This is a genomic window from Sphingomonas sp. Leaf208, assembly GCF_001421415.1.
GTDB lineage: Bacteria > Pseudomonadota > Alphaproteobacteria > Sphingomonadales > Sphingomonadaceae > Sphingomonas.
The window spans coordinates 56721-111350 of record NZ_LMKH01000023.1 but is presented as its reverse complement, the minus strand read 5'-3'; the positions used below and the strand labels follow the sequence as shown (position 1 = coordinate 111350).

56 protein-coding genes and 3 tRNA genes (2 of these 59 running past the window's edge) are annotated in these 54630 nt (G+C 65.8%); 28 read left to right on the top strand and 31 right to left on the bottom strand.

Going from position 1 to position 54630, the window contains the following annotated elements; genetic code table 11:
* The 4 genes from ASE69_RS10495 to ASE69_RS10485 all read left to right on the top strand — a co-directional run.
* Positions 1-584, top strand: partial view of a PQQ-binding-like beta-propeller repeat protein gene (locus tag ASE69_RS10495; RefSeq protein WP_056486073.1) — the final stretch only. 739 nt of this gene lie to the left of the window's left edge; the window shows 584 of its 1323 coding nt (coding positions 740-1323); its start codon lies beyond the left edge, outside the window; it ends in the stop codon at positions 582-584.
* Positions 585-778: 194 nt separating this feature from the next.
* Positions 779-2164, top strand: coding sequence for a ribosome biogenesis GTPase Der (gene der, locus ASE69_RS10490; protein ID WP_056062647.1), 1386 nt, complete (start codon positions 779-781; stop codon positions 2162-2164).
* A 2-nt stretch (positions 2165-2166) separates the two neighbouring features.
* Positions 2167-2388 (top strand): sulfurtransferase TusA family protein, encoded by a 222-nt coding sequence (locus tag ASE69_RS21410; protein WP_321163573.1) that lies wholly within the window; start codon positions 2167-2169, stop codon positions 2386-2388.
* 84 nt (positions 2389-2472) lie between these two features.
* The gene (locus ASE69_RS10485; RefSeq protein ID WP_056486070.1) at positions 2473-2913 is read left to right on the top strand and encodes an Hpt domain-containing protein; all 441 of its coding nucleotides are present in this window, start codon (positions 2473-2475) and stop codon (positions 2911-2913) included.
* A gap of 70 nt (positions 2914-2983) precedes the next feature.
* On the opposite strand, the gene bfr is transcribed toward ASE69_RS10485, so the two are convergent.
* The 5 genes from bfr to purL form a co-directional block, all read right to left on the bottom strand.
* Positions 2984-3499, bottom strand: a complete 516-nt coding sequence (gene bfr, locus ASE69_RS10480; protein WP_056486959.1) for a bacterioferritin — start codon at positions 3497-3499, stop codon at positions 2984-2986.
* 103 nt (positions 3500-3602) lie between these two features.
* Positions 3603-3773 carry a bacterioferritin-associated ferredoxin gene (locus ASE69_RS22965; RefSeq protein WP_082441433.1) on the bottom strand — a complete coding sequence of 57 codons (171 nt, stop codon included), beginning with the start codon at positions 3771-3773 and terminating at the stop codon, positions 3603-3605.
* A 75-nt stretch (positions 3774-3848) separates the two neighbouring features.
* The gene (locus tag ASE69_RS10475; RefSeq protein WP_056486067.1) at positions 3849-5105 is read right to left on the bottom strand and encodes a DUF418 domain-containing protein; all 1257 of its coding nucleotides are present in this window, start codon (positions 5103-5105) and stop codon (positions 3849-3851) included.
* Positions 5102-5242 (bottom strand): hypothetical protein, encoded by a 141-nt coding sequence (locus ASE69_RS22065; RefSeq protein ID WP_156362293.1) that lies wholly within the window; start codon positions 5240-5242, stop codon positions 5102-5104. Before ASE69_RS22065 ends, ASE69_RS10475 begins: the two co-directional genes overlap by 4 nt.
* An 821-nt stretch (positions 5243-6063) precedes the next feature.
* Positions 6064-8292, bottom strand: a complete 2229-nt coding sequence (purL, locus tag ASE69_RS10470) for a phosphoribosylformylglycinamidine synthase subunit PurL (protein WP_056486064.1) — start codon at positions 8290-8292, stop codon at positions 6064-6066.
* Positions 8293-8492: 200 nt separating this feature from the next.
* Here purL and ASE69_RS10465 point away from each other — a divergent pair, with 200 nt between their 5' ends.
* Positions 8493-8891, top strand: a complete 399-nt coding sequence (locus ASE69_RS10465) for a DUF1842 domain-containing protein (RefSeq protein ID WP_056062662.1) — start codon at positions 8493-8495, stop codon at positions 8889-8891.
* Between the two features lie 2 nt (positions 8892-8893).
* Here ASE69_RS10465 and map read toward each other — a convergent pair whose 3' ends face one another.
* Positions 8894-9721, bottom strand: coding sequence for a type I methionyl aminopeptidase (gene map, locus ASE69_RS10460; RefSeq protein ID WP_056486061.1), 828 nt, complete (start codon positions 9719-9721; stop codon positions 8894-8896).
* A gap of 51 nt (positions 9722-9772) precedes the next feature.
* On the opposite strand from map, the gene ASE69_RS10455 reads away from it, so the two are divergent.
* Entirely contained in the window at positions 9773-10531 is a 759-nt protein-coding gene (locus ASE69_RS10455; RefSeq protein ID WP_056486058.1) for a competence/damage-inducible protein A, read from the top strand.
* A 22-nt stretch (positions 10532-10553) separates the two neighbouring features.
* On the opposite strand, the gene ASE69_RS10450 is transcribed toward ASE69_RS10455, so the two are convergent.
* Both ASE69_RS10450 and ASE69_RS10445 read right to left on the bottom strand, forming a co-directional pair.
* Positions 10554-10970, bottom strand: a complete 417-nt coding sequence (locus ASE69_RS10450; RefSeq protein WP_056486956.1) for an HIRAN domain-containing protein — start codon at positions 10968-10970, stop codon at positions 10554-10556.
* A 106-nt stretch (positions 10971-11076) separates the two neighbouring features.
* A tRNA-Ala gene (locus ASE69_RS10445) sits at positions 11077-11152 on the bottom strand.
* 237 nt (positions 11153-11389) lie between these two features.
* Between ASE69_RS10445 and ASE69_RS10440 the strand changes: the two genes are divergently transcribed.
* A complete protein-coding gene (locus tag ASE69_RS10440; RefSeq protein ID WP_056486055.1) occupies positions 11390-12727 on the top strand; it encodes a DUF2171 domain-containing protein in 1338 nt (445 codons plus the stop codon).
* A gap of 141 nt (positions 12728-12868) precedes the next feature.
* Positions 12869-13858, top strand: a complete 990-nt coding sequence (locus tag ASE69_RS10435; RefSeq protein WP_082453062.1) for an NADP-dependent oxidoreductase — start codon at positions 12869-12871, stop codon at positions 13856-13858.
* Positions 13859-14135: 277 nt separating this feature from the next.
* Here ASE69_RS10435 and ASE69_RS10430 read toward each other — a convergent pair whose 3' ends face one another.
* The 6 genes from ASE69_RS10430 to ASE69_RS10405 are packed head-to-tail and all read right to left on the bottom strand — an operon-like array spanning position 14136 to position 19257.
* Positions 14136-15104, bottom strand: a complete 969-nt coding sequence (locus tag ASE69_RS10430; RefSeq protein ID WP_056486053.1) for a magnesium and cobalt transport protein CorA — start codon at positions 15102-15104, stop codon at positions 14136-14138.
* 38 nt (positions 15105-15142) lie between these two features.
* The gene (locus ASE69_RS10425; protein ID WP_056486051.1) at positions 15143-15937 is read right to left on the bottom strand and encodes a MetQ/NlpA family ABC transporter substrate-binding protein; all 795 of its coding nucleotides are present in this window, start codon (positions 15935-15937) and stop codon (positions 15143-15145) included.
* An 8-nt stretch (positions 15938-15945) separates the two neighbouring features.
* The gene (locus ASE69_RS10420) at positions 15946-16608 is read right to left on the bottom strand and encodes a methionine ABC transporter permease (protein ID WP_056486048.1); all 663 of its coding nucleotides are present in this window, start codon (positions 16606-16608) and stop codon (positions 15946-15948) included.
* Entirely contained in the window at positions 16605-17339 is a 735-nt protein-coding gene (locus ASE69_RS10415; protein ID WP_056486045.1) for a methionine ABC transporter ATP-binding protein, read from the bottom strand. Before ASE69_RS10415 ends, ASE69_RS10420 begins: the two co-directional genes overlap by 4 nt.
* Positions 17336-18352: an LLM class flavin-dependent oxidoreductase gene (locus ASE69_RS10410; protein ID WP_056486043.1), complete on the bottom strand. Its 1017-nt coding sequence runs from the start codon at positions 18350-18352 to the stop codon at positions 17336-17338. The genes ASE69_RS10415 and ASE69_RS10410 overlap by 4 nt, the downstream gene beginning before the upstream one ends.
* Positions 18352-19257 carry an ATP-grasp domain-containing protein gene (locus ASE69_RS10405; RefSeq protein ID WP_056486949.1) on the bottom strand — a complete coding sequence of 302 codons (906 nt, stop codon included), beginning with the start codon at positions 19255-19257 and terminating at the stop codon, positions 18352-18354. Before ASE69_RS10405 ends, ASE69_RS10410 begins: the two co-directional genes overlap by 1 nt.
* Before the next feature lie 113 nt (positions 19258-19370).
* Between ASE69_RS10405 and ASE69_RS10400 the strand changes: the two genes are divergently transcribed.
* The gene (locus ASE69_RS10400) at positions 19371-19991 is read left to right on the top strand and encodes a peptidylprolyl isomerase (protein ID WP_056486946.1); all 621 of its coding nucleotides are present in this window, start codon (positions 19371-19373) and stop codon (positions 19989-19991) included.
* Between the two features lie 236 nt (positions 19992-20227).
* Here ASE69_RS10400 and ASE69_RS10395 read toward each other — a convergent pair whose 3' ends face one another.
* On the bottom strand, positions 20228-21112 hold the full coding sequence (locus ASE69_RS10395; protein ID WP_056062698.1) for a diacylglycerol/lipid kinase family protein: 885 nt from the start codon (positions 21110-21112) through the stop codon (positions 20228-20230).
* Between the two features lie 107 nt (positions 21113-21219).
* On the opposite strand from ASE69_RS10395, the gene hemB reads away from it, so the two are divergent.
* From hemB to ASE69_RS10380, 3 genes are read left to right on the top strand one after another with little or no spacing between them, the layout of a single operon-like run.
* Positions 21220-22212 (top strand): porphobilinogen synthase, encoded by a 993-nt coding sequence (gene hemB, locus ASE69_RS10390; protein WP_056486041.1) that lies wholly within the window; start codon positions 21220-21222, stop codon positions 22210-22212.
* A complete protein-coding gene (locus tag ASE69_RS10385; RefSeq protein WP_056486037.1) occupies positions 22209-22748 on the top strand; it encodes a GNAT family N-acetyltransferase in 540 nt (179 codons plus the stop codon). The genes hemB and ASE69_RS10385 overlap by 4 nt, the downstream gene beginning before the upstream one ends.
* Positions 22741-24981 carry a spermidine synthase gene (locus tag ASE69_RS10380; protein ID WP_235518517.1) on the top strand — a complete coding sequence of 747 codons (2241 nt, stop codon included), beginning with the start codon at positions 22741-22743 and terminating at the stop codon, positions 24979-24981. The genes ASE69_RS10385 and ASE69_RS10380 overlap by 8 nt, the downstream gene beginning before the upstream one ends.
* Before the next feature lie 41 nt (positions 24982-25022).
* Here ASE69_RS10380 and ASE69_RS10375 read toward each other — a convergent pair whose 3' ends face one another.
* On the bottom strand, positions 25023-25532 hold the full coding sequence (locus tag ASE69_RS10375; RefSeq protein WP_056486034.1) for a hypothetical protein: 510 nt from the start codon (positions 25530-25532) through the stop codon (positions 25023-25025).
* Positions 25533-25626: 94 nt separating this feature from the next.
* Here ASE69_RS10375 and ASE69_RS10370 point away from each other — a divergent pair.
* Both ASE69_RS10370 and ASE69_RS10365 read left to right on the top strand, forming a co-directional pair.
* Positions 25627-25703, top strand: a tRNA-Arg gene (locus ASE69_RS10370).
* A 50-nt stretch (positions 25704-25753) separates the two neighbouring features.
* Positions 25754-25830 (top strand) — tRNA-Arg (locus tag ASE69_RS10365).
* Between the two features lie 9 nt (positions 25831-25839).
* Here ASE69_RS10365 and ASE69_RS10360 read toward each other — a convergent pair.
* Positions 25840-26808, bottom strand: a complete 969-nt coding sequence (locus ASE69_RS10360; RefSeq protein ID WP_056486032.1) for an alpha/beta hydrolase — start codon at positions 26806-26808, stop codon at positions 25840-25842.
* Positions 26809-26887: 79 nt separating this feature from the next.
* Here ASE69_RS10360 and ASE69_RS10355 point away from each other — a divergent pair, with 79 nt between their 5' ends.
* Positions 26888-27835, top strand: a complete 948-nt coding sequence (locus ASE69_RS10355) for an alpha/beta fold hydrolase (protein ID WP_200924159.1) — start codon at positions 26888-26890, stop codon at positions 27833-27835.
* Between the two features lie 321 nt (positions 27836-28156).
* On the opposite strand, the gene ASE69_RS10350 is transcribed toward ASE69_RS10355, so the two are convergent.
* From ASE69_RS10350 to yaaA, 5 genes are all read right to left on the bottom strand, one after another.
* Complete coding sequence (locus ASE69_RS10350) at positions 28157-28507, bottom strand: DUF952 domain-containing protein (protein ID WP_056486029.1); 351 nt, start codon at positions 28505-28507, stop codon at positions 28157-28159.
* Positions 28504-31269, bottom strand: a complete 2766-nt coding sequence (gyrA, locus tag ASE69_RS10345) for a DNA gyrase subunit A (protein ID WP_056486026.1) — start codon at positions 31267-31269, stop codon at positions 28504-28506. Before gyrA ends, ASE69_RS10350 begins: the two co-directional genes overlap by 4 nt.
* A gap of 120 nt (positions 31270-31389) precedes the next feature.
* Positions 31390-31674, bottom strand: coding sequence for a hypothetical protein (locus ASE69_RS10340; RefSeq protein WP_056486023.1), 285 nt, complete (start codon positions 31672-31674; stop codon positions 31390-31392).
* Between the two features lie 230 nt (positions 31675-31904).
* The gene (locus ASE69_RS10335; protein WP_056486020.1) at positions 31905-32591 is read right to left on the bottom strand and encodes an SDR family NAD(P)-dependent oxidoreductase; all 687 of its coding nucleotides are present in this window, start codon (positions 32589-32591) and stop codon (positions 31905-31907) included.
* Positions 32588-33337, bottom strand: a complete 750-nt coding sequence (gene yaaA / locus ASE69_RS10330; protein ID WP_056486017.1) for a peroxide stress protein YaaA — start codon at positions 33335-33337, stop codon at positions 32588-32590. Before yaaA ends, ASE69_RS10335 begins: the two co-directional genes overlap by 4 nt.
* Positions 33338-33500: 163 nt before the next feature.
* On the opposite strand from yaaA, the gene ASE69_RS10325 reads away from it, so the two are divergent.
* Entirely contained in the window at positions 33501-34793 is a 1293-nt protein-coding gene (locus ASE69_RS10325; protein WP_056486014.1) for a hypothetical protein, read from the top strand.
* Positions 34794-35049: 256 nt separating this feature from the next.
* Here the strand turns inward: ASE69_RS10325 and ASE69_RS10320 are convergent, their stop codons facing one another.
* Positions 35050-35517 carry an Lrp/AsnC family transcriptional regulator gene (locus ASE69_RS10320; protein WP_055880606.1) on the bottom strand — a complete coding sequence of 156 codons (468 nt, stop codon included), beginning with the start codon at positions 35515-35517 and terminating at the stop codon, positions 35050-35052.
* A 197-nt stretch (positions 35518-35714) separates the two neighbouring features.
* On the opposite strand from ASE69_RS10320, the gene ASE69_RS10315 reads away from it, so the two are divergent.
* Together ASE69_RS10315 and ASE69_RS10310 are read left to right on the top strand one after the other, a co-directional pair.
* Positions 35715-37589 (top strand): sensor histidine kinase, encoded by a 1875-nt coding sequence (locus tag ASE69_RS10315; protein ID WP_235518500.1) that lies wholly within the window; start codon positions 35715-35717, stop codon positions 37587-37589.
* Complete coding sequence (locus ASE69_RS10310) at positions 37586-38569, top strand: polysaccharide deacetylase family protein (protein ID WP_056486011.1); 984 nt, start codon at positions 37586-37588, stop codon at positions 38567-38569. The genes ASE69_RS10315 and ASE69_RS10310 overlap by 4 nt, the downstream gene beginning before the upstream one ends.
* Before the next feature lie 305 nt (positions 38570-38874).
* Here the strand turns inward: ASE69_RS10310 and rpsI are convergent, their stop codons facing one another.
* The 3 genes from rpsI to ASE69_RS10295 form a co-directional block, all read right to left on the bottom strand.
* Complete coding sequence (gene rpsI, locus ASE69_RS10305) at positions 38875-39432, bottom strand: 30S ribosomal protein S9 (RefSeq protein ID WP_082441435.1); 558 nt, start codon at positions 39430-39432, stop codon at positions 38875-38877.
* A complete protein-coding gene (gene rplM / locus ASE69_RS10300; RefSeq protein ID WP_082441436.1) occupies positions 39432-39911 on the bottom strand; it encodes a 50S ribosomal protein L13 in 480 nt (159 codons plus the stop codon). Before rplM ends, rpsI begins: the two co-directional genes overlap by 1 nt.
* 124 nt (positions 39912-40035) lie before the next feature.
* The gene (locus ASE69_RS10295; RefSeq protein WP_056486933.1) at positions 40036-41088 is read right to left on the bottom strand and encodes a COX15/CtaA family protein; all 1053 of its coding nucleotides are present in this window, start codon (positions 41086-41088) and stop codon (positions 40036-40038) included.
* Positions 41089-41362: 274 nt separating this feature from the next.
* Between ASE69_RS10295 and ASE69_RS10290 the strand changes: the two genes are divergently transcribed.
* Both ASE69_RS10290 and ASE69_RS10285 read left to right on the top strand, forming a co-directional pair.
* On the top strand, positions 41363-41746 hold the full coding sequence (locus ASE69_RS10290; protein WP_056047781.1) for a MerC domain-containing protein: 384 nt from the start codon (positions 41363-41365) through the stop codon (positions 41744-41746).
* 41 nt (positions 41747-41787) lie between these two features.
* Positions 41788-42255, top strand: a complete 468-nt coding sequence (locus ASE69_RS10285; protein ID WP_056486009.1) for a Fur family transcriptional regulator — start codon at positions 41788-41790, stop codon at positions 42253-42255.
* A gap of 164 nt (positions 42256-42419) precedes the next feature.
* Here the strand turns inward: ASE69_RS10285 and ASE69_RS10280 are convergent, their stop codons facing one another.
* Positions 42420-42950 (bottom strand): GNAT family N-acetyltransferase, encoded by a 531-nt coding sequence (locus ASE69_RS10280; RefSeq protein WP_056486005.1) that lies wholly within the window; start codon positions 42948-42950, stop codon positions 42420-42422.
* A 92-nt stretch (positions 42951-43042) separates the two neighbouring features.
* Here ASE69_RS10280 and dxs point away from each other — a divergent pair, with 92 nt between their 5' ends.
* Positions 43043-44965: a 1-deoxy-D-xylulose-5-phosphate synthase gene (dxs, locus tag ASE69_RS10275; RefSeq protein ID WP_056486001.1), complete on the top strand. Its 1923-nt coding sequence runs from the start codon at positions 43043-43045 to the stop codon at positions 44963-44965.
* Complete coding sequence (locus ASE69_RS22060; protein ID WP_156362292.1) at positions 44962-45129, top strand: hypothetical protein; 168 nt, start codon at positions 44962-44964, stop codon at positions 45127-45129. Before dxs ends, ASE69_RS22060 begins: the two co-directional genes overlap by 4 nt.
* A 143-nt stretch (positions 45130-45272) precedes the next feature.
* Here ASE69_RS22060 and ASE69_RS10270 read toward each other — a convergent pair whose 3' ends face one another.
* Positions 45273-45944, bottom strand: coding sequence for an RBBP9/YdeN family alpha/beta hydrolase (locus ASE69_RS10270; protein ID WP_056047792.1), 672 nt, complete (start codon positions 45942-45944; stop codon positions 45273-45275).
* A gap of 185 nt (positions 45945-46129) precedes the next feature.
* Here ASE69_RS10270 and ASE69_RS10265 point away from each other — a divergent pair, with 185 nt between their 5' ends.
* From ASE69_RS10265 to ASE69_RS10245, 5 genes are all read left to right on the top strand, one after another.
* Positions 46130-46930 (top strand): TlyA family RNA methyltransferase, encoded by an 801-nt coding sequence (locus tag ASE69_RS10265; RefSeq protein WP_082453061.1) that lies wholly within the window; start codon positions 46130-46132, stop codon positions 46928-46930.
* 320 nt (positions 46931-47250) lie between these two features.
* Positions 47251-47769 carry a TspO/MBR family protein gene (locus ASE69_RS10260; RefSeq protein ID WP_056485998.1) on the top strand — a complete coding sequence of 173 codons (519 nt, stop codon included), beginning with the start codon at positions 47251-47253 and terminating at the stop codon, positions 47767-47769.
* 51 nt (positions 47770-47820) lie between these two features.
* Positions 47821-48108, top strand: a complete 288-nt coding sequence (locus ASE69_RS10255) for an accessory factor UbiK family protein (RefSeq protein WP_056485995.1) — start codon at positions 47821-47823, stop codon at positions 48106-48108.
* Between the two features lie 100 nt (positions 48109-48208).
* A complete protein-coding gene (locus tag ASE69_RS10250) occupies positions 48209-48712 on the top strand; it encodes a YbjN domain-containing protein (protein ID WP_082453087.1) in 504 nt (167 codons plus the stop codon).
* Positions 48709-49512, top strand: a complete 804-nt coding sequence (locus tag ASE69_RS10245; protein WP_056485989.1) for a pyrroline-5-carboxylate reductase family protein — start codon at positions 48709-48711, stop codon at positions 49510-49512. The genes ASE69_RS10250 and ASE69_RS10245 overlap by 4 nt, the downstream gene beginning before the upstream one ends.
* Positions 49513-49539: 27 nt before the next feature.
* Here ASE69_RS10245 and ASE69_RS10240 read toward each other — a convergent pair whose 3' ends face one another.
* The gene (locus ASE69_RS10240) at positions 49540-50703 is read right to left on the bottom strand and encodes an endo-1,4-beta-xylanase (RefSeq protein WP_235518491.1); all 1164 of its coding nucleotides are present in this window, start codon (positions 50701-50703) and stop codon (positions 49540-49542) included.
* A 169-nt stretch (positions 50704-50872) separates the two neighbouring features.
* On the opposite strand from ASE69_RS10240, the gene ASE69_RS10235 reads away from it, so the two are divergent.
* Positions 50873-52207 carry a chloride channel protein gene (locus ASE69_RS10235; RefSeq protein WP_056485983.1) on the top strand — a complete coding sequence of 445 codons (1335 nt, stop codon included), beginning with the start codon at positions 50873-50875 and terminating at the stop codon, positions 52205-52207.
* On the opposite strand, the gene ASE69_RS10230 is transcribed toward ASE69_RS10235, so the two are convergent.
* Both ASE69_RS10230 and ASE69_RS10225 read right to left on the bottom strand, forming a co-directional pair.
* A complete protein-coding gene (locus ASE69_RS10230; RefSeq protein WP_082453086.1) occupies positions 52204-53742 on the bottom strand; it encodes a L,D-transpeptidase family protein in 1539 nt (512 codons plus the stop codon). The genes ASE69_RS10235 and ASE69_RS10230 overlap by 4 nt on opposite strands.
* Before the next feature lie 120 nt (positions 53743-53862).
* On the bottom strand, positions 53863-54630 hold the 3' portion of the coding sequence (locus ASE69_RS10225) for an MBL fold metallo-hydrolase (protein WP_056485980.1). Its footprint extends 213 nt past the window's final position; the window shows 768 of its 981 coding nt (coding positions 214-981); the start codon falls outside the window, past its right edge; it ends in the stop codon at positions 53863-53865.

Sequence of the window (54630 nt, the reverse complement as noted above, 5' to 3'; positions counted from 1 at the left end):
CCGTGGTCGCCGGCTTCTCAAGCGGCGAACTCAGCGCGTATCGCTACGAGAACGGCCGTATCCTGTGGCAGGATGCGCTGTCGCGCACCTCGATCACGACGTCGGTGTCGAGCCTGTCGGACATCGACGCCGCACCGGTCATCGACGGGGGCCGCGTCTATGCGGTCGGGCAGGGCGGTCGCATGGTCGCGCTCGAACTGTCGACCGGACAGCGTCTGTGGGAGCAGAACTTCGCGGGAATCTCGACCCCGTGGATCGCGGGCGAGTGGCTGTTCGTTGTGACCGACGACGCGCGTCTGGTCTGCCTGTCGCGTTCGAACGGCAAGGCACGCTGGATCGCGCAGCTTAAGCGGTTCCAGAATGAAAAGAAGCGCAGCAACGCGGTCACCTGGTTCGGTCCGATCCTGGCCGGCAACCGCCTCGTCCTGACCAACTCGCGCGGCGAGATCAATTTCGTCTCGCCGACCGATGGCACGGTAAGCTCGACGATCGAGACGAAGACGCCGTTCTCGCTTCCCCCGATAGTGGCGAACTCGACGCTCTACACGCTCGACCAGAAGGGCAAGGTCACCGCCTACCGGTGACGTAGACTCCCTCGCCCCTTCGGGGAGAGGGAAGGGGCCCGCCGCGCTTGCGGTGGGAAGGGAGAGGGGAGTGGGGCTCGGATCACCTGCCCCAATTACCCCTCACCCTTCCGTCGCTAAGGCTCCTCCCTCCCTCTCCCCAGAGGGGCGAGGGACTAGGTGACGCCAGCGCGTTCCCGCGCTAAGGGCACGCCATGTCCAAACTCCCCGTGGTCGCAATCGTCGGCCGCCCAAATGTCGGCAAGTCGACTCTTTTCAACCGCCTCGTCGGCAAGAAGCTCGCGCTGGTCGACGACCGGCCCGGCGTCACGCGTGATCGCCGTGAAGGCGACGCGTCGCTGATCGGCCTCGAATTCCGCATCATCGACACCGCCGGCTACGAAGACCACGACGCGCAAACGTTGCCCGGCCGGATGCGCCAGCAGACCGAAGCCGCCGTCGAACAAGCCGATGTCGCGCTGTTCCTGTTCGACGCGCGCGCCGGTATCGTCCCGCTCGACGAAGAGATCGCGCGCTGGCTGCGCACCGCCGACGTTCCCGTCCTTCTCGTTGCCAACAAGGCCGAAGGTCGCGCAGGCGAAGACGGTATTCTCGAATCGCTCGCACTAGGCTTCGGCGATCCGGTCCAACTGTCGGCCGAGCACGGCGAAGGTATGGGCGACCTGTTCGAAGGCCTGCTGCCGTTGCTCGAAGGCAAGGAAGAGCCGCCTGAGGAACAGCCGGACAATGAATATGAGGGCCCGCTGAAGCTCGCGATCGTCGGCCGCCCGAACGCGGGCAAGTCGACGCTCGTCAACCGCATCCTCGGCGAAGACCGCATGATCACCGGCCCCGAAGCCGGCATCACGCGCGATTCGATCAGCGTCGATTACGACTGGCATCCGACCGGCGGCGAGGCGCGGAAGGTGCGCCTGATCGACACTGCCGGTATGCGCAAGCGTGCCAAGGTGCAGGACAAGCTCGAGAAGATGTCGGTCGAGGACGCGCTGCACGCGGTCGACTTCGCCGAGGTCGTTGTGCTGCTGCTCGACGCCACGCTGGGTCTCGAGGCGCAGGATCTCCGCATCGCCGACAAGGTGTTGCAGGAGGGCCGCGCGCTCGTCATCGCGCTCAACAAATGGGATATCGCCGAGAGCGCATCCTCGCTGTTCAACGGCGTCAAGCGCGCACTCGAAGACGGCTTGTCGCAGGTAAAGGGCGTCACCGTGATGACCGTGTCGGGCGCGACCGGCAAGGGCATCGACCAGTTGCTGCAGGCCTGTTTCGACACCCGCGACGCGTGGTCGAAGCGGGTCGGCACCGGCGAACTCAACCGCTGGTTCGAGCGCGCGATCGAGGCGACCCCGCCGCCGGCGCCGGGCGGCAAGCGGATCAAGATGCGCTACGTCACGCAGGTCAAGACACGCCCGCCGAGCTTCGTCATCTTCGGTACGCGCGTCGATCAGTTGCCGGCTAGCTATGAGCGCTATCTGGTCAATTCGATGCGCAAGGACCTCGGCTTCGGCGCGGTTCCCGTCCGGTTGATGTTCCGCGCGCCGAAGAATCCGTACGATGACGGCAAGGGCGGCGGCGGCCACTAGGCGTGGTGTCGGGCGTGGTCCGTATCAACGCCAGGGGCATGCGCTGTCCTTGGCCTGCGGTACGGCTCGCCCGCGCGTTGCGCGACGGTCCGACCCGCGTCGAGGTGATAGCGGATGACCCTCAAGCCCCGACCGAACTCGCGGCGGTCGCGGCTTCCGCCAATGCGACAATAGAAATCGTTTTGGATGTATCTAATCCAACCTTTGTCGTAACTTGTCGTTAGTATCACAACACTGTGTTTACCTAGGTTATGTATGATACAGCTCTGACCTTCATGGCGCTATTTGCTTAACGGGAGAAGGCGACAGTGGCGTTCGAGGGAAGCACCCTGATCAATTGGCCCGCGTTCGTGCGGGCGCGCAACGAACTTGGCGCGGGATTTGGCCGCATCCTCGGATATTTTCGCGAGGACGGCGTGAAGTCGGTTGCCGCGATTGAGGCGGCGATGCGTGCGCTCAATGCTGCAGCCATGGTGATACCCGCGCATACGCTGAAGGGTGAAGCGCGGCAGTTCGGGGCGGAGCCGCTCGCCGATCTGGCCGAGGCTATCGAGGCGATTGCGCGCGATTGCCTGGAAATGCAGGATACGCCCGACGAGGCCCTGGAGCATATCGTTCGGTTGCGGCCGTTGTTCGTCGAGACGCTGACGCTGCTGGAGCGCGAGGCCAATCCGGTCGCAGTGCGCAAACCCGTCGCGGGCGGTGGGTTCGGGCGTCGCGCCGTACCGACCGGGTTCGGCGGGGAATAAATTCGTCGCTAGACTGGCGGACACTGCAGCCCTGTCATCCCACCTTTCCGCGAGATGACAGGGGGGTGGATCAGCCCTTCAGATACGGAGCCGCGCCAGCCTTGGGCGAATCATGCTCCGAGATCGAGTTGAGCTGGATGTAGTTGTGGATACCCATCCGTGCGATCATCTCGAACTGGCGCTCGAGTGTGTCGACATGCTCTTCCTCGCTGGCGAGGATGCGGGCGAACAGGTCGCGGCTGATATAGTCCTTAACCTCTTCGCAGTACGAGATCGCGCCCTTGAGCTGGACGGTGGCCTCGACTTCGAGCGCCAGATCCGACTTCAGCACTTCCTCGACGGTCTCGCCGATGCGAAGGCGGCCGAGCAGCTGGAAGTTCGGCAGGCCATCGAGAAACAGGATGCGCTCCGACAGCCAGTCGGCGTGCTTCATCTCGTCGATCGATTCCATCCGCTCGTACTGGGCGAGCTTGTAGACGCCCCAATGCTCAAGCATCCGGTAATGGAGCCAATATTGATTGACCGCGGTCAGCTCGTTCTTGAGCGCCTCGTTCAGAAATTCGATTACTTGGGGGTCGCCGCGCATGGCCATATCTCCGTCACCTCTGAGGAGCATGTAGCGGGCTGACACAGATTAGCACAACCCCCAAAAATGGCGGTTTTCCGGGCTTTCTTAGCTGTTGCGACGCTTATGCAGCGGCGCGTTCCTCGTCGATAATCGCTCGCGCTATCGATGTGCACTGGCCGCATTTCGGTTTCCGACCCATCGAGCGGAAGGCCTGGCACGGTGTAGTGCAACCGCCGCGTGCGCAGTTGCGAACGTCGGATTCTCGTATGGCATTGCAAACGCAGACGACCATGGGAACTCCCTAGCTGTAAGCACGGGATACAGATAATGCGAACCACTCGCAAGCCCTTTTGCGTCTTATTCGCAATTAGTCCGATCGGTTCGTCGTGAACGCCGAACCGCGCATCGGCTGCCACGCGAATCGCGACAGGCTGCGCCAAAGCCATTCGAGCGGACCATAGCAGAAGCGATCGAGCCACGGTTTCGACCATAGGAGCATCAGCAGGCAGATCGGCACGACTACGAGATAGAGCTGGGCTCGCGACAGTGCGCCGTACAGCCCGAACCCATATCCATAGAACAGGGTGGTGCAGAGGACGGTCGTGCCGAGATAGTTGGAGAATGCCATTCGACCTGCCGCCGAGACTCGGGCCGTCAACCAGCCGCCGGGCCGTGCGAGCAGGATGATTGCCGCGGCGTACCCCATGATCGTCAGTGGCCGAAGCGGGGTTGCGAGCGCGAGCCACGACAGCGCCACATAGCGCGCGTCGAACCCGTGGGCGATGTCGAACGCCGCGATGGCCGCATAGCAGATCCAGCCGAGTCCGATTCCGACGACCGCAATCACGGTGTAGCGTCGCCGCGACCATTCCCCCGTCAGGAACCCCGATCGCAGCCCCGCCATGCCGAACAGCATGAAGCCTAGCGTCTCCGGACCAGTGGCGGTGAGGGACGTGATCGGCCCAGCGCCGTGCGTCCAACGCCACGCGACCAGATCGCGCCATCCGCCACGTCCGATGGCAAGTTCGCGGGTGACGGAGGCGGGGGAGGGCTGGCCGAATTGATCCGCCAACAGCTGCCAGTTCGTGATGACCCGCGCCGTTGCGCCCGGCCGGTGCGCGGCGGCGTGAAGGTCGAACGTGTAGGCGACGAGCGTCGTCAGCTCGACCGTCTGGAGCGCGATGCAGGCGAGCCCGACGCCGATCAGCCAGCGGACCGGCAACCGCGCGAAAATATACGCGAGCGCGCCGACCAATGCGTAGTGCGCAAGGATGTCGCCCCACCACAGCAGGTACAAATGTGCGATGCCGAACACGAACAGCCATGCCATCCGGCGCAGGTGGACGGTCGCCGGGTCTTCGCCATTCGCCTCCGCCCGGTCGATGACCAGCAGCATCGACGCGCCGAACAGGAACGAGAACAGCCCGCGCATCTTGCCGTCTATGACGATGAAGGTGGTGGTCCAGGCGATAAGGTCGGGCGTGCTTGGCGCGCCCATCGAGGCGGGCGTCATGTAGGCGAATTCGGGGAAGCCGAACGCGGCGATGTTGGCGGCGAGGATGCCCATGACGGCGACGCCTCGAATGAGGTCTAGCGTGGCTATTCTGGTGGGGGCGGGGGTCATGCTGAACGCTGGAAGTGCACGAAGTGCAGACGCTGGTGCAGCATTTCGCGGGAGCGTTGTGCTGGTTGGAATGCGGGGCTTTCGACGTCGGTGATCGTCGTGGCGCCGGCGCAGGGGAGGACGTCGGGCGTGGCCATTTTGGTGGGGGCGGGGGTCATGCGAAGTGCCGGAAGTGCACGAAGTGCAGACACTCGCGCAGTATTTCGCGGGGGCGTTGTAGGGGTTGGGCCATGACATGGTCGCGTTCGGCTGCACTTTAGGAGCGGACCGCGTTGGCTGAGTCGGACGGACTTGGTCAGTGCTTTATCAACGCTTGGGTTCGGGCGCGGCGTTTTGGTAGCGGGGTAGGAGAGTAATGCGGTCATGGTTCGACGCTGGCATATCGCGGTGGTGTAGGACAGGGCGCTTTGACGGGTACCTTAGGTAGCGTGGCGTGTCGTTTTGGTGGATCCGCTATCCGGTCGGTGAACTGCGCCGCCTGTCGTTTCTGCGCGATGCCTTGCCGTACCTCGCCTGTTGTTCTCCACGCCGCTCCGCCTCCGTCGTCACCTAGCGGAGGCTGGGGTATTGCTGTTGGCGAGCGCTGCGGCCCGATGCGGGAGATGCCGGCTTTCGCTGGGATGACGGAGAGGGGGGTCGCCGAGCTCTGCTTTAGCTCGATCGGACGACATCTCTCGCATCCTTGTTCTCCCGCGAAGGCGGGAGCCCAGTCTGGGTCCCCGCCTTCGCGGGGAAACATGGTGTGGTTCGGTATTCTTGCCTTGTCCGGAAGGGCAACCACCCCGGCGGAGGCCGGGGCCCAGTTGAGGGACGGAGATGATGAGCGCCGTGCTCCGTTACCTCGGCCTTCCCAACTGGGCCCCGGCCTTCGCCGGGGTGGCGCCTGTGGGGGCGGGCGGTGGCAGGCAGCGGTAACCGGCAGCAGGCTGCGTTCTAGTTCGCCCGCCGTCGCGTTGCCTTAAGCCAGCGCGGCGTCGACGCCCATTAGCTTCGGGAAGAACTCCTCATGCGCCGTCCGCAACGTATCCAACGCGATGACGTCGTCACGGTCGGGGCGTTCGAAGATCAGGCGCTTGCCGCCGGTGCGACCCAGGGGTTCGGCTTCGACGTCCGCCGCATGCGCCGCGCCAAGGAAGTCGAGAAGTGAGTGGTCGTCGACGGTGACGATGTAGACGCCCTGGTCCTCCGCGAAAAACGAGCGGGCGCAGTCGAACGGCTGTTTCCGGTCGATCATCGCGCCGATACCGCCGGCGAGCGCCATCTCGGCCAGCGTCACGGCGATGCCGCCATCGGAGACGTCGTGGACCGCGGTCAACTGGCCCAGCGCGATCGCTTCGCGGATCAGGTCGCCGACGCGGCGCTCGGCAGCGAGATCGACCGGCGGGGGCGGGCCGGCGTCGAGCTGTTCGCGGCCGTGGCATTCGCGCAGCCACAGCGACTGGCCGAGATGGCCGCCGCGCGTGCCGACCGCGAGGATGATGTCACCCGAGCCCTTGAACGCGATCGTCGCATTCTTCTGCCAGTCCGCCAGCAACCCGATCGCGCCGATCGCCGGGGTCGGCAGGATCGCCGAACCGCCGCCCGTTGCCTTCGATTCATTGTAGAGCGAGACGTTGCCCGACACGATCGGGAAGTCGAGTGCGATGCAGGCGTCGCTCATGCCTTCGAGGCAGCCGACGATCTGGCCCATGATCTCGGGGCGCTGCGGGTTGGCGAAGTTGAGGCAGTTGGTGACGGCGAGCGGCAGCGCGCCGACCGCGGTCAGGTTGCGCCAGGCTTCGGCGACCGCCTGCTTGCCGCCCTCGACCGGGTCGGCGAAACAGTAACGCGGCGTGCAGTCGGTGGTCATCGCCAGCGCCTTCTGGGTGCCGTGGACGCGGACGACCGCGGCGTCGCCACCGGGGCGCTGCACCGTGTCGGCGCCGACCATGTGGTCGTATTGCTCCCAGATCCAGCGGCGTGAGGCGATATCGGGCGAGCCCATCAACGTGAGCAGGTCGGCAGCGATATCGTTGCTGTGCGGCGCGTTTTCGAGCGGCGCGGGCTTTGGCGTCGGGACGTGCGGGCGATCGTAGAGCGGCGCTTCGTCCGCCAGAGGCCCAAGCGGGATATCGCAGACGGTCTCGCCCTTGAAATTCAGCACCATGCGGCCGGTGTCGGTGACGCGGCCAATGACCGCGAAATCGAGCTCCCACTTCTTGAAGATCGCCTCGGCCTCGGCTTCGCGGCCGGGCTTCAGGACCATCAGCATGCGCTCCTGCGATTCCGAGAGCATCATCTCGTACGGCGTCATGCCGGTCTCGCGCTGTGGCACGTCGTCCATCGTCAGCTCGATGCCGACGCCGCCCTTCGACGCCATTTCCACGGCCGAAGACGTGAGGCCCGCGGCGCCCATGTCCTGGATCGCGACGATCACGTCGGTCGCCATGAGTTCGAGGCAGGCTTCGATCAGCAGCTTCTCGGTGAAGGGATCGCCGACCTGGACGGTCGGGCGCTTGGCGTCCGAATCCTCGCCGAAATCAGCCGAGGCCATCGTCGCGCCGTGGATGCCGTCGCGGCCGGTCTTGCTGCCGACATAGACGATCGGATTGCCGATGCCGCTCGCGGCCGAATAGAAGATCTTGTCCTGGTCGGCGATGCCGACGGTCATCGCGTTGACCAGGATGTTGCCGTCATACGCCGAGTGGAAGTTCACCTCGCCGCCGACGGTCGGCACGCCGACACAATTGCCGTAGCCGCCGATGCCGTGGACCACGCCCGAGATCAGGTGGCGCATCTTGGGATGATCGGGCCGGCCGAAGCGGAGCGCGTTGAGGTTGGCGATCGGCCGCGCGCCCATCGTGAAGACGTCGCGCAGGATGCCGCCGACGCCGGTCGCAGCACCCTGGTAGGGCTCGATATAGGACGGGTGGTTGTGGCTCTCCATCTTGAAGATCGCCGCCTGGTTGTCACCGATGTCGACGACGCCGGCATTCTCGCCCGGGCCGCAGATGACGCGCGGGCCCTTGGTGGGCAGCTTCATCAGGTGGATCTTGCTGGATTTGTAGCTGCAATGCTCGGACCACATGACCGAGAAGATGCCGAGCTCGACCATGTTCGGCTCGCGGCCGATGGCGCGCAGGACGCGCTCATATTCTTCGGGGGACAGGCCGTGGTCGGCGACAATCTGCGGTGTGATCTCGGTCATGGGGCGGCAGATAGCGGCGCCGGCGGTCCGCGTCACCCTTTGTACGTCAGATTCCTGTGGCGGGGCCGCGTGAAAGGTTTCGGGGTCAGTCCATACACGTCTCGACCGGTTCGTTTCGGACCCAATCCCGCTGGACTCGACAGTCGTCCCGTGAGGAACTCCAGTAACGGATCAGCATGGATCCGGAGGAGGAAATACTCATGACCGAGCCGGTTGGATATTACCAAGTAAAGCTGGACGTCAAGCATGGCGGCTTTGCAGGCGCGCCGACGCTTCATCTCGATCTCGGCGTGAATGCACCGACCGGACAAATCTCCGGATCGGCGCAAATCACGCAAGCATTGCCACCACCTTACGGCACGACCGTCATTCCCCATGTTACCGGTGCGATCCTGCATACAGGGTTCGGGCACGACACCTTGCTCGTGCACGTCACCGGCCAATATGTCGTTTCGGTGCCACCACCCGGAATCGGATCGTATCTCGCCCACTTCAGCGCCGCGCTGGCCGTAGCGAAGGATTGGAACGGCAAGGGTTCGTTCGAATATAGCGGCCACGTCATCACCGACTGTACGGTGAAGAACGTCTCCGCAGGCTGACGCTATACGTAAGGCGGCTGCGTGTAGCCCTTGGGGCTGAGCGTGAAGATCTCGCAGCCGTCTTCCGTAATGCCGATCGAATGCTCGAACTGTGCGGACAGCGAGCGATCGCGCGTGACCGCCGTCCAGCCGTCGTCGAGCAGCTTCACGTCGGGGCGACCAATGTTGATCATCGGCTCGATCGTGAAGATCATGCCGGGGCGAAGCTCGGGGCCGGTGCCGGGCTTGCCGACATGGACGACTTCGGGGGCGTCGTGGAACAGGCGGCCGACGCCGTGCCCGCAGAAATCGCGGACCACGCCGTAACGGTGCTTTTCGGCATGGCGCTGGATCGCGTTGGCGACGTCACCCATGCGGTTGCCGGGCTTGGCGTGCTCGATGCCGATCATCAGGCATTCGTAGGTCACTTCGACAAGGCGACGCGCCTTGATCGGCACGTCGCCGATCAGGTACATTCGGCTCGTGTCGCCGTGCCAGCCGTCGAGCAGGGGCGTGACGTCGACGTTGACGATATCGCCCGATTTCAGCGTCTTCTCGCTCGGGATGCCGTGGCAGACGACGTGGTTGATCGAGATGCAGACGCTGTGCGTGTAGCCACGATAGCCGAGCGTCGCGGGGACGCCCCCGCCAGCGACGATGAAGTCGTAGATCAGCCGGTCGATCTCGGCGGTGGTCACACCCGGGACCATATGCGGGACGATCATGTCGAGCGTCTCGGCGGCGAGCCTGCCCGCCTTCATCATGCCTTCGAAGGCTGCGGGGCCGTGCAGCTTAATGGCGCCGGTGCGCGCGTCGGGCTGGTCCGAGGTGACGGTTACATATTCGGTCATGACGCGCGATATAGCGTGGCGGGCGCGGTTTTGCGAGGCTATGCCAAGAGCATGGTAGAGGAACGCATCTGGACGGCCGCGCTGACGATCATCGGCGACGAGATCCTGTCGGGCCGCACGCAGGACAAGAACGTCGCGCAGATCGCGGCCTGGCTCAACGTGCAGGGCATCCGCCTCGCCGAGGTGCGCGTGGTCGCCGACAAGACCGAGGCGATCGTCGAGGCGGTCAACACCTTGCGCGCGCGCAACGACTACCTGTTCACGACCGGCGGGATCGGGCCGACACACGACGACATCACGGTGGATGCGATCGCCGAGGCGCTGGGTGTCGCGGTCGAGCATCATCCGCGCGCGATGGCGGTGCTCGAGGCGTATTATGCGACGCGCGGTGGGCTTACCGAGACGCGGGCACGGATGGCGCGGGTGCCGGTCGGCGCGGAGCTGATCGACAACAAGGTGTCGGGCGCGCCGGGAATCCGGATCGGCAACATCTTCATCATGGCAGGCGTGCCGCACATTACCGCGGGGATGCTCGACGCGCTGACCGGCACGCTCGAGGGCGGACGCCCGGTGGTGTCGAAGACGATCGGGTGCTGGGTAGCGGAGAGCGAGGTCGCGGACATCTTGCGCGATGCCGAGAAGACGCATGAAGGCGTCGCGATCGGGAGCTATCCGTTCTTTCGCGACGGCAAGACTGGCGCGAACTTCGTGGTGCGGAGTTCGGACGAGGCGCTGGTCGACCGCTGCCTCGCGGACCTGACGCGTGATCTGGAAGCGACGGGTCGCGTGGTCACTGCGCAGGGTATCTAGTTCATCCCATTCGGGGGGGGCGTCACGCGCCCCATTCGGGACCCTCGGGGTCGGGAAAGAAGGCGTCCGGGTCGAACGACGCCGGGCGGGGCGGTGATGGCGTGGGTCCTTCGGGATCCGGCAGTGTCGGCGCGCCGCCGCCGAAGCGGATGCGGACATAGCCGTAGCTGCCGACCAGAGCCTGGAATATGGCGACATGCTCCTCCTCCTGCATGCGTCGCCCGATCAGCGACGCACGTTCGGCGGACAGATAGCCCATCTGCACGCCGCGCTGGCTGAACACCGCGACCGCATTCGTATCATGCGGGTTCTTCGGCTCGCGACGCAGGTCGACGGGTTCGCCGGGAGCGCAGAGCATCAATTCCATCCGGCGGTTGCTCTTGCTCTTGTCCGCGTTGGGGAAGTCGATGCCGACCACGTTGCACGTCAATTCGTCCATGCCCCACGATAGCGTGGCAACTGCGCGCATGAAAGGCGCACGCATGGCAGATCTGGCGTATAGCTTACGCCTGCGATGCTCGTCGACTTGCTGTTGATATGCCGCGTGGTGGAGCCACGGGGAATCGAACCCCGGACCTCTGCAGTGCGATTGCAGCGCTCTCCCATCTGAGCTACGGCCCCGCGCGGTTGGCCATAGGCCAGGATCGGTGGCTTAGCGGCTCGATTTGAGCCTTGCAACCGGGTTGGTGAGACGGCTCGAACTTCCCTCCGGCGCGTCGTCGCAACGCAGCGTCGTGTCGCCGTCAAGCTGCCGCGATCGCAGGAACATTCCGCCAGTTTGGCGTTTGTAGTCCTCGGAATGTACGACCCCGCGATCGACGGGGCCGGCAGCCGCAGGACAGCAATTAGGAGGTTCCTATGGTCTACGAACGCAACACCCGAGATCGCCAGTCGGGCGACTATTACGGTCGGCCGAACTCGAACGACTATGGTCGCGATTTCCGCGCAGACGGTGGCGGCTATGGTCGTTCCAGCGCGCGTGAATATGAAGCCGTCGGAGAATATGATCGCGACAACAACCGCAGCGGCCGCGGTCAGGGATATCAGGGGCGTGACGACCAGGGACGCGGCGATCAATATGGTCGCGAGCAGGGCGGTCGTGATTATTATGGCGGCCACAATGATCGCTCGCAGCCATCGGGCGGTGATCGCTACGGGCAGTCGCGCTACGGCCAGGGATCGGGCCAGGGTTATGGCCAACAGGGTAACGGGCAGCAGGGTTATGGCCAGCAGCGCTCCGGCCAGGGCTATGGGCAACAGTCCTACGGCCAGCGCAGCCAGGGTTCGGGCGATACCGAATATCACGGTAGCTACGCATCGGATGGCCGTCGCTTCGAGGACGTAGGTCGCAACCGCGATGCCGATGACGACAACCGCAACTCGTCGCGCGGCGGCAGCCGTAACGAGGGGCGTGACTATGGTCGTCAGCCACAGGGCTATGACTATGACGATCGCGGTTTCATCGCGCGCGCAGGCGACGAAGTTCGCTCGTGGTTCGGTGACGACGAGGCCGAGCGTCGCCGCGAAGCCGATGCCCGCTATGACGAGCGGTCCTATGGCAACTCGGACAATCGTGCGTTCGGCAATCGCTCGTCGAACACGCATGACGACCATTATCATGGCTGGCGGAGCTCGCAGATCGCGGCGCTCGACCGTGACTATGACGAGTATCGGAACGAGAACCGCTCGAAGTTCGAGACCGAGTTCTCTTCGTGGCGCAATGAGCGCCAGGGCCAGCGCAGTTCGCTGTCGCAGGTCACCGAGCACATGGAAGTCGTCGGGTCTGACGGCAGCCATGTCGGCACGGTCGACAAGGTGAAGGGCGACCGGATCCTGCTGACCAAGAACGACCGCGATGCGGGCGGCGTGCATCACTCGATCCCGTCGCGCTGGATCAAGACCGTCGACGGCAAGGTGACGTTGTCGAAGTCGGCCGACGAAGCCAAGGCGGCGTGGAAGGAAGAAGAGCGCAACTCGGCGATGTTCGACTACGGCGATCGCACGGGCGGCGACAAGAAGGATGCTGGCACCAGCGGTTATGCTTCGAGCTCGCAGACGGGCAGCACGCAGACGGGCAGCACCGGGACCGGCACGGCATCGGGCACCGGAACGACCACCGGCAGCACGACGACCGGCGGCACCACCACTGGCACGACGTCGGATACGCTCGGCAAGTCGGGTTCGACCACGTACTAACTGGTTGAAAGCGTTGGCTGGCGTCGCATGATGTCAGCCGGAAAGGGGCCCGGGCGGAAACGTCCGGGCTTTTTTGCAGGTTGCGTAAGGTGTGCGTTTCGCCATACCCGCAACACGAATATTCAATACAGGAGCAAGTTTATGGCCCGTGCATGGAGCCTGAAGGCACGTCCGCAAGGCATGCCGAAGCATACCGACTTCGCCATGATCGATATCGACCAGTCGACGCTCGGCGCTGGCGAGGTACGGATTGCGAACCGCTGGCTGTCGGTCGATCCGTATATGCGCGGGCGGATGAACGACGTGAAGAGCTATGTCCCGCCGTTCGCGCTGGGCGAGGCGATGCAGGGCGGCGCGGTCGGCGAAGTGGTCGAGAGCAATGACGACGGCATGAAGGTCGGCGACATGGTGCTGCACATGGCCGGCTGGCGCGACGAGGCGGTGGTGCCGGCCGCGCAGGTGCAGAAATTGCCGGCGCTCGACGTGCCTCCGCAGGCGTTTCTGGGTCTGCTCGGCATGCCGGGGATGACGGGGTATTTCGGCCTGCTTCAGGTTGCCGAGGCGAAGGCGGGCGATACGGTGTTCGTGTCGGCGGCGGCGGGTGCGGTCGGCTCGACCGTGGTGCAGGTCGCCAAGGCCAAGGGCATGACGGTGATCGGCTCGGCCGGCGGCGCGGAGAAATGCGCTTGGGTGAAGTCGCTCGGCGCGGATGCGGTGATCGACTATAAGAGCGACGTGCCGGTGGTGAAGTTGCTCGGCGAGGCTGCTCCGAAGGGTATCGACGTGTATTTCGACAACGTCGGCGGCGATCATCTCGACGCGGCGCTGGCGCATGCGCGGATGCATGCGCGGTTCGCGGTTTGCGGGATGATCGACGTGTACAACAGCGGTGCGGCGACGCAGTTGAAGTATCTCGCGCGACTGATCGGTAACCGTGTGCAGATCCGCGGGTTCATCGTCAGCGACTACATGAATCGCGCCGACGAGTTCTACAAGGACATGGGCGGGATGCTGGCGGCGGGGACGCTGAAGCGGCAGGAGACCGTGCACGAGGGGCTCGAGACGATGCCGGATGCGTTCCTGGGGCTGTTCTCGGGTGGGAACACGGGGAAGATGCTCGTCAAGGTTTGAGCTGCTCTTCGATCCTCCCCCGCTAGGGAGAGGTGGCACCGAAGGTGACGGAGGGGGAGGAACGCGCAACCACAGTTATCCCTTACCTCCCCCTCCGTCTGGCAAGGGCCAGCCACCTCCCCCTGGCGGGGGAGGATGCAATAGAGGGACGGCTACATTCCCGCGTCACCCCGGACTAGTTCCGGGGGCCACCGTGCCGCGTATCGACGGCTGGCGAGTATGCGGATCGGTGGATGCCGGAACGAGCCCGGCATGACGGAGTGGGTGATCGGTTCCGCTACAACCACTTCGCCTGCTTGAACTTCACGTACAGCGCGGCGCAGACGACACCGATCACCGCCAAAACGACGAAATACCCGTATTCCGTCTTCAGCTCGGGCATGTTCTCGAAGTTCATGCCGTAGATCCCGGCGATCGCGGTGGGAACGGCGAGGATCGCAGCCCAGGCGGCGAGCTGGCGGGTGATCGCGCCGGTGCGTTGTTGTTCGAGCAGGTTGCTGAATTCGAACATGGAGGTCAGCACTTCGCGCAGGCCCTCGACCATCGTCTGCACGCGGCGGACGTGGTCGAGGACGTCGCTGAAATACGGTTTCGCCTCGGTGTCGATGCAGGGGAGGTCGAGGCGGACGATCTTGCTGGCGACCTCGCCCATCGGTCCGAGGATACGCTGGAAGCGGATCATCTCGCGTCGGAGCCCGAAGATGCGGACGATCTCGTCGCGGCCGAGGAAGGCGTCGATCGTGCGCTGTTCCATCGCCAGCACCTCGTCCTCGATGCTCTCGACGATCGGGAGATAGCCGTCGACGACGTAATCCAGGATCGCGTGGAGGACGTAGTCGACGCCGTTGATCAGCAATGTCGGCGCGGCTTCGAGCTGTTCGCGGAGTGCCTTGTGCGAGCGTGCCGAGCCGTGGCGGACGCTGATGATGTGGCTGTGGCCGACGAAGATCGCGGTTTCGCCGTATGCGATCTTGTCGTCCTGAAGCTGCGCGGTGCGCGCGACCACGAACAGCTGGTCGCCATAGATGTCGACCTTGGGCAGTTGGTCCGCCTTGATCGCGTCCTCCACCGCCAGTGGGTGGAGGTTATACTGGTCCTTGAGCGTCCGCATCTCGGCGTCGGTCGGGTCGCAGATGCCGATCCAGACGAATTCGGAGCGGTCTGCGGGGCAGTCGACCTTTTCGTCGATCGAGACCGCGCGGACGCGCTTGCCATGGCGATAGAGATACGCGGCGACGACCGTCATGGAGCCTCTGGATTACGCTAACGAGGCCCGCGCCGGTATCAGAACGCCGGGAGGACCGCACCCTGATAATGCTGCTCGATGAAGGTCTTGGTCGCCGGGCTGCGGAGCGCGGCGATCAGTTTCACGACCCGTGGGTCCTTCTCGCCGCCGGGCAGGCCGACGACGAAATTGACGTAGGGGCTGGTCTTGTCCTCGATCGCGAGCGCGTCGCGGACCGGGTTGAGCTTCGCGTCGAGCGCGTAATTGGTGTTGATCAGCGCGATATCGACTTCGCCGAGCGTGCGGGGCAGGGTGGCGCCCTCCAGCTCCTTGAACTGCAGGTTCTTGGGGTTGGTGGCGATATCGTTGAGGCTCGACAGCGGGTTGGTCGGGTTCTTGAGCGTGATCAGCCCGGCCTTCTGGAGCAGCAGCAGCGCGCGGCCGCCGTTGCTCGGCTCGTTCGGGATCGCGACGGTCGCGCCGTTGGGGATCTGCGCGATGGACTTCCACTTGCGCGAATAGGCGCCGAGCGGTTCGACGTGGACGCCGGCATAGGTCACCAGATGCGTGCCGCGCGAGGCGTTGAACTCGTCGAGATAGGGCTTGGTCTCGAAATAGCTGACGTCGATCTGCTTCTGCTCGACTTGGAGATTGGGCTGGACGTAGTCGTTGAAGACGCGGATCTGGAGGTCGACGCCTTCCTTGGCGAGCGTCGGCTTGATCGATTCCAGGATTTCGGCATGCGGCACGGCGGTCGCGGCGACGGTCAGCGTCTTGCCGTCGTTGGTCTTGGTGCCACCGCAAGCGGCGAGCGCGAGCAGTGACAGCGTAGCAAGGAGCGTGCGGCGGTTCATGCGAATTCCTAGCGGCGGGTGAAGTGGCGGGCGAGCGCGTCGCCGGCATATTGGATGATCTGGACGAGCACGACCAGCAGCACGACGGTGACGACCATGACGTCGGTCTGGAAACGCTGATAGCCGAACCGGATCGCGAGGTCGCCGAGCCCACCTGCACCGACCACGCCCGCCATCGCGGTGAACGAGACGAGCGCGACCGCGGTGACGGTGGCGCCGGCGATTAATCCGGGGAGCGCCTCGGGGATCAGCGCGCCGGTGACGATCTGGCGCGTGGTGGCGCCCATCGCCTGCACCGCCTCGATCGTGGTGCGGTCGACTTCCTTGAGCGATCCCTCGACGAGCCGCGCGTAGAACGGCGCGGCGCCGACGACGAGCGGCGGGATCGCGCCGGCGACGCCTAGCGAAGTGCCGACGAGCATCACGGTGAGCGGGATCATCACGATCAGCAGGATGATGAACGGGACGGAGCGGAGGATGTTGACGATGATCCCGAGTACGGCGTTGGCGATACGGTTCTGCGACAGGCGGCCCCGGTCGGTGAGGTAGAGCAGGACGCCGAGCGGGAGGCCGAACGCGATCGTGAGGATCAGCGATCCGCCGAGCATGATCAGCGTGTCGAGGCAGGCCTGGCCGATGTCCGACCAGTCGATGTTGGCGAAGAAGCTCATGCCGCCAGCGCCGCCAGCATACGCTGCGTTGCCGGGTGGGCGGCGTTGGCGAAGATGTCGGCGACGTCGCCGGTCTCGACGATGCGGCCGCGCTCGAGGACGGCGACGCGGTCGCAGACATAGCGGACGACGTCCATTTCGTGCGTGATCAGGACGATCGTCAGGCCGAGGTCTCGGTTGAGGTCGCGAAGGAGGGTCAGGACCGAGCGGGTGGTTTCGGGGTCTAGCGCGCTGGTGGCTTCGTCGCAGAGCAGGATGTCGGGATCGGTGGCGAGCGCGCGGGCGATGCCGACGCGTTGTTTCTGGCCACCGGAGAGCTGGGCGGGGTATTTGGTGGCGTGATCGGCGAGACCTACGCGGTCGAGCAGCGCGGCGACTTTCGTCTCGCGCTCGGCTCTGGATACGCCCGCCAGCACCAGCGGGAACGCGACGTTTGCGGCGACCGTGCGCGACGACAGCAGGCCGAAGTTCTGGAAGATCATGCCGATCCGGCGGCGCAGCGCGCGCAGGTCCGCCGCCGACAGTGCCGCGACGTCGACGCCATCGACCTCGACCCGACCTGAAGTCGGTCGTTCGAGCGCGTTGATCAGGCGGATCAGCGTCGACTTGCCCGCGCCGGACTGGCCGATGACGCCGAACACGCCGCGCGCGGGAATTTTGAGCGACACGCCGTCGAGGGCAGCCGCGTCGCTTGCCGGGTAGGTTTTGATGACGTCGGTGAGGCGGATCATGCGGTGCCCATGACCTGCGCGGCGAACCGCTCCATTTCCTCGGCCTGCGGGCTCATCTGGAGCAGCAGCAGGTCGAGACCGGCCGCCTCATACTCAGCGACGCGCTCCTTCAACTGCTCGGGCGTGCCGACCAGATTGGGGCGCAGGCCGCGGTTGGAGACGGAGTATTCCTGGATCTTCAGTTCGCGTTCGAGCTGCGTGCCCGACAGCCACTGGTCGAAGTTCGCATAGCCGGCGGGGAGTTCGGTGACGCTGGTGATGCGTTCGAGCTCGCGCTTGGCCTCCGCCTCGCTGTCGCGCACGATCGCGTACGCGGCCATGCCGTATTGCATCGGCGCGCCGCCAGCGGCTTCGCGTCGCGCCGCCATGTCGGCGATCTTCGGTGCAATCGCCTCCGCCGGGTCGCCGTGCATGACGTACGCGTCGCACTGCGCGGCGATCATCGCCTTGGCCTTCTCGCTCTCGCCGCCGGCGTAGACGGTCGGGCGCTTGGCGGGCTTGGGGGAGCAGATCGCCTGTTCGGTCGTGTAGAACTGGCCCGCGAAGTCGAACCGCTCCTGCGTCCAAAGCCCATCGACGACGGTCAACCACTCGGCGGTGCGCGCGTAGCGATCGTCGTGCTGGTCGAACTGGAGGCCGTATTGCTTGGCCTCGTCCGCCCACCAGGACGACACGACGTTGAGCGCGAGCCGCCCGCCCGAGATCCGGTCGATGTTCGCCGCGGCCTTGGCGAACAGCGCGGGGTGGTGGAAGTTCGGGCGGACCGCGACCATCAGCTCTATGCTGTCGGTCACTGCCGCCAGCGCCGCCGCGGTCGACCAGGCGTCGAGCGCGGGCTGTTCGATGCCCTTGATATCGTTGAGGTTCAGCTCGGCGATCAGCGTCAGGTCATAGCCCCAGCGCTCGGCATTCTGCGTCAGCGCCTTGGTGTACGCCCAGCTCGCCTCCATCCCCTCGTCGGGGACGTTGCGAAGCCAGCCGCCGAAGACGGGAGTCCAGTAACCGTAGCGCATCAGCGGGCCTTCTCGATCTGTTCGATCAGGTAATCGACGAGGCGGTCGTGGGGATCCCAGCCGAGCACATCCAATGGCTTGGCGACGAAGTTCGACAGTGCGTTGATGTCATAGAACCGCGCGACGCCGTCGCGGTCGTCGATCATCACCTCGACTCCGCCGACATCGAGATCGACCGCGCGTGCGATCGCCTCCGCGGCATCCTTCAAGGTTTGCGAGGGCTCGACCGCGGCCATCTTGATGCCCGAGCCCGGGACGACGCACGCATCCGCGGGGCAAAGATCGAATGCGCCGCCGCCGGCGACCTCGATCGCGTAGAGGAATTTGCGGTCGAGCGTCTCGATCCGGGTGATCGCGCCGTCGCGGACGGGGACGTATTCCTGGACCAGCAGCACGCCGTCGACGCTGCTCGGCAGGCCTGCGTCGGCGACGGCGGTGCGCAGTTCGTCGAGGCTGTCGAAGCGGATGATGCCTGCGCCGGATCCGCCGATGTTCGCTTTGACGACCAGCGGGAAGCGGAGCGTCTGGGCGGCGGGGACGACGTCGGCGGCGCGGTGGACGACGCGCGTTTCGGGGATCGCGAGGCCGAGCGAGGCGATCAACGACAATTGGCGGGCCTTGGAGGCGTCGATCGCGAGGACGTCGGTGCCATTGACCACGCGTGCGCCGGTGCGGCGCCAGTGATCGAGCAATGCCATCGTGTCGAAGATCGGATGCTCGTCGTTGCGCAGGAAGCTCGACATCGCGATCCGGTTGAAGACGACGGGGGCGGGGGCGCTCTGGTCGGCGGGGTTCCAGAAGCCGTCGGGCGTCGCGCGGGTGAACGCTACGCCGCGGCGATCGAGGGCGGCGAACAGCGGTTCGAACCAGAGCGGGTGCTCGTAGAGAATGGCAAGATCGGTCATCGTGCCCCGGATACGCATTGCACGCGGGCGTGCAAACCCAAGCAAAACTTTGCCGCGCGCAATATCGTGTCGCGGGGCGCAGACAGCGAGCGGTGGAGGCGGTAGCGTGGCGGATGATCTCCAGATTCGTCACGCTCGCTCTTGCCGTCCTTGGCGCGGTTTCCGTCTCGGCGCAGGAGGCTCCGCCGGCGTCGCCGCCTGTTGCTCCGGCGACCGTCTCGATCGTGATGACGACGAGCGAGGGGCCGATCACGCTGGCGCTGGAGAAGGAGCGCGCGCCGCTGACGACCGCAAATTTCCTGCGTTACGTCGACCAGAAGCGGCTCGATGGGGTGACGTTCTATCGGGCGATGAAGCTGGGGGCGGATGCCGGGTTGATCCAGGGCGGGCCGCAGGGCGAGGTGAAGCGGCTGCTGCCGCCGGTGAAGCATGAGCCGACCAGCCAGACCGGGCTGTCGCATGTCGACGCGACGATCTCGATGGCGCGGTTCGCGCCGGGGAGCGCGACGGCGGACTTCTTTATTACCGTCGGGCCGGTGTTGTCGCTCGATGCGAATCCGGCGGGGAGTGGGGATACGGCTGGGTTTGCGGCGTTCGGGCATGTGGTGGAGGGGATGGATGTGGTGAAGCGCATCCTTGCTGCGCCGACTTCGCCGACTGCCGGGGTGGGGGTGATGAAGGGGCAGATGATTGCTGCGCCGGTTCAGGTGCTGTCGGTTCGGCGGGTGAAGTAACGCCACCACTCAATTCCACCCCGGCGGAGGCCGGGGCCCAATTGGGGGACGTTGCTAACGTGGGACTGCGATCAGTTACTCCTACCTTTCCAATTGGGCCCCGGCCTTCGCCGGGGTGGTGTGAGGAAAGGTTACCCGCCACTAGATTGTTTCCCCGCGAAGGCGGGGACCCAGACTGGGCTCCCGCCTTCGCGGGAGAACAAGGGGGCGGGTGGTGCTACTAGTCAACCGCGCCTTCAGGCCGGCGCCATCACCCGGATGATCCCCGCAGCGACCTTCGCCGTTACCGGGGTCTTCGCCAGCACCTCGCCGTCGATCGAGATCGGCAATGGCGGGATGGTGTTGATCTTCAGGCTCTTCCCCCGGAAATCGCGCACCTTCTCATGCCGCGACTCAAGCCGGAACACGCTGGCATACCAGTTCTGCACCAGCCGCCGCTTCACATGCCCCATCACTGCCTGCACCACGATCTCGCCCGAATCGACCGCCGCCGCATCCACCAGTTCGGTGCCGCCATGATACGGCCCGTTCGAGATCCGCACCTCGACGACGCGGATCTTCACTGCGGTCGGGCCTTCGCCCACGATCAGCGTGAACGGGCGGAAGCGCATGTATTGATACGTCGCCCACGCCAGATAGCCGACCTTGCCGAAGACCTTCTTCAACCCATGCGGCACCGTCTCGGCAATCTTCGGACTTATGCCCATCGCCGCGCAGTTCGCGAAATAATCGCCGTCGATCATCCCGAGATCGATCCGCCGCGGCTTGCCGGTCCGGATCACTTCGACCGCCCCTTCGATATTCAACGGAATGCCGAGCGTGCGCGCAAAACTATTGGCGGTGCCGAGCGGGAGCACGCCCAGGATCACGTCATGGCCGACCATCAGATCGACCAGCCCGCTGACCGTGCCGTCGCCGCCGCCGAGGATCAGCAGGTCGGGCTTCTTCGCGAGCGCCCGCAACACCGTCGCCTCCAGATCCTTCGGATCCTCGACCGCATGCGCGTCGACCTCATAAGGCAGCCCCGACATCGCCGCACACGCGCGCTTGAACAGCTTCTGGCCCTTGCGCGACTTGGCGTTGACGACGAGCGCGGCGGACGTGATCGTATCGTTCGACATAAGGCCCCCAACGCACGGCATGCGGTTTCGCACCCGTAACGCTTTGTCTTATCGTTTCGGGGGCGTAAAACTTGATCCGTCGCCGCGCATCCCGCAAAGCCCGCCGCATGACCGCAAGCTATCCCGCGCTTCGCCTCCGTCGCACCCGCGCCTCCGCCTGGAGCCGCCGCCTCCATGCCGAGACCGTGCTGACTCCCGCCGACCTGATCTGGCCGCTGTTCGTCGCCGAAGGGGAGGGTGTCGAGCAACCGATCGCCAGCCTGCCGGGCGTGTCGCGCTGGTCGGTCGACGGGATCGTCGCGCGCGGCCGCGAGGCGCGCGACCTCGGCATCCCGTGCATCGCGCTGTTCCCGTACACGCAGGTCGATCGCCGGACCGAGGATGGTCGCGAGGCGCTCAACCCTGACAACCTCATGTGCCAGGCGATCCGCGCGCTGAAGGACGCGGTGCCCGAGGTCGGCGTGCTGACCGACGTCGCGCTCGATCCGTACACGAGCCACGGCCATGACGGTCTGGTCGACGCGGCCGGCTATGTCGTCAACGACACGACCGCCGAGATGCTGGTCGCGCAGGCGCTGAACCAGGCCAAGGCGGGCGCGGACATCATCGCGCCGTCGGACATGATGGACGGCCGGATCGGCATGATCCGCAGCGCGCTTGAGGCGGAGTCGCACCACAACGTCCAGATCATGTCCTACGCCGCCAAGTACGCGAGCGCGTTCTACGGGCCGTTCCGCGATGCGGTCGGCTCGCGCGGGCTGTTGAAGGGCGACAAGAAGACGTACCAGATGGACAACGCCAACGCCGAGGAAGCCATTCGCGAGGTCGCGATGGATCTGGCAGAGGGCGCCGATACGGTGATGGTCAAGCCCGGCTTGCCGTATCTCGACATCATCGTCCGCGTTCGCCAGGCGTTCGAGGTGCCGGTGTTCGCGTACCAGGTGTCGGGCGAATACGCGATGATCGAGCATGCCGTCGCGGCGGGTGCGGCGGAGCGCGACGTCATGGTGCTGGAGACGCTGATGTCGTTCAAGCGCGCGGGTTGCTCGGGCGTGCTGACCTACCACGCGGCGCATGCGGCGAAATTGCTCGGCGGATGATCCAGACCGAACGGCTGATCTTGCGCGGCTGGCGTGATGACGATGCCGCCTTGCATCATGCGATGTGCGCCGATCCGGCGGTGATGGCGTATCTCGGGCCGGCGCCGACGCTGGCCGACTCCGCCGCGGTGGTGGCACGCCAGAAGGCGATGTTGGCCGACTATGGTGCGTGCTTCTGGGCGCTCGAACGACGGGATACCGGCGCGTTCATCGGCTGGTGCGGGCCCAAGCCCGGCCCGGTCGGTACGCCGATCGACGGGAAACCCGAGATCGGCTGGAGTCTCGTCCAAAGCGAATGGGGGCAGGGCTTTGCACGGGAGGCGGCGGAGGCTTCCCTTGCCTGGGGTTGGCGTGAGATGGACTTGCCGACCGTTTGGGCGATCACCGTCCCTGCAAACACGGCCAGCCGTGCGCTCATGGAACGGCTCGGGATGACGCGCGTGGTCGATGGCGATTTCGATCACCCGAAGCTCGCCGAAGACGACCCGCTTCGTCGCCATGTTCTCTACCGGATCGACCGCCCCGCTTATGTCTGAGACCGTATCGATCGAAAACCAGCCGCTGATGGCGCGCTGGTGCCGGACGATGTTCGTCGCGACGATCCTGACGGGATCGTTCCTGCTGTTCCTCGTCCAGCCGATGGTGGCGCGGATGGCGTTGCCGCGGCTGGGGGGCGCGCCGGCGGTGTGGAACTCGGCGATGCTGGTGTACCAGGCGTTGCTGCTCGCAGGGTATGCGTATGCGCATTGGCTCGGGCGGGTGAGGCCGCGGGCGCAGGCGGCGATCCACCTTGGCGTGCTGATCGTTGCGGCGTTGTGGTTGCCGATCGGGTTGATCGCGATGGACCTGCCGGCGGACGCGTTGCCCGCGCTTTGGGTGCCGTGGCTCCTTGGGTTGTCGATCGGGCCGTTGTTCTTTGCGGTCTCCGCGCAGGCGCCGCTGATCCAGCGCTGGTTCAGTGCGGCGAGCGGGGGCGGCGATCCCTATGCGCTGTATGCCGCGTCCAATCTGGGCAGTTTCGCGGGGCTGATCGCGTACCCGTTGCTGGTCGAGCCGCTGATGGCGGTGCACGGCCAGAGTCTGTTGTGGAGCGGTGGGTATCTGCTGCTGATCGTGCTGGTTCTTGCCTGCGCCACGCGCCTGCCAAAGACCGCGGCGGTCGATCACGTTGCGGCGACCAGCGCGCCGCCAGGTGCAAAGCGGATAGCGCACTGGATCGCGCTGGCGCTCGTGCCGTCGGGGATGATGCTGGCGACGTCGACCTACATCACCACCGATATCGTCGCGATGCCGCTGCTGTGGGTGATCCCGCTCGGGCTGTACCTGCTGAGTTTCAGCGTTGCGTTTGCGAACGATCGCTGGCTCGCCGACCTGCTCACGCGGATCGCGCCGATCACGATTCTGCTGTTCGGCGGGATCATCATGGGCGGGGTCAACGAGCGGCCGTTCTTCAGCGCGGGGATCGCGCTGGTGCTGCTGTTCATGATCTCGGTGGCGCTGCACACGACGCTGTACCGCAAGCGGCCGGCGCCGGATCGGCTGACGGGCTTCTATCTTGCGATGTCGGCTGGTGGCGCGCTGGGCGGCGTGTTCGCTGCGCTGGTGGCGCCGGTGGTGTTCGACTGGACGTATGAGTATCCGCTGCTGATCCTCGCGGCGGGCGCGCTGGTGCCGCAGATATATCTGTTCGCGCGATTTCGCGCGCTGTGGATGGGCAAGGGGCCGGCGAAGCACGTCGCGCTGCTCGCGATCGTCTGCGCGTTGGTCATCCTTACCGGTTTGCGGATCGGCAATCCCGATGGCGTGTTCGGCGAGGGGCGGCAGGGCCTCGTGTTCCTGGTGATAGCGGCGATCGGATTCGTCGCGATCGGTGCGCGGCGGCCGTACATGGTCGTGCTGGCGGGGGCGCTGGTGCTGTTCGGCGGATATCGGTCGCTCGAGTTCTCGCTCGATCCGGGCGCGCGAGTGCGAAGTTATTTTGGCGTCTATACCGTGCGGGACGAGCCGGGGCCGAACGGCGGCACGCGTGAGCTCGATCATGGGACGACGGTGCACGGTATCCAGTTGCGCGGTTCGCCTGAGCGCGAGCGGACGCCGACCACCTATTACGCGGCGGGATCGGGCGTCGGGCAGGCTATGCAGGCCGCGCCCGCCCTGTACGGCCCCCAGGCGCGGATCGGCGTAGTCGGGCTCGGGACGGGGACGCTCTCCTGCTATGCGCGGCCGGGGCAGCGCTGGCGGTTCTACGAGATCGATCCGGCGGTGGTGCGGATTGCGCGCGATACCGGGCAGTTTACCTATCTGTCGCGGTGCCTGCCCAAGTCGGAGATCCGGATGGGCGATGCGCGGATCGCGCTCGCGCATGACGAGCCCGACAGTCTCGACCTGCTCGCGCTCGATGCGTTCTCGTCGGATTCGGTGCCGATGCACCTGATGACGCGCGAGGCGTTCGCGACCTATGGCCGGGTGCTGTCGCCGCGCGGCCTGTTGCTGGCGCATATCTCGAACCGGTTCATCGATCTAGAGCCGGTGATCGCGGCGGCGGCGCGCGAGGGCGGGTGGACTGCAGTCGAGCTCAAATACCGCCCGTCGAGCTTGCTGGTCGATCGGGCGTCGGCGTCGGACTGGGTGGCATTGTCGCGCGATCCGCGTGCGATTGCCGCGTTGCGGTCGGGTGATCCGGCGTGGGCGCCGCTGGTGCCGCGCAAGGGCTTCACCGCGTGGACCGACGATTATTCGACGATCCTGCCGTTGTTGAAGGGGTTCTAGCCTTCTGATCCTCCCCTTGGCGGGGGAGGATCAGCAGCGGATCAAGCGGCGGGGAGGCTTGCCTGGATGCGCGTGATCGTGGCGCCTTGGCGATCGTTTTCCGCCTGTGCCTTGTCGCGGATCGCGGCCAGCGCGGGATAGTCGGGCTGCAGCTTGGCGGCGCGATCGGTGGCGCGTTGTTCGATGTCCGTCACCAGCGCGGACGATTGCGCGCGCCAATCGTCGAGTCCGGCGAGTGCGGTCTGCGCGGCGAGCCACGCGTCGCTGCCGACTGCGCCACCGCGTGCGGTCCGTGCGAGGGCCTCGGTCTTGGCCGCGTCGCGCGTGAAGCCGGTGGCGATCGCATCGAGCTTACCCGATATCGTCCGGATATCGGCATCGAGGGCGGGATCGGGGGCGGCCACCGCGGTCTTCACCTCGGGCTCGGCGAATCCGAGCTTCTCGACCGGGCGCAGGCCGAGCGACGGATAGGCGGTGGTATCCTTGCTGCACGCGGACGCTGCGAGCAGGGCGAGGAGCGACAGCGAGCGGAGCGGAGCGGCGAGTTTCATGCCCGCCGCTCTATGCGTCCGCGCCGCCCGACACAACTTTATCGCGGCAAACCCTTGCGCCCCCGAAAATGCCTGCTATCAGCGCCCCTCCAGTGCACCCATAGCTCAGCTGGATAGAGCATCAGACTACGAATCTGAGGGTCGGGCGTTCGAATCGCTCTGGGTGCACCAGGATTTTCCGCTTCACGGCGGGCTTGTCGAACCGGTTACGGGGCGGCGATGCACCCATAGCTCAGCTGGATAGAGCATCAGACTACGAATCTGAGGGTCGGGCGTTCGAATCGCTCTGGGTGCACCATTTTTCCTATCATCGGGCGTCGAGCCAGCGAGCGATGCGATCGAGGAGCCGGTCGGTCGCGTCGAGCCTTCCGCCCATTTGCAAGAAGGCGTGGATCACGCCGTCGAACCGGTCGTGGTCAACGTTGACTCCCGCGTCGCGCAGGCGCTGGCCGTATGCTTCGCCTTCGCCGCGTAGTGGGTCGCTCTCGCAGGTTACGAGCAGCGTCGGGGGCAAGGCGCTCAGGTCCTCTGCCAGGATCGGTGATGCACGCGGATCGGTCCGTGCGTCCGGCGATGCGAGATACAGGTCGATCTGCCGTTCCAGCGACGCGGCGTCGATGATGTTGCCGTCCTCGCTCTTTCGCGACGGGTAGGCTGTATCGCAGCGCAGGTCGGTGTTTGGGTAGAGCAGGATTTGGCCTTTTAGGGCTGGTCCGCCTTCGGATGCTGCGCGGGAGGCGAGCGCGGTCGCGAGCGTACCGCCTATGCTGTCTCCGGAGACAACGATCCGCGACGGGTCGATCTCCAGCGCATCGACTTGCGCGGCGAGGCCTTGCAACGCCGTCCAGCTATCGTCGAGTTGCGCGGGGAAGCGGTGTTCGGGCGCCAGGCGATAGGCGGGCGCGGCGACCAGCCAGCCGGTCCGGTTCGCCAGCGCGCGCAACGCCGGATCGTGGCCGTCGATCGACCCGGCGATCGCGCCGCCGCCGTGGATGTGCAGCAGGAGCGGCAATCGGCCGGGTTTGGGACGATAGAGCCTGACGGTGAGCGGGCCGGACTCGGACGGCAGCATGAGGTGCGTGATCGCATGGACCGGTTCCGGATCGCCGGAGAAGGTCTTCAGCAACGCCGTCTGGTAGCGGAAGTCGGCGAGCCACTGTGCGTCGTCCGCGTGCGGATCGGCGTCCGGGGCGAGCGTCTTTATCGTGTCGAGTATCGTTCGAGCCTGTGGATCCACCGGCGCATCTCCTTCGCGGGTCGGACGTTTGGTGGCCACGACGAGTTCCCTGCGCGGGCGGCTGCGACTTTGGACAAGGCCGGGCGTTCAGCGCACTAAGGATTTGAAGGAGATGGCTATGAAGCGGACGGGCAAGCGATTGATCGGCGGGGCGCTGCTGGCGGCGGTATCGGGGATCGGGCTGTCGCTCTATTCGAGCCGCGTCGCGCGGCTTGCCGAGGATTTGGTGCCGGCGGAAGGGCGTTTTCTCGACGTCGCAGGCGCTCGGTTGCATTATATCGATGTCGGCAGCGGGCCGGCGATCGTCATGGTCCACGGGCTCGCCGGGCAGTTGCGCAACTTCAGCTATGCGCTCGTCGACCTGCTGAAGGACGACTACCGCGTGATCGTCGTCGACCGGCCGGGGTCGGGCTATTCGACCGCGACGGGGGCGATGCCGGGGATCATCGGGCAGGGTGCAATCATCGCCGACTTCATCCAGAAGCTGGGGCTCGATCGGCCGCTGCTGGTGGGGCATTCGCTGGGCGGTGCGCTGAGCCTAGCGGTCGGGCTCGACCATCCGCATCTGGTCCGCGCGCTCGCACTGATCGCGCCGTTGACGCAGCCGCTGGAGCAGGTGCCGGAGAGTTTTCGCGGTTTGGCACGTGTTCCGTCGGGTGCGCGTCTTGCGTTCGCGCAGGTGTTGGGGACGCCGCTTAGCCGGTTGACCGCGAAGAAGACGCTGGAAGGCGTGTTCGCGCCCGAGGCTGTGCCGGAAGATTTCATAACGCGGGGCGGCGGCGCGCTGTCGGCGCGACCGATCGCGATTGCGGCGGCGGCGGCGGATCTTGCCGGGGCGAATGACGATGTGACGACGATGGTTGGGCGGTATGCGGAGATCGGCTTGCCCGTGCGGATCTTGTTTGGGCGGCAGGATGCGATTCTGGATCCGGCTTGGAATGGTCACCGGACTGCGGCGGTGATTCCGGGGGCTAAGATCGATACGATCGAGGGGGGGCACATGATCCCGATTACTGCGCCTGAGGCTTGTGCGCGGTTTGTAAGGGCTGCGTTTGCGGCTGGATGAGGGGCGGCGTCCCGTATACTTTCCACCCCGGCAAAGGCCGGGGCCCAATTGGGGAAGCTAGCTAACGAAGCGCATCCCTCCGTTACGCCGAACTTTCCAATTGGGCCCCGGCCTTCGCCGGGGTGGTGCCTTGGTGGAGGACGGCGCGAGCAACTGAGGGGTCGGCGGTGGAGCAAAATACCACCGTCCCGCTGATACCGCACCGGTAACTCGCAGCGCTACGCCATAATCGAACGCCATCCCCCGCTCCTTGTTCTCCCGCGAAGGCGGGAGCCCAGTCTGGGCTCCCGCCTTCGCGGGAGAACAAGCTTTAGGTAAGGTTTAGCCGGCGACGGGGAGCTTCACCTTGCCGGCTTCGTCGCGTTCCAGGGCGCCGTAGGACAGTACGACCTCGAGCAGCAGTGGTCCGCCATAGATGTGTGGGAACTGCTGCCCGCCACGCGACTCTTCCCACTTCACGTCGTCGCCGAGTGCTTCGAGATCGATCGCCGCGACGTGCAGGTCCGACTGGCCAGCGAAGTGCTTGTCGACCGTCTCCGTCAGCTGCTCTGCCGTCGACAGGTGGATATAGCCATCTGCCACATCCACCGGCGCCCCCGCAAAGCTCCCGCTCTCCAGGGTCGCCAGCTGCTCGCCGGTCAGCACCTTGTACGCGATCGGATCGCGGCTCATTCGCCGTCCTCCGGTCCCGCAGCGGTATCCTCGCCGATCGTCGCGCCGGTATCTGGAGCGACCTCCGGCACGGCGTCCGCCAGGTTGATCTCGGCGTCTTCCTCGGTTTCCTCGATCCGTGCGGCGGAGACGACATGTTCGCCCTTCGCCACGTCGAACAGCTTCACGCCCGCCGAGTTGCGGCTGATGACGCGGAGCGACGCCAGAGTCGTGCGGATCAGTTTCGCCTGGTTGGTCACCAGCATCAGCTGATGGCCCTTCGCCGCGGCGAAGCTCGCCACCACCGGGCCGTTACGCGCGATGTTGTCGATGTTGGTGATGCCCTGGCCACCGCGACCCGTGCGGCGATAGTCATAGGCGCTCGACAGCTTGCCATAGCCGTTTTCGCAGACCGTCAGGATGAACTGCTCGCGGTCCTTGAGATCGTTGTAGCGGTCGGCGCCCATGCCGTGATCGCCCTCGCGTTCGCCCTTCCACGGTGCGAACTTGAGGTAGGTCTCGCGCTCCTCGGGCGTCGCGCCGACACGGTGCAGGACCGACAGCGAGATGACCTCGTCGTCGCCCTTCAACGTCACGCCGCGTACGCCGGTCGACGTCCGGCTCTGGAACTCGCGGACGTCGTCGCCGGCAAAGCGGATCGCCTTGCCGAGCTTGGTCGCGAGCAGCACGTCGTCATGCTCGCTGAGCAGCGCGACGCCGATCAGCTTGTCCTCGGACCCTTCTTCGAAGCGCATCGCGATCTTGCCGTTCGACGGCACGTTGGTGAACGCATCCATCGCGTTGCGGCGGACGAGTCCGCGCTGCGTCGCGAACATCACGTGCAGGCGGCTCCACTCGCTCAGGTCCTCCGGCAGCGGAAGCACGGTCGAGATCGTCTCGCCCGGTGCCAGCGGCAGCAGGTTGATCATCGGTCGACCACGCGTCGCTGGACCACCCTCGGGCAGGCGCCAGACCTTGTAGCGATAGACCTTGCCGAGGTTCGAGAAGAACAGCACCGGGGTATGCGTCGAGGTGACGAACAGCTCGGTGACGACGTCCTCGTCCTTCGTCGACATGCCCGCGCGACCCTTGCCGCCACGCGCCTGCGCGCGGAACGTGTCGAGGCTGGTGCGCTTGATATAGCCCTGCATGGTCACGGTGACGACCATGTCCTCGCGCTCGATCAGGTCCTCGTCGTCGATGCCGTTGGCGGCGGCGGCGATCTCGGAGCGGCGCGGCGTAGCGAATTCGTCGCGGATCGCGATCAGCTCGCCGCGCATCACCTCGTACAGCTTCGAACGGTCGCCGAGGATGTGGAGCAGCTCGCCGATCGTCGCGGCCAGTGCCTTCAGCTCGTCGCCGATCTCGTCGCGGCCGAGCAATGTCAGGCGGTGCAGGCGGAGATCGAGGATCGCGCGGACCTGCGGCTCGGACAGCTTGTAGATGCCGTCGGCCTGCTTGTCCTCGACCGCCTCGACCAACGCGATGTACGGCGCGATCTCCTCGACCGGCCATTCGCGGGCGAGCAGCTTGCCGCGCGCTTCCGCCGGGCTCGACGAGCCGCGGATGATCTTGACGACTTCGTCGAGGTTGGTGACCGCGATGACGAGGCCGAGCAACAGATGCGCGCGCTCACGTGCCTTGGCGAGTTCGAACTTAGACCGCCGCGTGATGACTTGCTCGCGGAAGGTGATGAACGCGCCGATGATGTCGCGCAGGTTGAGCAGTTCGGGGCGACCGCCGCGGATCGCCAGCATGTTGGCGGGGAAGCTCGACTGCGCCGGCGTGTGCCGCCAGAGCTGGTTGAGCACGACGTCGACGGTCGCGTCGCGCTTCAGGTCGATGACGATACGGACGCCCATGCGGCTCGATTCGTCGCGGATGTCGCTGACGCCTTCGATCCGCTTGTCCTTGGCGGCTTCGGCGATCTTCTCGACCAGGCCGTTCTTGCCGGTCTGGAACGGGATCTCGGTGAGGACGATCGAGCGACGGTCGCCCTTGCCCTCCTCGACGATATGGCACGAGCGGACGATGATCGAGCCGCGGCCGGTCTCGTAGGCGGACTTGGCGCCCGCGCGGCCGAGGATGATCGCGCCGGTCGGGAAGTCGGGACCGGGGACGATCTCGAACAGTTCCTCGGTCGTGATCGCGCCATTGTCCATGTAGGCGAGGCACGCGGCGATGACCTCGCCGAGATTGTGCGGCGGGATGTTGGTCGCCATGCCGACGGCGATGCCGCCTGCGCCGTTGACCAGCAGGTTCGGGAAGCGCGCCGGCAGCACCGAAGGCTCGCGCTCCGAGCCGTCATAGTTGGGCGTGAAGTCGACCGTGTCCTTGTCGAGATCGCCGAGCAGCGCGTTCGCCACCTTGCCGAGACGCGCCTCGGTATAGCGCATCGCTGCGGGTGGATCGGGATCCATCGAGCCGAAGTTGCCCTGGCCGTCGATCAGCGGCACGCGCATCGACCAGTCCTGGGTCATGCGGGCCAACGCGTCGTAGATCGAGCTGTCGCCGTGCGGATGGTATTTACCCATCACGTCACCGACGATGCGTGCGGACTTGCGATAGGGCTTGCCAGCGACGAAGCCGCTTTCGTGCGCGCCGTACAGGATGCGGCGGTGGACGGGCTTGAGGCCGTCGCGGACGTCGGGCAGTGCGCGCGCGACGATGACGCTCATCGCATAGTCGAGATAGCTCGACTTCATCTCGTCGACGATCGAGATCGTGGCGATGCCGGCGGGCTCGCCGCCCTGGGGTTCGGCGAGTATGGTCTCGTCGGTCAAATCTGAACGCTTTCGGCTTGTTGCGGTATGATGACACACCTTAGCCGAGGGGGGGGCACCTTACTACCCCCGCGCACGCGTACGCACGCGAGGGAGCAAGGTTTCATCGTTAATTCGGGCTTATTTGCAGGCGGTCTTGGTCTTGTTGCCGGCGAGCGAGCAATTGTAGGTGACGGACTTGCCGTTCGCGAGCTTGGCGGTGACCATGCGACCCTTGGCGACGGTCGTGGTGCGCTTGGCGACCTTGGTGTTGCCGGCGGGCGTGGTCGTCTTGGTCGTGGTGGTGTGCGTCGCGACGGTCTTCGGCTGGACGGTCTTGGTCGGAGCCTGGCTCGCGGCGACGGCTGCGGTGCCGGACAGCAGCGTAGCGCCGGCGAGGATCGCGAGGGGGAGGGACTTCTTCATGCGGGTATCCTCTCGTTTCGGCCTTGGTGGACGATGTGGAGGAGACTGCGCCGAGGGACCTGAACGGACTGTGGCAGGCAGGTGAAATCCGCGTCATGCGCAGGACTGCTTCTCACCCCTCCCTGGAAGGGAGGGGCAGGGGTGGGTCGGTTTCCACATTGGCTAGCGGTCGTGGTCTGCAACCGGCCGACCCACCCCCAACCCCTCCCTTTCAGGGAGGGGAGTAGAAGTCAGGGCGTGACCTCGACGCCGTCCCATGCGAACAGCTTCCCGCTGTCCGGCGCGCGCAGGCTGTCGATGACGTCGAGCAACTGCACCGCCGCGCGGTCAGGCTTGAACAGGTTGCCGGGCGTCACGTTGCCCTGGAACGGCTTCGACAAACCGGTGTCGACCGTCCCCGGATGCAGCCCCACGACGATCCCGCTCGAATTGCGACGCTTGTCCTCGATCGAGATCGTCTTCACCAACTGGTTCAGCGCCGCCTTCGACGCACGGTACCCGTACCAGCCACCGAGCTTGTTATCGCCAATGCTGCCAACGCGCGCCGAGAGAACCGCGAAGACGATCCGCCCCGCTTTCGGCATCGTCGGCAAGAAGTGCTTCGCCACCAGCGCCGGCCCGATCGCATTGATCGCGAAGTTGCGCGCCATCCACACCGGGTCGAGCTCGCGCATCGCCTTCTCGGGGCCCTTGTCGCCGTCGTGCAGCAACCCGGTCGCGACGATCACCAGCGCCGGCGAGCCGACCCGCAAAGCCGCCGCTGCAATGCTTGCCTCATCCTCCAGATCGAGATGTCGATCGCCACTCTCCGATCGCGCGAACCCGTAGACCTGGTCGAACGCCCCTTCCTCGATCAGCGCCTCTTCCAGCGCCTTGCCGATCCCGCCCGACACACCGATGACGACCGCGCTGCTCACTTGCGCACGAACCGGAACTGCGCGTCGCTGCTGCCCGCCGCGTCATAGGCATAGCCGTCGCTGTCGAACCCCTTGATCCCCTCGATGTCGTCGACCCGGTGTTCGACCAGCCACCGCGCGACCATCCCGCGCGCCTTCTTCGCGTGGAAGCTGACGAACTTCTGTGCGTCGCCCTCGCGGAAATCGATCGCGACGACGCGGATCGACTTGGGCAACTTGCCGTCCGCCGCCGCCCAATATTCTTGGCTCGCGAGGTTGAGGATCGTCCCCGACCCCTCCGCCTCGACGTCGTCCGCGAGCAGCTTGGCGATGCGGTCGCCCCACCAATCGGTCAGCTTCGTCTTCCGCGGCGCCCAGCGCGTGCCCATCTCCAGCCGGTAGGGGCGCATCAGATCGAGCGGCCGCAGCAACCCGTAGAGTCCCGACAACATCCGCACGTGATCCTGCGCGTAATCGACCGCCGCCTCGTCGAGCGTCTTGGCCTCCAGCCCGGTATAGACATCGCCGGCGAACGCGAACATCGCCGGCCGCTCGGGCAGCGTGTCGAAATCGCGGTACCGGTCCGCGTTCAGCTTCGCCAGCGCGGGCGAGATATGCATCAGTTCCGACAACTTCTTCTGCGTCAGGTGCGCGGCGGCATGCGCCAGCGTCTTCGCCTCGTCGGCAAACCTCGGCGCGGTCGGGTCGAGCTTGGGCAACGCGCTCTCGTAATCGAGCGTCTTGGCGGGCGATAGAACAGCGATCATGGCCGCGATCTAGCGACGGCCGGGAGCACGTTCAATCGACGTTCACGCGTAATCTCACATCCGCGGGATCCAAGCCGCTCGCTTGAACGTATGCATGGCGGATCATATAGCGGCGTCGCGCGCCACTTACGTAAGCGGGCCGACGCAGAGGGAGAGTTTCCGCATGAAGACCATTTCCAAGCTTGCACTGATTGCGGCGTTTGCCACCGGCACGAGCGGCCTCGCGCTGTCGGCGCCTGCGTTCGCCAAGGACAAGAAGGCCGAAGAGGCACCGGCAATGAAGCTGAGCCCCGAAGTCCAGAAGCCCGGCATCGCCGCGCAGACTGCGCTGACCGCCAAGGATTACGCCGGCGCGCAGACCGCGATCGACCAGATCGATGCCGCCGCCAAGACCGACTACGAGAAGTATATCGGCGCGGCGCTTCGCTATCAGCTCGAGAACGAGAAGCTGGTTGCCGCGCAGACCGCCAACCCGAACGCGCCGATGAACGAGACGACGCTGGCAAAGCCACTCGACGCGCTGATCGCCAACCCGGCGACGCCGGCTGCCGATCGCGGCAAATACGCATATCGCCGCGGTGCACTCGCGTTCAACGGCAAGCAGTATCCGATCGCGCTCCAGTATTTCGCGAAGGCCAAGGATCTCGGATATACCAACCCGGACCTCGGATTGCAGATCGTCAAGGCGAAGATGGAAAGCGGCGACGTGACCGGTGCCACCGCCGATCTCGACGCTTCGATCACGCAGATGACCGCGGCGGGCCAGAAGGCTCCCGAGGATTATTATCGCTATGCGATCGCCAAGTCCTATGCCGCCAAGCGCAACGCCGACACGATGGCGTGGCTGAAGAAGTGGATCGCGGCATATCCGTCGGCGAAGAACTGGCGTGATGTGCTGATCCTGTCGGGGATCCAGGCCAACGCGCTGATCCCGCTCGACGAGGCACAGAAGGTCGACGTGTTCCGCCTGATGCGTGCGACCAATTCGCTCGCCGATCAGACCGACTATCTCCAGTATGCCGACAGCGTGAACCGTCGCGGCCTGCCGAGCGAAGCACAGGCGGTGATCAAGGAAGGTCTCGCCGCGGGCAAGATCCCGGCGTCGAACACGATGGCCAAGGGCCTGCTGGCGGACGCGAGCAAGAACATCGCCAACGATGGTCCGTTGTCGGGTCTCGAGAAGCGCGCTGCGGCCGCTCCCAACGGCAAGCTCGCCGCGGGTACGGCCGATGCCTATCTGGGTCAGAACAACTACGCCAAGTCGATCGAGCTGTATCGCCTGGCGCTGACCAAGGGCGGTGTCGATGCCGACGACGTCAACCTGCATATGGGCATCGCGCTCGCGCGGTCGGGCGACAAGGCTGGCGCCACGACGGCGTTCTCGGCGGTCAAGGCTTCGCCCAAGGCCGACGTTGCTGGTCTGTGGACGACCTGGCTCGGCGCACCGGCTGCTTAAGCTAAGGCCTCTTTGGAATGGGAAGCGGGGCGGCAGCAATGCCGCCCCGTTTTCGTTTGAGGTAAGGCTGGCCAATCACGGCGTCTGAACTCCCCTCCCTGGAAGGGAGGGGCAGGGGGTGGGTTGGCCTGCTTGTGTCACGAAAGTCCGAACCAAGCGGAACCCAACCCACCCCCAACCCCTCCCTTTCAGGGAGGGGCGAAGGTCGGCAAACCCCTTGATCGTCCCTCTTGCGGGGGAGATCGAGGAGCGACGACTAGTCGACCACCACCGGGATGCCTGACAGCGCCTTCGCCGTCCGGATCGTCAGCGACGTCTTCACGCTGGCCACATTCGGCGCAGGCGTCAGGTGCGTCGTCAGGATTTCCTGGAAACTCTTCAGGTCGGCGGCGACGATCTTCAGGATGAAGTCGATCTCGCCGTTGAGCATGTGGCATTCGCGGATTTCGGGAATGTCGGCGATGTGATGCTCGAACGCGGCGAGGTCGTGCTCGGCCTGGCTGCGCAGCGACACCATCGCGAACACGGTGATCGGGAAGCCCAGGCGGCTGGCATCGAGATCGGCGTGATAGCCACGAATGGCACCCGCTTCCTCGAGTGCGCGGACGCGGCGGAGGCACGGCGGCGCAGTGAGCCCCACCTGGTCGGCCAGGTCGACATTGGTCATCCGACCGTCGGCCTGCAACAGCGACAGGATCTGCCGATCGATCCGGTCAAAACTCATTACACGCAACTCCTGATGGGCATCGCAAACCAAGCGATTCATTCCTCATAGCGATAAGATTGTTGCGGCGAAACGCAATTGTCCCACAATGCGACGAAGGCCTTTGCCCACCAAAATGGGTTGTTCCTTCGCATCGCCGCGCGCGTTAAGGAATCGGTACGGAGAGCGTGCTAAGCCCGCTGAAGCCGGGGAACGATGTGCGGTTCGACGATAGCCTGAAGACGATCCTTGCCGCCGACATGGCCACCGATTTCGGTGCGCAATCGGCGTGGCGGCAGTTGGTCGACCTGATGGGACGCGGTCGTGCGGTGGTCGACGAGCCGGCGATCGCGCGGTTGTGGCTGTTGCGGCAGGCGGTGCCGGTCGAGGTCCGGGCCGCGAGTGCGCGGGCGCTGGCGTTTGCCAAGCCCGATGCGCGACTCGTGGGGTTCTTCGCGGAAGACGTGCTGGCGATCGCCGCACCGGTGTTGCGGACGGCGACGCTGGAGCCGGACGATTGGCTCGCGCTTCTCCCGCGACTGACACCGCCGAGCCGTTCCGTGCTGCGCCATCGTCGCGATCTGCCCGCCGAGGTCCAGCGTGGGTTGCAGAGCTTCGGTCCGACCGACTTCGTGTTGCCGCAACCCGAAGCGCCAGTCGAGATCGAGATGGCCGAGGCTGAACCGGCCGCGCCCGAGCCCATCGCGCCCGAGCCGATTGCTCTCGAACCGGTGCCGATCGAAAAAGCGCCAGTCCGCGATGACCCGGTCGCGAAGCTTCCGGAACCGGCTCCCACCGACATTCCCGAGCTGTCCCTATACGCCGCGCCGCTCAGCGAAACCCCGTTCATGGCGCTCGGCGCGGTCGCGCGGGGGTTGCCGTTCGTCGCCGAGGCGTTTCGCCACGCCAAGCTTGCCGAGACCGAGCCGGCCGTGGTCGAGCCGGCTGGACCAGCCCCGGCGGATCGGTTCGAGATTTCCGACCTCGTCGCGCGGATCGAGGCGTTCAATCGCGACCGCACCGTCGATGCTGCTACGCCAGCGCCCGTAGCCGTTGAAATCGAGGGCTTCCGCTTCGAGACCGATGCGCAAGGGATCATCCGCATGGTCGACGGCGTTGCGCGCTCTGCACTGGTCGGCGTGTCGCTCGCCTATGCCGCGCAACAGGGTGAGGCGCATCTCGACGGAGTGGCAGCAGGCGCGTTCCGCCGACGCTCGCGGTTCAGCGATGCGCGGCTTGAAGTCGGCGGCCTGTCCGATGCGTTCGGATCATGGCGGCTGTCAGGCGTTCCGGCATTCGAACACGCCTCCGGTCGCTTCAACGGTTTCCGCGGAACGGGGCGTCGCCCTCGTCGCGACGAGACGGCCGAGCCGGTTCGTGTGTCGTCGCCGGTGTCCGACTCGCTTCGGCAGCTCGTTCACGAACTGCGCACGCCGACCAATGCGATCGCCGGGTTCGCGGAGCTGATCGAGACGCAGTTGCTCGGCCCGGTATCGCCGACCTACCGCGACCGTGCGACCACGATCCGCACGCAGGCGGGCGACCTGCTTGCGGCGATCGACGATCTCGATACTGCCGCCCGGATCGAAGGGTGTGCGCTCGACCTGCGCCCGACGACGGTGCCGGTTCGTGCGTTGCTCGACCGCGTCGCCCGCGATCTCCAGCCGCTAGCGACGCTGCGTGGTACGAGCCTGGGCGTGGCGATGCCGGCGGGCGACTGCGACATCCTCGGCGACGATCGTGCGGTCGAGCGGTTGATCGGCCGGTTGCTCGCCGCGCTGGTTTCGGCGGGGCGGAAGGGCGAGCAGCTCGGCGTGGTCGTCCGGCCGGTTTCTAACACCGTGACGATCGAGTTCGATCGACCCGCCGCGCTCGCCGCACACGCCACCGATGTCCTGCTGAGCATCGATGCCGAACATGAGAGCGACGGCGATGGCGCGCCCTTGCTCGGGACCGGGTTCGCGTTGCGGCTGGCACAGAACCTCGCGGTCGAACTGAGCGGCGTGCTGACGATCGGCGCCGACCGCCTGACCCTTCAGCTTCCGGCTGCTGATACTGTTGATGCGGAGCGGACCGCCGACGAACAGCGGTGACGTATCGCCCCCCGTGCCCGACCGACGCACAACGCGTGGTATGGCCCGAGAAATTCGGCACGCGCTTCACCGTCTTCGCGGACGTCGAAGAGGAATTCGACTGGAATGCCCCGCTGGATCGCCGCAACCGTTCGACGACCGCGATGGCGGCCTTTCCTGACGCGCATCGCCGGTTCGCCGAACGGGGCGTCGCGCTGGCCTGCATGGTCGACTATCCGGTTGCCACCGATCCAGCGTCCGTCGCGATACTCGGACGTGTCCTCGAAGATGGACGGTCGGAGATCGGCACGCAGCTCCATGCCTGGGTCAATCCGCCGTTTCCGGACAGCGCGCCGCCGGGATCGAGTTACGCCGGCAATCTGCCGCGTGCATCGGAAGCCGCCAAGCTCGAAACGCTGACGAAGGCGATCACGGCCGCGTTCGGTAAGGCCCCCCGCGCTTACCGGGCTGGCCGCTACGGTATCGGTCCGAACAGTTTCGCGCTGCTCGCCGGGCTCGGTTATCGGATCGATAGCTCGGTTCGTCCCGGCTATGATTACAGTGCTGACGGAGGTCCCGACTTCTCGGTGGCCGACGCCGGCGCGTATCGCGCAGAGGGGATCGTCGAGTTGCCGCTGACTACGGTTTTCACGGGTGGTGCACGATGGGGTGGCGCGCATTTGTACCGGGCACTCGGACGCATTCCAAAGGGCAGGGGCCTCTTCGCACGCGCGCACCTGCTGTCCCGGATCGCGCTGACGCCCGAGGACATGCCGATCGCCGATGCTTTGGAGGCCGTCGCGGTGGCGGCTGGCGAAGGGCTGCGGTTGCTCAACCTGTCCTTCCACTCGCCGTCTTTGGTTCCGGGTCACACGCCTTATGTTCGCGACGCGGCGGATCTGAAGCGTTTTCATGCATGGTGGGCGGTGATGCTCGACGAGTTCGACCGCCGCGGGATCCGCAACGCCTCGCTTGATGAGATCATTTCGGCGCTCGAGTAGCGGCCGGATCGCGGGCTTGCTTTATTCGGAGGTTCGCGAACAAATTTGATCGCGACGCTACGGCTAAGTCCAACGGGCTCCCCTCCCTGGAAGGGAGGGGCAGGGGGTGGGTTGGCTTCCGCATGTTCGACCGTTGGGGCTCAAGCTGGCCGACCCACCCCCGACCCCTCCCTTCCAGGGAGGGGGATCGTTGGGGTTTGGGCTTCGTTGCAGCTCTCACCCTGCCGTCATAGCTGCACCCCAAAACGAGAAAGGGCGGCCCGTTGCCGGACCGCCCTTCTGGTACGCAGATACTGAAAGCGGGATTAGCGCTTCGAGAACTGGAAGCTGCGACGGGCCTTCGCCTTGCCGTACTTCTTGCGCTCGACGACGCGGCTGTCGCGGGTCAGGAAGCCTGCTGCCTTCACCGATGCGCGCAGCACCGGCTCGAAGCGGGTCAGCGCCTGGCTGATGCCGTGCTTGACCGCGCCGGCCTGGCCCGAAAGGCCGCCGCCCTTGACGGTGCAGACGACGTCGTACTGACCTTCGCGCTCGGTGATGCCGAACACCTGGTTGATGACGAGACGCAGCGTCGGACGTGCAAAATACACTTCCTGGTCACGACCGTTGATCGTGATCTTGCCGGTGCCGGGCTTGACCCAGACGCGTGCGACGGCGTCCTTGCGACGGCCGGTCGCATAGGCGCGGCCCTGCTTGTCGAGGATCTGCTCGCGCAGCGGCATCGGCTCGCGGACGGGCTCGTTCGAGACCGGCGCTGCGATATCGCCTTCGCTGGTCGGCAGAGCCTGCTCGGCGGGGGCAGCCGGCGCGGGCTGGTTGGTCAGGCTCGCGAGATCGGCGAGCGACTGGCGGTTGTCGGACATTATGCGCCCACCTTGTTCTTGCGGTTCATGCTGCCGATGTCGAGCACGGCAGGGTTCTGTGCCTCGTGCGGATGCTCGGTGCCCTTGAAGATACGCAGGTTGCGCATCTGCTCACGACCCAGCGGGCCGCGCGGGATCATGCGCTCGACAGCCTTTTCGAGAACGCGCTCCGGGAAGCGGCCGTCGAGGACCTTGGCAGCAGTGATGCCCTTGATGCCGCCGGCATAACCGGTGTGCTTGTAATAGATCTTCTTCGCGGCCTTGTTGCCGGTGAAGCGGATCTTGTCGGCGTTGATCACGACGACGTTGTCACCGCAATCGACATGCGGGGTGAACGACACCTTGTGCTTGCCGCGCAGGACGTTGGCGATGATCGATGCGGCACGGCCGACGACGAGACCTTCCGCGTCGACGATATGCCACTGCTTGTCCACCTCAGCCGGCTTTGCCGACTTGGTGGTCTTCATGAGCGCCTTCATGGGCGTTAGACCTTCCAGATTGAATGCAAGCGCACCAATGGGAGGCCCCACAGCGCGAATGCCGGCCTAATGCTGAAAGGGGGGCTTCAAGTCAAGCTTTCCGCCGGTTTCCTGACGGGTATTATTATACCCGCTGCTTTACATGAGGTGCTGTGCCCACCGCGTGGGCGGCGAACATCGCGGCTATCAGGAGCAGCGCGGCATTGCCCTGATGCGCGACCGCGACGTCGATCTGCACGCCGGTCATCAGCGTCGCGATGCCGAGCATGATCTGGAGCGTGACGAGCCCGACGACGAAGAAGCCAGCGCTGCTGCCGGTCTTGGTCGCCTTGATCGCCAGCCAGATGAGCCCGGCGGCGGCGGCGAACGCGAACCAGCGGTGGATGAACTGCACGACGATCGGGTTGTCGACCGCATTGCTCCAGGCGGGGTTCACCATCGGCACGTCCGCGGGGAACAGCCCGTCGCCCATCAGCGGCCAGCTCGCGAAGGCATAGCCGGCGTCGAGACCGGCGGTGAACGCGCCATACACGAGCTGTACGAACAGTAGCGCCAGCGCGACGATTGCGACCGGCGCCAGGCGGGCAGGGGCGGCGAGCGGATTGCGGTGCAGCGCCATCAGGTCGAGTGCGGTCCACACGATCCCGGCGAGGATCGTCAGCGCGGTCAACAGGTGGACGGCGAGTCGAATGTGGCTGACGTCGGTCCGCACCGACAGTCCGGAGGCGACCATCCACCAGCCGATGGCGCCCTGGAACGCACCGAGCGCCAGCAACGCCGACAGCCGCCAGCCATAGCCGACCGGGATACGTTTGCGCACCGCGAACCAGATCAGCGGCACCGCGAACACGAGACCGATCACGCGGCCCCATAGCCGGTGGAGGTATTCCCAGAAGAAGATCGCCTTGAACCCGCCGACCGTCATGTCGGCGTTGAACGCGGCATATTCGGGGATGCGCTTGTAGGCGTCGAACTCGGCCTGCCACTGCGCGTCGTTGAGCGGCGGGATGATCCCGCTGATCGGCTTCCACTGCGTGATCGACAGCCCCGACTCGGTCAGCCGCGTGATCCCGCCGATGACGACCATCGCTACGATTAGGCCGGCGACCGTGAACAGCCACAGGGCGACGGAACGAGGACGGGCTTTGCTGAGGAAGGCGGCGCTCGGTTGAAGCATGGTGAGGAGATAGTGGTTTGCGCGGCGAGGCGCCATCGGTTCGTGGTGCGGCGTTGCTTCATGTTGCTGGGGGCGGTTGGGTAGAAGCCGGACTCGCTACCGTCGCACGCTACTTCCTTGTTCTCCCGTGAAGGCGGGAGCCCAGTCTGGGCTCCCGCCTTCACGGGAGAACAAGGAGGAGGGAGTGAACCCTTCAAAATGTGGCCTAACTTGCCGCCAAAATTAACAATGTAATGTTGTATCCTGTCAACGAGGCGTCTATATCCGACGGACGATGACGCCCTCGGCCACGCATACCCACCGCTTCGCCGGTCTCGATCGCTATGCGATCGGACTGTCGGGCCTGTGCATGGTGCATTGCCTGGCGACCTCCGTGCTGGTCGCGCTGATGTCGACCGCGGGCGGTTTTCTGCTCGACCCGATCTTCCACGAAGTCGGCCTGACGATCGCGATAGGTCTCGGCGCGCTCGCGCTCGGGCGCGGCGTGCTGAACCACGGCTATATGATGCCTGCTGCGATGGGCGCGCTCGGACTGGGCATCATGGCGGGCGCGATGACGCTGCCGCACGACAGCGGTGGCGGCGAGACGTTGTGGACGATCGTCGGCGTCGGGTTGCTCGCATTCGGCCACGATCTCAACCGTCGCGCGGAAAGCTGAGCGGGTTGTTGGAACCCTTCCGGCATCCTACTTCGTCCGGCATGGCGCACGCTCACAACCACACCGAACCGCAGGGCGCCGATCTCACCGTCGCAGCACAGACGACGCTCGAAAAGGCCGGCGAACAATGGACGACGATGCGCGCCAGCGTGTTCGCAGCCCTCGCCAGCTTCGAGAAGCCGGCCTCGGCCTATGACATCGCCGAGGCCGTCTCGAAGGCCGAAGGTCGCCGGGTGGCGGCGAACAGCGTGTACCGCATTCTCGACCTGTTCGTCGGCGCGAACCTAGCGCGTCGAGTCGAGAGCGCGAACGCCTATGTCGCCAACGCGCATCCGGATTGCCTGCACGACTGCATCTTCTTGGTCTGCGACTCGTGCGGCCAGACCACGCATCTCGATAACGACACGATCACCAACGGCGTTCGCAACGCGGCGGAGGCGGCGGGCTTCTCCCCGGTGAGGCCGGTGATCGAAGTTCGCGGGCGGTGCGCCGATTGCGAGGCGAAGTAGGAGCTTACCCCGCACGTTTACCTTCATGATCAGTCGTCCCTCCCTGAAAGGGAGGGGTAGGGGTGGGTCGGTTCGTTTTGGCTAGCGCCGCCTGATCCGGAAGCCGACCCACCCCCGGCCCCTCCCTTCCAGGGAGGGGAGGCCGTCACGCTCCTGGCACGGTTCTACACCAGATCCTTCCCCATCCGGATCATCGGTACCGGGACTTCCCCCGGCGTCTCGATCCGCTCGATCGGCAGATACCCGCAGGCGCGGTACAGCGGCTCTCCGGCCAGCGTCGCCATCATCTCCGCCCTTGCAAACCCGGCCTCTCGCGCGGCAGTTTCGCAAACCAACAGCACCAGCCGCCCGACACCCCGCCGCGTGAAATCCGGATCGGTATACATCGCGCGGATCCGTGCCGCGTCGCGCACCGGATCGAGCAACGCCGCATCGCGCAACGCCGTGCTGTGGTCGCCGCCATACAGCGTCGCGCGCCTACTCCACCCGCCACATCCGGCCAGCCGACCGTCCGCCTCGACCAGCAGATACGTCCCGTCCGCGATCAATTGCGTATCGAGCCCCATCACCGCGCGGCTCGCCTCGACCTGTGCCGGCGTCAGGAAGTCCCCCTGCAACGCGCCGATCGCGCGTGCCATGAGCGCGGCGATCGCCGGGATATCCGCCTCATCGGCCACACGGTGCGTAAAGTTCATAATTGTGCACTTTCCGAGCGATTCCAGTGCGAATGCTAGCTCAGGACACGGTAACAATCGACACGATACGCGCGCTGCATTAAGCCCGTCCGATGGCCGACCTTCCCTCGACACCGCTGCTCGACACCGTTTCGACGCCCGACGACCTCCGCAAGCTGCGCCCGGACCAGCTCCGCCAACTCGCCGACGAACTACGTACCGAGACGATTTCCGCGGTCGGCACCACCGGCGGGCATCTCGGTTCGGGGCTCGGCGTGGTCGAGCTGACCACCGCGATCCACTATGTGTTCGATACCCCGCGCGACCGGCTGGTGTGGGACGTCGGCCACCAGTGTTATCCGCACAAGATCCTCACCGGACGCCGCGATCGGATCCGCACGCTGCGGCAGGGCGGGGGGCTCAGCGGCTTCACGAAGCGTAGCGAGAGCGAATACGACCCGTTCGGCGCGGCGCATTCGTCGACCTCGATCTCGGCGGCGCTGGGCTTTGCGATCGCCAACAAGATCGCGGGGACGCCCGGCAAGGGCATCGCGGTGATCGGGGATGGCGCAATGTCCGCGGGCATGGCGTACGAGGCGATGAACAACGCCGCTCAGGCGGGCAACCGCCTGGTCGTGATCCTCAACGACAACGACATGTCGATCGCGCCACCGGTCGGTGGATTGTCGGCCTATCTCAGCCGGATCGTGTCAAGTCGCGAATTCCTCGGCTTCCGCGACCTCGCGCGCAAACTCGCCAAGCGGCTGCCGCGGCCGATCGCCAGCGGCATGCGCAAGACCGACGAGTTCGCGCGCGGCATGACGATGGGCGGCACGCTGTTCGAGGAACTGGGCTTCTATTATGTCGGTCCGATCGACGGCCATAACCTCGAACACCTGATCCCGGTGCTCGAGAATGTCCGCGACGCCGAGGAGGGCCCGATCCTCGTCCACGTCGTCACCAAGAAGGGCAAGGGCTACGGCCCCGCCGAGGCTGCCGCGGACAAGTATCACGGCGTCCAGAAGTTCGACGTGATCTCCGGCGTGCAGACCAAGGCGCCGCCGGGACCGCCGCAATACCAGAACGTGTTCGGCGCGCAGCTCGTCGCGGAGGCCGCGAAGGACCCGCGGATCTGCGCGATCACCGCGGCGATGCCGTCGGGCACCGGACTCGACGCGTTCGCCAAGGCGTATCCTGACCGGTTCTTCGACGTCGGAATTGCTGAGCAGCACGGCGTCACCTTCGCGGCAGGGCTCGCCGCGCAGGGGATGCGCCCGTTCTGTGCGATCTACTCGACGTTCCTTCAACGTGCGTACGATCAGGTCGTGCATGACGTGGCCATCCAGAACCTGCCGGTCCGTTTCGCGATCGACCGCGCGGGTCTCGTCGGTGCGGATGGTGCGACTCATGCCGGCTCGTTCGACGTCACGTACCTCGCGACGCTGCCGAACTTCGTCGTGATGGCGGCGGCGGACGAGGCCGAGCTCGTCCATATGACGCACACCGCAGCGCAGTACGACACCGGCCCGATCGCGGTGCGCTATCCGCGCGGCAACGGCACCGGCGTCGCGCTGCCCGAGACTCCGCAACTGCTGGAGATCGGCAAGGGCCGTGTCGTGCGCGAAGGCAAGACGGTCGCGATCCTGTCGCTCGGCACGCGTCTCGAGGAAGCGCTCAAGGCCGCCGAGGTTCTCGAAGCCAAGGGGCTGAGCACAACGGTAGCGGATCTGCGCTTCGCCAAGCCGCTCGACGTCGATCTGATTCGGAAACTGCTTACGACGCACGAAGTCGCGGTGACGATCGAGGAGAATTCGGTCGGCGGCTTTGGAGCGCATGTGCTGACGATGGCATCTGACGAGGGCTTGATCGACGGTGGGCTCAAGCTGCGTACGTTGCGTTTACCGGACGTGTATCAGGAGCAGGACAAGCCCGAAGTCCAGTATGCCGAAGCCGGGCTCGACGCGACTGCGCTGGTGGATACCGTTCTCAAGGCGCTCCGCCACAATTCGGGCGGAGTTGCCGAAGCGCGCGCATGACTGGGCCGACCAAGGGCCTCGTGATCATCGTGCTGGCGGTGATCGTGATGGTGTCGTTGAATATCGCGATGTGGCGGCGGATGCGGGGTGGGCTGGCTGCGGCGAAGGCCGAGCAGGCGGCGAACCCCGAGCTGTTCGATGAGGATGGTTCCCGGATTTCGTAAACCGCCGCGCCCAGCACACCACCCCGGCGAAGGCCGGGGCCCAGTTGGAGAGGTCGCAGTAACGGGGGATCGCGCTCAGTTAGCGACGTTCCCCAACTGGGCCCCGGCCTTCGCCGGGGTGGTGTACCATCAGGTAGGCGAGGTCACCCGCCCAGATAATGCGTCTGGGCGGCGTCTGTAGCGCTGACCGCAAGGATCGACCGCGCCTTGCTTGGCGGTAGAGCCTGCCCCCTGCCATCGCCGCTCGCCGCGATGACGCGCTCCAGCAGGTCCTGTCCTTCACGCCACCAGCCGATCCCACTCGCGGCATTCAAATGCCCCTGCGGCCCGGCATCGACGAAGTGGCTGCCCCAGTCCGCGGCCATGCTGTGCGCGCGCTCGGGCGTGACCCAGGGGTCGTCGCTGCTCGCCACCACGATCGACGGGAACGGCAAGGGCGTGCGTGGAGTCGGCGAGAAGCCCTTCAGTTCGGCCTGCGCGCCGCCACGATCGACGTCCGCCGGTGCCACCAGCAACGCGCCGGCCACCGGCCAGCCATAGGGCTGCGGGCTGAGTTCGGCCCACCATGCAACGGCGAGGCACCCGAGGCTGTGCGCGGCGAGGATCACCGGTGCCTGTGCCTGCCGGATCGCCTCGTCAAGGCGCGTCACCCAGGCGTTGCGGTGCGGCGTGTTCCACATGCCGAGTTCGACGCGGACCGTGTCGGGCCGCGCCTCTTCCCATAACGTCTGCCAGTGCGAAGGACCCGATCCACCAAGGCCGGGCACGGTCAGGATCGTCGGCTGGACGGAATCATACGGTGCGAAAGAACCCACAGCGCTTCTCCTTCTCCAAAACCTCGTGCTTCGAGGTCGGGAGCGTGGCCGAAGGACGCTCTAGGGCACGCCATCCGGTCACGATCCCATGCCCTCAACGTAATCCTACTCGTTCGGTAGGCAATGGCATTGCGGCGAAAGGAAGGCAGCTTGCGGCAATCGGATCGGGCGGCGATAGCGGGCGGATGGTGAAGGTACGTGCAGACCAAATGCTGGTCGACAGGGGGCTGGTCGAGTCGCGGACGCGCGCGCAGGCGCTGATCATGGCGGGCCTCGTGTTCGCGGGGACGAAGAAGGTCGACAAGCCGGGGCAGACGCTTCCCGACGACGTGCAACTCGACGTACGCGGCCGCGATCATCCCTGGGTTTCGCGCGGCGGGATCAAGCTGGCGCACGGCCTCGCGCATTTCGGCTGGGACGTGGCCGGCGCGGTCGCGATCGACGTCGGCTCGTCGACCGGCGGCTTCACCGACGTCATGCTGAAGAACGGCGCGGCGAAGGTGTACGCGGTCGATAGTGGCACGAACCAGCTTGCCTGGTCGCTGCGGCAGGATGAGCGCGTCGTCGTCCACGAACAGACCAGCGCGCGGATCCTCACGCCCGCGCATATCCCCGAGCCGGTCGACCTGATCGTCTGCGATGCGAGCTTCATTGGTTTGGCAAAGGTGCTGGAGCGGCCGATGTCCTTTGCCAAGCCCGACGCGAGGCTGATGGCGCTGGTGAAGCCGCAGTTCGAGGCGGGACGCGGCGAAGTGGGGAAGGGTGGTGTCGTCCGCGATACCGCGATCCATCAGCGCGTCTGCGACGAGGTCGCGACGTGGCTGACGGGGCAGGGGTGGAGCGTGGTCGGCGTGGTCGAAAGCCCGATCACGGGGCCCGAGGGTAACGTGGAGTTCCTGATTGCTGCTTTGCACGGCGAGAGTTCGACGGCGGAACAGCCGGTCTCGGACGTGCCAAACGATCCCGAAACGCCTTCGTCATCCTGACGAACGTCAGGACCCAGAGCCACTCGACGGGCATAGTGCGCTGCCATGTAATGCTTCGTCATCCCCGCGGAGGCGGGGACCCAGATACTTAAACTGTCGCGATTACGTCGTAAGGTTTGCCAGTATGGGTTCCCGCCTGCGCGGGAATGACGGTTGAATGTTCGGCGGAGATAACCGGAGGCACCGTGCCGGAATGAACCACTAGCGGAACGATTCTCCACCAAACTCGGTTTACCGATCGCAAAATGCGCGCCAGGACGAGCGCGCGTAGAGGCGGAAGGATTTGTGTGGGCGGTATCGCTTCGAAGGGCCAGTTGAGGATGTCGTTCCTCCGCTGGGCGGTCGTGACCGTGCCCCTGATCCTGTTGCTGGGCTTCCTGTCCGGCCGATCCGTCAGCGTCGGCAGCGAGAATGCCTGGTACATGGCGCTCGTCAAGCCCGCGCTGAACCCGCCCGGCTGGGTGTTCCCGGTCGTGTGGACCACGCTCTACATCCTGATCGGGCTGGCGCTCGCGATGATCCTCAATGCACGCGGCGCTCGGTTGCGCGGGCTCGCCGTCGCGCTGTTCGTCGGCCAGTTCCTGCTCAACCTCGCCTGGACGCCGATGTTCTTCGGTGCGCACAGGATCGGGCTGTCGGTACTAGTGATCGTCGCAATGCTGGCGCTGTCGATCGCCGCGACCTTCGTATTCGCGCGCATCCGCCCCGCCGCAGCGTGGCTGATGGTGCCGTACATGGTGTGGATCAGCTTTGCCGGCGTGCTCGCGTTCAGCATCGGGCAGTTGAACCCCGATGCCGAAACCCTTGCACCCGCGCCGCATACGTCCCAAATGCTGTGACGCAGCAGTCACTGTAACAGTTACTGCGACAGTCTTTGGGATTTTGAAGCAATGCAGTCCGAAAACCGCGTGTTCGACGATATCGTCAAGGTCTTGAACGGTGCTGCCGGTACGCTTGCGGGCGTCGGTCGCGAAGCCGGTTCCGGTGCGCGGGAACGTGCGCGCGAATGGCTCGGCGGGCTCGACTTCGTCAGCCGTGAAGAGTTCGACGCCGTGAAGGCGATGGCATCGGCCGCACGCGACGAGAACGACGCGTTGAAGGCTCGGCTCGACGCGCTCGAAGCCAAGTTCGCAGCACAATCGACCGTAAATGCACCGCTCGGGGCATCGGTCGACTGACTTTTCCACAGTTTTCCGCAGAATTGGGGCCGATGGGGTTGTCGGGGCGTTTTTGCCTCGGCACCCTTTGTCGTGCGATAAGGACCGCCAGGACCCTATGATGCTTGAACACGCCGACCACGACCACGAAGACGCCGCCCCGATCGACATGCTCGAAAGCTATTACGCTGCGCATGGCTGGGAACATGAGCGTCACGACGACGAGATCGTCGCGACCGTAAAGGGCAGCTGGACGACGTATGAACTCCGCGCGCTGTGGCGCGAAGACGACAGCGTGCTGCAATTCCTCGCTTTTCCCGACATCAAGGTACCCGACGAGCGGCGCCAGGCGGTGTACGAGACGATCGGGCTGGTCAACGAACAGCTCTGGATCGGCCACTTCGAACTCTGGTCGTCGAGCGGCATATTGCTGTTCCGGCACGCGGCGATGGTCGACGGCGGGGACGACGGCACGATGTCGCTCGACGCGGCGGAACTGCTGGTCGAATCGGCGATCGAGGAGTGCGAGCGCTTCTATCCGGTGTTCCAGTTCGTGCTGTGGGGCGGAAAGAGCCCCAAGGAAGCGATCGCCGCGGCACTGATCGAAACGCACGGCGAGGCATGAGCTTTCCGGCAGGTCCGCTGTGGCTGATCGGCTGCGGCAACATGGGCGGCGCGATGCTGCGGCGGTGGATCGCCGCGGGGCTCGATCCGGCGACCGTTACGGTGATTACGCGGAGCGGGCAGGGGGCACCCGAAGGCGTCCGTTCGCTGACCGCGCTGCCTGACGAGGAGGCGCCCGCAACGGTGATGCTCGCGCTGAAGCCGCAGCAGATCGATGCCGCGCAGGCTTTGCTGGCACCCATGCGAGGTGAGCCGCAGCTGCTCCTGTCGATCCTCGCCGGTGTCGACCACGCGGCACTCTCCCAGCGGTTCGCGGCTGACACAATCGTCCGCGCGATGCCCAACCTTCCGGTGGCGATCGGCAAGGGCGTGACGTCGCTCTACACCGCTGGGGCGTCGCAAGAGGCGATCGTGGCGGCGGAAGCGTTCGCAGCGCCGCTCGGTCATTACGAATGGATCGCCGACGAAGCGCATTTCGATGCGGTGACCGCGCTTGCCGGATCTGGCCCCGGGTTCGTGTTCCGATTTGCCGATGCGCTCGCCAGGGCGGGTGCGGCGCTCGGGCTGCCGGTGGACCAGGCGGCGCGTCTCGCTATCGCCACGCTGGAGGGTTCTGCGATCATGGCGGCCGAGGCGGACGTATCGCCCGCCATACTCGCCGACCGCGTCGCCAGCCCCGGCGGATCAACCCGCGAGGGCCTGAACGTCCTCGACCACGACGACGCCTTGGTCGCGCTGCTTACCGCGACACTTGCCGCCTCCGAACGCCGCAATGCCGAAATGGCGGCTGCGGCGCGTTAGAGGCAGCCTTGATTGTCGTGGGAATCGCTAGCCGCGCGGTGTAGCCGCGGTGAACGCAGCAGCGATTGCAGCGTGCATCGGCTTGGCGGCGAATGCGGCGTCGTACGGGCAGGGGCGGCGGCGAGCCTTGTCCTTGCGCGGCTCGAAACCCTCGATCCAGCTGTAGCGGTCGGTCATGCCCCACAACAGCACGTCCTTCAGCGCCGGGTAGGCGAACATCAGGTCTAGATAGCCGCGCGTGAAGTCGGCCACTCCCTGATCGCGTGCGGCGACGTCGGCGGGGAGATTATTGTCGCGGACGTCGAGTTCGGTGATGACGATGGCATAGCCCATCGCGGTGACGGCATCGATGAAACGACGCCATTCGCCTTCCAGCGCGGCGATCGTGGCGCGGGTGTCGGTGCCTTGCGTGACGAGGTGCGACTGGACGCCGAGCGCGTCGACCGGAACGCCGCGCGCCTTGAACCCTTCCAGCAGTTTGAGGACGCCGGCGCGGTGCTGTGCGTTGCCCGGCTCCCAGCTCATATAGTCGTTATAGACGAGTTGCGCGTGCGGTGCTGCGGTGCGCGCCGTGTGGAAGGCAAGGTCGAGCGTCGCCTCGGGGCTGCCGAGGGCGCGGGACAGGGCGGTCGTGTACAGCGTGCCGTCGGCGGGAGTGACCGCCTCGTTGACCACGTCGTAGCTGCGGATACGCGTGCCATAGCGCTGGCATACCGTGGTGATGTGCCGGACGAGCAACTGTTCCGCCGCACGCGCAGGCGTCGTGCCGAAATCGTGGCTCTCTTCCCATTTCGGCATCCATTTCGGCTGATGCCACAAGAGGTTGTGGCCGCGTACGGGCAGCGCGTTGGCGTCGGCCCACGCCATCATCGCGTCGAACCGCGTGAAATCGAAGGTCGTGGCGCTGGGGCGGAGCGCCTGCCACTTCATCTCGTTTTCGGGGACCAGCAGCCCGCAGTCGCGCTTCAGCAGTCTCGCATAGGCCGGGTTGGCGAACGAGCCGCGGTCCGCGCCGAGTTCGCTCCACGCGAAACAGGAGCCGAGGCGCATGCCCTTGGCTGCTGCTAGCGATTGCAGGCTCCCGTCGGCTCCCGTCGGGCGCAGGATCGATCGCGCCTGGGCATTCGCCGCAGCACCGGCGGCCGCGAGCCCCGCCAGCATGCCCAGTCCGTCCCGTCGTGTAATGTCCACGAAGCATCCTCATTATATTTTTGTGATAGCGCTATCGTTGTTAGATATCGGGACGATGTCAATCGCTTACCGGGCCGCCAAGGCCTGCGCGCCGCCAAGTCGCAGGCGGGCGACGCAGGCGGGTGATGGGGCGGGTGACGTGGCGGGCGGCATGAACTAGATCGACATCATGCCTGGGCTCTTCGATCATCTTATGCCGGCGAAACGCTGGACGCCGTCGCGGTACCGTGCGTTGCTGCGTGCACGTGGGCCACGGTCCGTACAGTTCCGCACTCGTGCGGCGATCCTGACGGGCGCGATCCTGATCGGCGTTGTTGCGACGCTGTTCGCCGAAGCGGCGGACTGGGCGGCGGGGGTGTTCGCCGGGTACGCGCAGAGCTGGCACTGGCTGCCGCTGTTGACAACGCCATTGACGTTCATGGCGCTGGTCTGGCTGACCCGGCGGTACGCGCCGTTCGCGCGGGGATCGGGTATTCCGCAGGTGATCGCGGCACAGGCCGATCCGAACGAGGCGACGCGGACGCTGATCTCGCCGCGCACCGTCGCCGCCAAGGCCGTGCTGACGATCGGCGCAGTGCTAGGCGGTGCGTCGGTCGGGCGCGAGGGGCCGACCGTGCAGCTTGCCGCGGCGGTGATGGGCGCGACGCACCGGCTCGTCCGCGTGCCGTTGCGGGGCGGCGTGCTGATCGCCGGTGGCGCGGCGGGTGTCGCGGCCGCGTTCAACACACCGCTCGCCGGGCTGTTGTTCGCGATCGAGGAACTGGCGTCGGCGTATGAGCAGCGCGTGACGCTGCTGGTCCTCGCCGCGATCGTCATCGCCGGGATGGTCGCGCAGTCGGTGCAGGGCGACTACATCTATTTCGGCGCGATCGGCGCGCATATGCCGCTTTTGTCTGCATTGTTGGTAGCGCCGGTTGCGGGAATCGCCGGCGGGATGGCGGGCGGCCTGTTTTCCCGCACGCTGCTGGCGATGGCGCAGAGCCGCAACCGCATGACGACCTGGACCCGCGCCAACCCGGTCAAGTTCGCGGGGGCGTGCGGCGCCGTCGTTGCGGTGCTCGGCGTGTTCACCGGCCTGACCTGGGGAACCGGCTATTCCGCGGCGCGCGCGATGATCGTCGGTGTCGATGCACCCTTGTGGTTCGGACCCGCGAAGTTCGTCGCGACCGCCGCGACCGCGATTGCGGGCTTGCCCGGCGGGATCTTCGCGCCGTCGCTCGCGGTCGGGGCCGGGGTCGGCAACTTGCTCCGCGAAGTGTTTCCCGGCGAACCCGCAAGCGCGATCGTGATCCTGGGGATGGTCGCGTATTTCGCGGGTGTCGTCCGCGCACCGCTGACCGCGGTCATCATCCTGTCGGAGACGACCGCCAGTCGCGGACTGATGCTGCCGATGTTCGCGACCGCGTTCATCGCCGATGCCGCTAGCCAATGGGTCTGCCGCGAGAAGCTGTACCACGGGTTGTCGAAGACGTTCGCGATGCCCGCAACGCCGAAAGTCCCTTAGGGCCCGATATCGATCGCCTGCGCCTCGGCGCGTTTGGCGGACGCCTTGGCGAAGCCGAGTTGCTCCGCGATCGGATCGTTCCAGCCGTAGGGATCGGTCCGAAACGCGACCTTGCCGGCATCGTCGACATAGACGTTGTGGTAGAGCAGCCGGACCGGGATGCGGCGGGGCAGGGGGACGAAGTTCGTCTCGCCTGAATCCTGTGCCGTCTGCCACGCCTCGCCGACGCCTTCGTCCTCCGCAAGGATACGTGCGAATCCCAACGCATCCTCGACGCGGACGCAACCATGGCTCAGATGACGCTGGCTGCGATCGAACAAGCCCGGCGCGGAGGTGTCGTGCAGGTAGATCGCCTGGTCGTTCGCCATGTCGAACTTAACCATGCCTAGCGCGTTGCTCGGCCCCGGCTGCTGGACGATCCAGCCATCGCGGACGACCATGTTGTGCGCGGTCAGATACTCCTCGCCGACATTGGCCATCTCGCCGTTCTGGATCGATTTCGGCACGGTCCAGGTGGGATTGGCAACCAGCCGATAGATCGGCGACGAGAGCGCCGGCGTCTCGCGGCCGGGTTCGCCGACGATCACCTTGCGCTGATCGATCATCGTGCCGTCGCGGTAGTAGCGAAGCTGTGCGGCGGCGGTGTTGACGTCGATCCGCGTGGGCGGTGGCGTTCGTGCCAGCCACCGCCGCCGTTCGAGCCCGACCGCGAGCGCGCGCGCACGGTCGCCCGCACCAAGGTTCAGTACCTTCAACGTCTCGGGGCCGACCACGCCGTCTGCGGCTATGCCGTAGTCGGTCTGGAGCCCTTTCAGCGCCTCGGCCATTGCCTGCGTGTAGATCATTGGTGCCGCGGTCGGCGGCGCGGTGGCCGTCGGCGAAATGGTCGTCGGTACGGGCGCTACGGCGAGCGGGTCGGTCGACGAGGGAAGATATCCGCTCTCAGCTAGCTGCTCGACGATCGTGGCGACACGCGCGTCGCGGTTGCCGACGCGGATGACGCCGGAGGGTATCGCCTGCACAGGCGTTGCGGTCGACGCCTTGGCGCTGAACGCGAGATACGCTTCGGAGAGTTGCTTATACTCGGCATCCTGCGGCGCAAGCCCGTCGAACCAGACGACGAGGTCGCCCTTGGCCAGCGCCCGCGACAGCCCGGTGGTAAGGTCGACCTTGGGGCGGGACAGCGTGTAGACCTGATGCAGCGAGGCGGGGTCGACGCGGCCCTGTGCGAGTGCGCCGGCATAGTCGAGTGCGGCCTTGGTTCGCGCGGCATCGTCGACGGGCGGAGCGCCGTCGGCGGGTGCGGGTAGGAACTCGATACGATCGAGGCCGTGGCGCGCACGGTCGGCAAGGACCCGATCGAAGGCTGCGATGTTTGCCGCAGTCCAAGTTGCCTTGGCCGGAGTGGCCTTGCCAACTGCCCTCGGTGCCGACTTCGATGCGGTGCGGGGCGGGCTCTCCGCGATGGCCTTTGTTGGGACGATGGGTTTCGGCGCGGGAGCAAATCCACCAAGCGCCAGAGCCAGGACCGGCATGCAACCCGAAGCGAGCTGCATCCGTAAAGTTCGTACTGTCATCGGTGGATAACGTTTGGACCGTTCGATGGGCTCACATGAGCGGCGAATTTCTCGGTTTCTCGGTTCGGCTCTCGTCGATCAGCGGAAATCGAAGACGCCGCCGGGTGGTGCCGCGACAAACTTCTGGCGGGGTATCGCCGCTGCGTCCAGCGCTTCGGCCAGCGCGATTTGCGGCGCGTCGCGGGCCTCGTCGGTCAGCTGGAACGTGCCCCAATGGATGCCGAGCGCCTGTTTCGCGTCGACCTCGCCGAAGATCCGTACCGCTTCGGCCGGATCGACATGCTGCCCGGCCATGAACCAGCGCGGGGCGTAGGCGCCGATCGGGATCAGCGCGACGTCGGGCGCGCCGAGACGCTCGCGGATCTGGCCGAAGATCGCGCCATTGCCGTACGCGGTATCGCCCGCAAACCAGATCGCACCGGCGGGTGTGTCGAGCCAGTGCCCTGCCCATAAAGCCATCCGGACGTCGCTCGGCCAGCGGTTCGCCCAGTGATAGGCGGGCGTGATCGTAGTGGTGATGCCGTCGCCCATCGGCAGGCGATCCCACCAGTCGCCAACGACGCACCGGGCGTCGGGCACCGCGGCACGCAGGATCGTATCGTTGCCGAGCGGCAGCACGAACAGGGGCGTATGAGCCACCTGGAGCCTGCGCAAAGTGGCGACGTCGAAATGATCGTAATGGCAATGGCTGATGAGGACGACGTTGATCGGCGGCAGGTCGTCGAAGGCGATACCGGGCGCCGCCACGCGCTTTGGCCCGGCGAACGAGACGGGGCTCGCGCGCTCCGACCAGATCGGGTCGGTCAGGATGTTGAGCCCGGCCACCTGGATCAGCATCGAGGCGTG

What these genes read in the sequence shown, in the direction of transcription:
- der (WP_056062647.1), top strand. Translation starts at nt 779, where the DNA reads ATGTCCAAACTCCCCGTGGTCGCAATCGTCGGCCGCCCAAATGTCGGC.
- bfr (WP_056486959.1), bottom strand. Translation starts at nt 3,499, where the DNA reads ATGCGCGGCGACCCCCAAGTAATCGAATTTCTGAACGAGGCGCTCAAG.
- ASE69_RS22965 (WP_082441433.1), bottom strand. Translation starts at nt 3,773, where the DNA reads ATGGTCGTCTGCGTTTGCAATGCCATACGAGAATCCGACGTTCGCAAC.
- ASE69_RS10475 (WP_056486067.1), bottom strand. Translation starts at nt 5,105, where the DNA reads ATGACCCCCGCCCCCACCAGAATAGCCACGCTAGACCTCATTCGAGGC.
- ASE69_RS22065 (WP_156362293.1), bottom strand. Translation starts at nt 5,242, where the DNA reads ATGGCCACGCCCGACGTCCTCCCCTGCGCCGGCGCCACGACGATCACC.
- purL (WP_056486064.1), bottom strand. Translation starts at nt 8,292, where the DNA reads ATGACCGAGATCACACCGCAGATTGTCGCCGACCACGGCCTGTCCCCC.
- ASE69_RS10465 (WP_056062662.1), top strand. Translation starts at nt 8,493, where the DNA reads ATGACCGAGCCGGTTGGATATTACCAAGTAAAGCTGGACGTCAAGCAT.
- map (WP_056486061.1), bottom strand. Translation starts at nt 9,721, where the DNA reads ATGACCGAATATGTAACCGTCACCTCGGACCAGCCCGACGCGCGCACC.
- ASE69_RS10455 (WP_056486058.1), top strand. Translation starts at nt 9,773, where the DNA reads ATGGTAGAGGAACGCATCTGGACGGCCGCGCTGACGATCATCGGCGAC.
- ASE69_RS10450 (WP_056486956.1), bottom strand. Translation starts at nt 10,970, where the DNA reads ATGGACGAATTGACGTGCAACGTGGTCGGCATCGACTTCCCCAACGCG.
- ASE69_RS10440 (WP_056486055.1), top strand. Translation starts at nt 11,390, where the DNA reads ATGGTCTACGAACGCAACACCCGAGATCGCCAGTCGGGCGACTATTAC.
- ASE69_RS10435 (WP_082453062.1), top strand. Translation starts at nt 12,869, where the DNA reads ATGGCCCGTGCATGGAGCCTGAAGGCACGTCCGCAAGGCATGCCGAAG.
- ASE69_RS10430 (WP_056486053.1), bottom strand. Translation starts at nt 15,104, where the DNA reads ATGACGGTCGTCGCCGCGTATCTCTATCGCCATGGCAAGCGCGTCCGC.
- ASE69_RS10425 (WP_056486051.1), bottom strand. Translation starts at nt 15,937, where the DNA reads ATGAACCGCCGCACGCTCCTTGCTACGCTGTCACTGCTCGCGCTCGCC.
- ASE69_RS10420 (WP_056486048.1), bottom strand. Translation starts at nt 16,608, where the DNA reads ATGAGCTTCTTCGCCAACATCGACTGGTCGGACATCGGCCAGGCCTGC.
- ASE69_RS10415 (WP_056486045.1), bottom strand. Translation starts at nt 17,339, where the DNA reads ATGATCCGCCTCACCGACGTCATCAAAACCTACCCGGCAAGCGACGCG.
- ASE69_RS10410 (WP_056486043.1), bottom strand. Translation starts at nt 18,352, where the DNA reads ATGCGCTACGGTTACTGGACTCCCGTCTTCGGCGGCTGGCTTCGCAAC.
- ASE69_RS10405 (WP_056486949.1), bottom strand. Translation starts at nt 19,257, where the DNA reads ATGACCGATCTTGCCATTCTCTACGAGCACCCGCTCTGGTTCGAACCG.
- ASE69_RS10400 (WP_056486946.1), top strand. Translation starts at nt 19,371, where the DNA reads ATGATCTCCAGATTCGTCACGCTCGCTCTTGCCGTCCTTGGCGCGGTT.
- ASE69_RS10395 (WP_056062698.1), bottom strand. Translation starts at nt 21,112, where the DNA reads ATGTCGAACGATACGATCACGTCCGCCGCGCTCGTCGTCAACGCCAAG.
- hemB (WP_056486041.1), top strand. Translation starts at nt 21,220, where the DNA reads ATGACCGCAAGCTATCCCGCGCTTCGCCTCCGTCGCACCCGCGCCTCC.
- ASE69_RS10385 (WP_056486037.1), top strand. Translation starts at nt 22,209, where the DNA reads ATGATCCAGACCGAACGGCTGATCTTGCGCGGCTGGCGTGATGACGAT.
- ASE69_RS10380 (WP_235518517.1), top strand. Translation starts at nt 22,741, where the DNA reads ATGTCTGAGACCGTATCGATCGAAAACCAGCCGCTGATGGCGCGCTGG.
- ASE69_RS10375 (WP_056486034.1), bottom strand. Translation starts at nt 25,532, where the DNA reads ATGAAACTCGCCGCTCCGCTCCGCTCGCTGTCGCTCCTCGCCCTGCTC.
- ASE69_RS10355 (WP_200924159.1), top strand. Translation starts at nt 26,888, where the DNA reads ATGAAGCGGACGGGCAAGCGATTGATCGGCGGGGCGCTGCTGGCGGCG.
- ASE69_RS10350 (WP_056486029.1), bottom strand. Translation starts at nt 28,507, where the DNA reads ATGAGCCGCGATCCGATCGCGTACAAGGTGCTGACCGGCGAGCAGCTG.
- ASE69_RS10340 (WP_056486023.1), bottom strand. Translation starts at nt 31,674, where the DNA reads ATGAAGAAGTCCCTCCCCCTCGCGATCCTCGCCGGCGCTACGCTGCTG.
- yaaA (WP_056486017.1), bottom strand. Translation starts at nt 33,337, where the DNA reads ATGATCGCTGTTCTATCGCCCGCCAAGACGCTCGATTACGAGAGCGCG.
- ASE69_RS10325 (WP_056486014.1), top strand. Translation starts at nt 33,501, where the DNA reads ATGAAGACCATTTCCAAGCTTGCACTGATTGCGGCGTTTGCCACCGGC.
- ASE69_RS10320 (WP_055880606.1), bottom strand. Translation starts at nt 35,517, where the DNA reads ATGAGTTTTGACCGGATCGATCGGCAGATCCTGTCGCTGTTGCAGGCC.
- rpsI (WP_082441435.1), bottom strand. Translation starts at nt 39,432, where the DNA reads ATGTCCGACAACCGCCAGTCGCTCGCCGATCTCGCGAGCCTGACCAAC.
- rplM (WP_082441436.1), bottom strand. Translation starts at nt 39,911, where the DNA reads ATGAAGGCGCTCATGAAGACCACCAAGTCGGCAAAGCCGGCTGAGGTG.
- ASE69_RS10295 (WP_056486933.1), bottom strand. Translation starts at nt 41,088, where the DNA reads ATGCTTCAACCGAGCGCCGCCTTCCTCAGCAAAGCCCGTCCTCGTTCC.
- ASE69_RS10290 (WP_056047781.1), top strand. Translation starts at nt 41,363, where the DNA reads ATGACGCCCTCGGCCACGCATACCCACCGCTTCGCCGGTCTCGATCGC.
- ASE69_RS10285 (WP_056486009.1), top strand. Translation starts at nt 41,788, where the DNA reads ATGGCGCACGCTCACAACCACACCGAACCGCAGGGCGCCGATCTCACC.
- ASE69_RS10280 (WP_056486005.1), bottom strand. Translation starts at nt 42,950, where the DNA reads ATGAACTTTACGCACCGTGTGGCCGATGAGGCGGATATCCCGGCGATC.
- dxs (WP_056486001.1), top strand. Translation starts at nt 43,043, where the DNA reads ATGGCCGACCTTCCCTCGACACCGCTGCTCGACACCGTTTCGACGCCC.
- ASE69_RS22060 (WP_156362292.1), top strand. Translation starts at nt 44,962, where the DNA reads ATGACTGGGCCGACCAAGGGCCTCGTGATCATCGTGCTGGCGGTGATC.
- ASE69_RS10265 (WP_082453061.1), top strand. Translation starts at nt 46,130, where the DNA reads ATGGTGAAGGTACGTGCAGACCAAATGCTGGTCGACAGGGGGCTGGTC.
- ASE69_RS10260 (WP_056485998.1), top strand. Translation starts at nt 47,251, where the DNA reads ATGTCGTTCCTCCGCTGGGCGGTCGTGACCGTGCCCCTGATCCTGTTG.
- ASE69_RS10255 (WP_056485995.1), top strand. Translation starts at nt 47,821, where the DNA reads ATGCAGTCCGAAAACCGCGTGTTCGACGATATCGTCAAGGTCTTGAAC.
- ASE69_RS10250 (WP_082453087.1), top strand. Translation starts at nt 48,209, where the DNA reads ATGCTTGAACACGCCGACCACGACCACGAAGACGCCGCCCCGATCGAC.
- ASE69_RS10245 (WP_056485989.1), top strand. Translation starts at nt 48,709, where the DNA reads ATGAGCTTTCCGGCAGGTCCGCTGTGGCTGATCGGCTGCGGCAACATG.
- ASE69_RS10235 (WP_056485983.1), top strand. Translation starts at nt 50,873, where the DNA reads ATGCCTGGGCTCTTCGATCATCTTATGCCGGCGAAACGCTGGACGCCG.
- ASE69_RS10230 (WP_082453086.1), bottom strand. Translation starts at nt 53,742, where the DNA reads ATGCCGGTCCTGGCTCTGGCGCTTGGTGGATTTGCTCCCGCGCCGAAA.